This is a genomic window from Micromonospora sp. NPDC047670, from assembly GCF_043204915.1.
In the GTDB taxonomy this organism is placed as follows: domain Bacteria; phylum Actinomycetota; class Actinomycetes; order Mycobacteriales; family Micromonosporaceae; genus Micromonospora.
Window position 1 is genome coordinate 1 of the sequence record NZ_JBIDDA010000008.1, and the last position, 55,991, is coordinate 55,991.

Consider the following 55,991-nt stretch of genomic DNA (forward strand, 5'->3'; position numbering starts at 1 on the left):
ACGGGTTCAGTTGACCGGTACTAATAGGCCGAGGACTTGACTACTAAGCTGCTACGCGTCCACTGTGCAACTCTTGACAAACGAACAACAACCCCGAGTGTGGTGTGGTGTTGTTTGATATGTTGATAGAGTTACGGCGGTCATGGCGGAGGGGAAACGCCCGGTTACATTCCGAACCCGGAAGCTAAGCCCTCCAGCGCCGATGGTACTGCACTCGGGAGGGTGTGGGAGAGTAGGACACCGCCGGACATTCTTTCGTTAAGGGCCACCCCCAAAAGGGGGGTGGCCCTTAACGCATTCCCGTACCCCGCCCGATCAGAACGCGTACCGGATGCGGCAGTACGGCAGCTTCGCAGCGATGAGGTCCGTCAGCGCGGTCACGTACCCACCCTTGCGGCCGGTGCGGTATCGCACGTTCCAACCGCCGGTCTGCGACCGCTTGGGCTGCTGGAGGTCCGGCCGCCAGAGCACCTCCTCGGCCCTCGGGTGCCAGCCCAGGTTGACCTCGTGCAGCCGGTCGTTGTGGGTCAGGAAGATGACCTCGGCGGCGAGTTGCGCCTTTGCGCGCGGGCCGAGCGCGTCGTCGAGCTGGTCGAGCAGCTCCGCCCAGTCGTCGAGCCAGCCGTCGCGGACCACCACCGGACTGAAGTTGACGTGTACCTCGTAGCCGGCCGCGACGAAGTCGTCGATGGCGGCCATCCGGTCCGCGATCGGGGAGGTCCGGATGTCGAGCAGCTTCGCGTCCCGCGCCGGCATCAGCGAGAACCGGACGCGGGTGCGGCCCCGTGGGTCCCAGTCGAGCAGCTCCCGGTTGACGTGCTTGGTGGCGAAGGTGGCCTTCGCCGTCGGCAGGTCCCGGAAGAGCGTGACCAGGTCCCGGACGTTGTCGGAGATCCTGGCGTCCAGCGAACAGTCGGAGTTCTCGCCGATGTCGTACACCCAGGCGGTGGGATCGCACTGGTTCGGCTCGGGCTTGACGCCCTGGCGGCCCACGTGGCGGCCGAGGTAGCCGGTGATCCGGTCGATGTTGGCGAAGACCGTCACCGGGTTGCTGTAGCCCTTGCGGCGCGGCACGTAGCAGTAGGCGCAGGCCATCGCGCAGCCGTTCGCCGTGGACGGGGCGATGAAGTCGGCCGAGCGGCCGTTCGGGCGGGCGGTGAGGGACTTCTTGACCCCCAGCACGAGCGCCTCGGTCTTGATCCGCACCCACCGGGCCACGTTCGTCTCGTCCCCGTACAGCTCCGGGATGCGGGAGTGGCTGGCGACCTCCACGCGCTCCGCGTCGGGGAAGCGGGCCAGCACGACCTGCCCCCGGGGCAGCGCGGCGGCCTCCGGCTCCACGTAGATCCGCCGGATGTCGAACAGCCGCCGGTGCGGCGCAGCGTCGGTCACGAAATAGGACAACTGCGGACCGATCGGCATTGTTCCCGCCCGCGGGCGCCGTTTCCCGGCAGGGCCCTCGGGTACCCGGCCGTATGCCCGAGGGCCACCTCATCCACCGGTACGCGCACGAGCAGCACGCCGCGCTCGCCGGCCAGGTCATCGCCGCGTCCAGCCCGCAGGGCCGCCTCGACACCCGACCGTACGACGGCCGGCGGCTGCACGCCGTGGAGGCGTACGGCAAGCACCTGCTCTACCACGTCGACGGCGCCCCGGGCCTGCACGTCCACCTCGGGATGAGGGGACTGTTCCTGCGCCACGACGACCCGGGCGTCCCGCCGCGCAAGGGCGTGCGGCTGCGCCTGGCCGGCGCCTCCGTCGCGTACGACCTGATCGCCCCGACCCGCTGCGAGCCGCTGCCGGCCGACGGCGAACGCGCGCTGCGGGCCTCGCTCGGCCCGGACCCGCTGCGGGCCGACGCCGACGGCGACGAGGCCGTGCGGCGGCTGACCGTCGCCCGCACGGCGGTCGGCGCGGCGCTGCTCGACCAGGCGGTGTGGGCGGGGATCGGCAACGCCTGGCGGGCGGAACTGCTCTTCCTCGCCGGCCTCGACCCGGCCGCCCGGAGCGTCGCGCCGGCGGCCGCCCACCGGCTGTGGGACCTGGCCGTCCGGCACCTGGCGCTCGGCCGGGACGCCGGCCAGGTGGTCAGCGACCCGGCGGCCCCCGACGAGCGGTGGGTCTACAAGCGGACCACCTGCCGCCGCTGCGGCGCCCCGGTGCGGACGTGGGAGCTGGGCGGCCGCACCGCCTACGCGTGCCCCGTCGACCAGCCGGCGGCCTGATCCGCCCGGCGGACGGCCGGCGCTGTTCCGCCCCCGGATGAGCGAGACGCGCGCGTATGCGCCCGCGCCCGACGAGGATGGCCCCCGCCGTCGGGTCGCCGTTGGATGGAGGCATGACAAACACCAACGACACCGTCCTCGTTCTCGGCGGCACCGGCCGGACCGGCCGCCGCGTCGCCGACCGCCTCGCCGCCCGCGGCGTGCCCGTCCGGCTCGGTTCCCGGTCCGCCGCGCCCGCGTTCGACTGGGCGGACCGGGCCACCTGGCCCGAAGCCCTCGCCGGGGTCGGCGCGGTCTACGTGTCGTACCAGCCGGACCTGGCCGTGCCGGGCGCCGTCGAGACCGTGGAGTCGTTCACGCGGCTGGCCGTGGCCAGCGGCGTGCGCCGGGTGGTCCTGCTCTCCGGGCGGGGCGAGCCGGAGGCGCACCAGGCCGAGAAGGCGGTCGCCAACGTCGTGGACGGCGTCGGCGGCCGCTGGACCGTGGTGCGGGCGAGCTGGTTCCACCAGAACTTCAGCGAGGGCCCCTTCGCCGACGGGATCCGGGAGGGGACGTTGTACCTGCCGGTCGGCGACGTGCGGGAGCCCTTCGTCGACGCCGACGACATCGCCGACGTCGCCGTGGCGGCGCTGTTGGCGGACGGGCACGCCGGTGAGGTGTACGAGGTGACCGGCCCCCGGCTGCTGACGTTCGCCGAGGCGGTGGCCGAGATCGCCGCGGCGACCGGCCGCCCGGTCTCGTTGGTCCCCGTCGCCCTGGCGGAGTACGTCGACGCGCTGCGCGGGGCCGGCGTCCCCGCCGACGTGGTGTCGCTGCTGACGTACCTGTTCACGGAGGTGCTGGACGGGCGCAACCAGAGCCTGACGGACGGCGTCGCGCGGGCGCTCGGGCGCGCGCCCGCGGACTTCGCCGACTACGCCCGTGCCGCGGCCGCGACGGGCGTCTGGACCGCCTGACGTCCCTTCCGGCGGCTCAGCGGGACAGCGTGTCGGTCCCGGTCGTCGCCGGGCGGCCGGCTCGGGGTGGCGGTCACCGCACGGGTCGCCACCGGGGTGTACCTGTCGCCGGCGAACGCCGGCTACCTGGTGGCGAAGGCCGGCCGCGGCGACCACGCCCTCGACCTTTCGCTCGTCCGTGACTGAGCGCCCGTACGTCCTGCTCAGCTGCGCGACGTCGCTGGACGGCTACCTCGACGACACCAGCGGACAGCGGCTGCTGCTGTCCAACGAGGCCGACCTGGACCGGGTCGACGAGGTCCGCGCCGGATGCGACGCGATCCTGGTGGGTGCGGGCACGGTCCGCCGCGACGACCCGCGCCTGCTGGTCCGCTCCCCGCGGCGACGCGCCGCCCGTCTCGCGCGTGGCCTGCCCGCCTCGCCGACCAGGGTCACCGTGACCGGCTGCGGGGACTTGGACCCGGCTGCCCGCTTCTTCACCGCCGGCGACACCGACCGGATCGTCTACTGCGCGACCCCGGCCGTGGAGAAGACCGGGGAGCGCCTCGCGGGCCGCGCCACGGTGGTGGACGCGGGCGATCCGGTGGAGCCGGCGCGGGCGTTGGCCGACCTCGCCGCCCGGGGGGGTGGACCGGCTGATGGTGGAGGGCGGGGCGAGCGTGCTTGGGCAGTTCCTCACCGCCGGCCTCGCCGACGAGCTGCACCTGGTGGTGGCCCCGTTCTTCGTCGGCGACCGGCGGGCGCCCCGGTTCGGCGGCGAGGGGCGCTTCCCGTGGCACCCTGGCCGCCGGGCGCGGATGGCGGAGACCCGCCAGCTCGGCGACGTCGTGCTGCTCCGCTACGCGCTGTCGGAACGCTGCGATGCGGGCTGAGCGGGCACGACCCCGAGCGCCCCCGCCCACCCGCCCGCCGCGGCGCCGTCGCGGCGCGGTGCGGGCGGAGCCACGGCGGCGGGCGCTGCCCGAGCATCGGCCGGCCGGACTGTGCATACTTGCGCGGTTGATGTCGTGCCGGCGGGCGGTCCCCCCGGCTGCTGCGCGGGGTGGTTTGTGGTGGTCGACAGGACGACGGCGGGGCGTGCCCAGGCAACCGGCGGCGGCGCCGCGGCGATGGCCGACCCCGGGCTGCGGCAGTTGCTGGCCGGGCTGACCGCGGTGCGCGACGGCGACTTCGGCACCCGCCTGCCGGAGGACGCCGACGGCCTGCTGGGGGAGATCGCCACCGTCTTCAACGGGATGGTGGACCAGCTGTCGCTGTTCACCTCCGAGGTGACCCGGGTGGCCCGCGAGGTGGGCACCGAGGGGCAGCTCGGCGGGCAGGCCGAGGTGCCCGGGGTGTCGGGCACCTGGAAGGACCTCACCGACTCGGTCAACGCCATGGCCGGCAACCTCACCGACCAGGTCCGCGACATCGCCGAGGTGGCCACGGCGGTGGCGCGGGGCGACCTGTCGCAGAAGATCACCGTCGACGTGCGCGGCGAGATCCTGGAGTTGAAGATCACCATCAACACGATGGTGGACCAGTTGTCGTCGTTCGCCGACGAGGTGACGCGGGTGGCCCGGGAGGTGGGCAGCGAGGGGCGCCTCGGCGGGCAGGCCGAGGTGCCCGGGGTGGCGGGCACCTGGCGCGACCTCACCGACTCGGTGAACTTCATGGCCGGCAACCTGACCAGCCAGGTGCGCAACATCGCCCAGGTCACCACGGCGGTGGCGCGGGGCGACCTGTCGCAGAAGATCACCGTCGACGCCCGGGGCGAGATCCTGGAGCTCAAGAGCACCATCAACACGATGGTGGACCAGTTGTCGTCGTTCGCCGACGAGGTGACGCGAGTGGCCCGGGAGGTCGGCACCGACGGGCGCCTCGGCGGTCAGGCCCAGGTCAGCGGCGTCGCCGGCACCTGGCGCGACCTCACCGACTCGGTGAACTCGATGGCGGTCAACCTCACCGACCAGGTGCGCAGCATCGCGCAGGTGGCCACGGCGGTGGCGCGGGGCGACCTGTCGCAGAAGATCACGGTCACCGCGCACGGCGAGATCCTGGAGCTGAAGAACACCATCAACACGATGGTGGACCAGTTGTCGTCGTTCGCCGACGAGGTGACCCGGGTGGCCCGGGAGGTGGGCACCGAGGGCCGCCTCGGTGGCCAGGCCGACGTCAAGGGCGTCTCGGGCACCTGGAAGGACCTCACCGAGTCGGTCAACGTCATGGCGGACAACCTCACCGCGCAGGTGCGCAGCATCGCCGAGGTGACCACGGCGGTGGCCAAGGGCGACCTGACCCAGAAGATCCGGGTCGACGCGCGCGGCGAGATCCTGGCGCTGAAGGAGACCATCAACACGATGGTCGACCAGCTCTCCGCGTTCGCCGACGAGGTGACCCGGGTGGCCCGTGAGGTGGGCACCGAGGGCCGGCTCGGCGGCCAGGCGCGGGTGTCCAACGTCGGCGGCACCTGGAAGGACCTGACCGACAACGTCAACGAGATGGCCAACAACCTCACCAACCAGGTGCGCTCGATCGCGCTGGTCGCCACCGCGGTGGCCCAGGGCGACCTGAGCCGGCAGATCACCGTGGAGGCCAAGGGCGAGGTGGCGGTGCTGGCCCAGACCATCAACACGATGGTCGGCACGCTGGGCGCGTTCGCCGACGAGGTGACCCGGGTGGCCCGTGAGGTGGGCACCGAGGGCCGGCTCGGCGGCCAGGCGCGGGTGCCGAACGTGGCCGGCACCTGGAAGGACCTCACCGACAACGTCAACTCGATGGCGAACAACCTCACCGGCCAGGTGCGCAACATCGCCCAGGTCACCACGGCGGTGGCGCAGGGCGACCTGACCAAGAAGATCGACGTCGACGCGCGCGGCGAGATCCTGGAGCTGAAGACCACGATCAACACGATGGTGGACCAGCTCTCCTCGTTCGCGGCGGAGGTGACCCGGGTGGCCCGGGAGGTCGGCAGCGAGGGTCGCCTCGGCGGGCAGGCCGAGGTCGAGGGGGTCTCCGGCACCTGGAAGCGGCTCACCGAGAACGTCAACGAGCTGGCCGGGAACCTCACCCGCCAGGTCCGCGCCATCGCCGAGGTGACCAGCGCGGTCGCCACCGGCGACCTGACCCGCTCCATCACCGTGGACGCCCCGGGCGAGGTCGGCGAGCTGAAGGACAACATCAACTCGATGGTGGAGTCGCTGCGCGAGACCACCCGGACCAACCAGGAACAGGACTGGCTCAAGACCAACCTGGCCCGCATCGCCGGCCTCATGCAGGGCCACCGCGACCTGGAGGTGGTCGCCGGCCTGGTGATGAACGAGCTGGCCCCGCTCGTCTCCGCCCAGCTCGGCACGTTCCTGCTGGTGGACGAGAGCGCCGGCGGGACCGGCCTGCGGGTGATCGGCGGATACGGGCACGACGCCAGCGGCCGCCGGTACGCCCTCGGCGACTCCCTCGTCGGGCAGGCCGCGGTGAGCAAGCGGGCGATCGTGGTGGAAGCCGTGCCGGCCGACTACGTCACCGTCTCCTCCAGCCTCGGCGCCGCCGCCCCGCTGCACCTGGTGGTGCTGCCGATCCTCTTCGAGGACCAGGTGCTCGGCGTGATCGAGCTGGCCAGCATGAGCCGCTTCACCGAGGTGCAGCGCGACTTCCTCGACCAGCTGACCGAGACCCTGGGCGTCAACGTCAACACCATCGTCGCCAACGCCCGTACCGACGTGCTGCTCACCGAGTCGCAGCGCCTCGCCGCCGAGCTCCAGGCCCGCTCGGAGGAGTTGCAGGCCCGCTCGGAGGAGCTCCAGCGCTCCAACGCCGAGCTGGAGGACAAGGCGGCCCTGCTGGCGCGGCAGAACCACGACATCGAGACGAAGAACTCCGAGATCGAGCAGGCCCGCCAGGAGCTGGAGACCCGGGCCCAGCAGCTCGCGCTCGCCTCGAAGTACAAGTCGGAGTTCCTCGCCAACATGAGCCACGAGCTGCGTACGCCGCTGAACTCGCTGCTCATCCTCGCCCAGCTGCTGGCGCAGAACCCGAACCGCAACCTGACCGCCAAGCAGGTCGAGTACGCCACCGTCATCCACTCGGCCGGCACGGACCTGCTCCAGCTCATCAACGACATCCTCGACCTGTCCAAGGTGGAGGCCGGGAAGATGGACATCAACCCGGAGACCTTCGAGCTGGCCGCGCTGCGCGACTACGTCGACGCGACGTTCCGGCCGCTGACCACCCCCCGCGGCCTGGAGCTGGAGATCACCACCGGGCCGGGCGTGCCGACCGAGCTGCACACCGACGAGCAGCGGCTGCGGCAGGTGCTGCGCAACCTGGTCTCCAACGCGGTGAAGTTCACCGAGCGGGGGCGGGTGCAGCTGCGCATCGAGCGGGCCGCGCCGAGCGAGCTGCCCGACGGCTTCGCCCAGACGGACGCCGTCCTCGCGTTCCGGGTGATCGACACCGGCATCGGCATCGCCGAGCAGCACCTGACCGCGATCTTCGACGCCTTCCAGCAGGCCGACGGCACCACCAGCCGGCGGTACGGGGGCACCGGCCTCGGGCTCTCCATCAGCCGGGAGATCGCCCACCTGCTCGGCGGCCGGATAAAGGCGCACAGCGTGCTCGGCCAGGGCAGCACGTTCACCCTCTACCTGCCGGTCGGCGCGGTGCCGACGCCGGCGGGCGCGGAGGCCGTCACGGACGGCGGCGCGTCGCCGTGGTCGCCCCCGGCCGCGCTGCCGCCGGCCGTCGCCCTCCAGCCGGGCGAGCCCCGCCGGATGCTGGTGCTGGAGCGCCACGACAAGGGGCTGCTGACGCTGCTCGCCCAGGGGGTGGCGGCGGACCTCGGCGACGCGCACCCGCCGGTGGAGGTCTCCACGGCGGTGGACGTGGCCTCGGCGCTGGAGACGCTCGCCGGCGGGCGGCACCACGTCCTGGTGCTCCAGCTCGACCTGCCCGACGACGGCGGGACGACGCTGCTCAAGGCGCTGCACGACGACCCGGCGCTGCGCGGGGTGCCCGTGCTGGCGTACCACGGGCACCCGCTGGCGGCCGGCCAGCAGGCCCTGCTCCAGGCGCTGGCCCACGAGCGGCCGCTGGAGGTCCTGCGCAGCCTGGACGACCTGCGCGAGCGGATCGCCCTGCACCTGACGGCGGTGACCCCCGAGCGGGTGCTGCCGTTCGCGCCGGTGCTGCCCGACGTCCGGCCGGCCGCCGACGCGCTGCCGAGCGACCTGACCGGCCGCAAGGTGCTGGTGGTGGACGACGACGCGCGCAACGTCTTCGCGCTCACCAACATCCTGGAGCTGCACGGGCTCGACGTCGTGTACGCCGAGAACGGGCGGCAGGGCATCGAGACGCTGATGCGGCACGACGACATCGACCTCGTGCTGATGGACGTGATGATGCCGGAGATGGACGGCTACGCGGCCACCGCCGCGATCCGCGCCATGCCCCGCTACGCGGACCTGCCGATCATCGCGGTGACGGCGAAGGCGATGCACGGCGACCGGGAGAAGAGCATCTCCTCCGGCGCCAGCGACTACGTCACCAAGCCGGTGGACGCCGCCGACCTGCTCCAGTGCATCCACCGGTGGCTCAACGGCTGACCCGTTCCGCCGCCCGGCGGCCGGCCGGTGGGTGCCGCGACCCGGCGGCCGGCCGGTGGGTGCCGCGACCCGGCGGCCGGCCGTGGTCCCGCCGCCCGGAACCCCGGGCCGGGTCGGGTCGCCGGAACCCCGGGCGGGCCGGGTCGGGGTCCGGCCCGCCGTCAGCGCCGGCGGGCCTCGAAGGTCTCCCGGTCGAGGAACATCAGCCGGGCCCGCTTGCCGTTCAGGTCGATCAGCGGACCGGCGACGAAGCCGGTGCGCAGCAGGCGGTCCACCGCCTTCTCGTTGCGCGCGTCCGGCTCCATCACGACGCGCCGGCGTCGCGGGTCGGCGAAGACGAAGCCGAGGAACACCTCCAGCAGGGCTCCGGTGAAGCCCCGCTCGGGCCGGGTCGGCGGGCCGATCAGCAGGTGGGCGCCGTGGTCGCCGGGCTGGACCTCGTAGCACTCGCCGACCGGGTCCGCCGCCGGCTCGTACGTCTGGAACAGCGCGACCGGCACGCCGTCGCGGTGCGTCAGCCAGGCGTGGTGGGTGGGCAGCGAGTCCAGGTAGCGGTAGATCTCCTCGACCCGCTCGCGGCCGGCGTCGCGCATCCCCCAGAACCGGGCCCGTTCCTCGCCGACCCAGCCGTGGATCAGGTCGATGTCGGTGTCCGGGTCGAGAGGGCGGATCGTCACCAGGCCGAAGCCGTCGACGTCCTGCCGGTAGGTGCTGACGACATCACGCATCGTGTGCCACCGTACGGTGATTCCGGTCGATGCGCACGCAGGGTGGCTCGCGGCGTGGCGCCGGCGGCCGACGGTCCCCGGCGGTGCCCACGACCGTCAGCCGCCGGCGGCCGCGACCGTCGGGGCGCTCGCGCCGGCACGGCGGCGGGCGGCGGGCACGACCAGGGGAGTGCCGGTCTCGGGGTCGTCGATGACCCGGCAGGGCAGCCGGAAGACCTCCTCGACCAGCTCCGCGGTGACCACCTCCCGGGGCGGGCCGGCGGCGACCACCCGACCCTCGCGCATCGCGATCAGGTGCGTGGCGTAGCGGGCGGCGTGGTTGAGGTCGTGCAGCACCGCCACCAGCGTCCGGCCCTGCTCCTCGTGCAGCCGGGCGCAGAGGTCGAGGATCTCGATCTGGTGGGCGATGTCCAGGTAGGTGGTCGGCTCGTCCAGCAGCAGCAGGGGCGTCTGCTGGGCCAGCGCCATCGCGATCCACACCCGCTGCCGCTGCCCGCCGGAGAGCTCGTCGACGGGCCGGTCGGCCAGGTCCGCGACCCCGGTGGCCGCCATCGACTCGGTGACCACCCGCTCGTCCTCGCGCGACCACTGCCGCAGCAGCCCCTGGTGCGGGTACCGGCCGCGGGCGACGAGCTCGGCGACGCCGATGCCGTCCGGGGCGATGGACGTCTGCGGCAGCAGGCCGAGGGTGCGCGCGACGCCGCGGGCCGGCAGCCGGTGGATGTCCTCGCCGTCCAGCAGCACCGCCCCGGCGGCGGGCTTCAGCAGCCGCGACAGGGCGCGCAGCAGGGTGGACTTGCCGCAGGCGTTCGGGCCGATGATCACCGTGAAGGACCGGTCGGGCACCGCGACGCTCAGGTCCTCGGCGATGGTCCGCCGCTCGTAGGCGAGGGTCATCGCGCTGCCGCTCAGCCGGGACTGCATGCTCGGTGCTCCGTTCTCGTCGTGGTGCGCCCGCCCACGCGGGCCGTTGCCGGTCACAGCCGGCCGGCCCGGCGTTCGGTGGCGAGCAGCCAGATCAGGTAGGCGCCGCCCAGCACCCCGGTCACCACGCCCACCGGCAGTTGGTGCCCGGGGAAGGCCCGCAGCGCGAGCTGGTCCGCGCCGACCAGCAGCACCGCCCCGACGGCCGCCGAGGGCAGCAGGTTCGGCCCCGGCGCCCGGGTCAGCCGCCGCGCCAGGTGCGGCGCGGTGAGCGCCACGAAGTTCACCGGCCCGGCGGCGGCCGCCGCGAGCGAGACCAGCAGCACCGCCGCCGCCAGCACGACCAGGCGCACCCGCTCCACGCGTACGCCGAGGGCGGAGGCGGTGTCGTCGCCCATCTCGACCAGGCGCAGGGCCGGCCCGAAGCCGATCAGCACCACCGGCACCAGCACCGCCAGCGCGCTCAGCAGGGGGACCACGTTCACCCAGCCCCGCCCGTCCAGGCTGCCGGTGAGCCAGAGCACGGCGCGGGCGGCGTCCATCAGCTGGGCCCGGGTCAGCAGCCAGCCGTTGACCCCGGTGAGGATCGCCATGGTGCCGATGCCGACCAGGATCAGCCGGAACCCGTGCACGCCGCGCCGCCAGGCCAGCGCGTACACCAGCACGCCGGTGACGAGGCCGCCGATCACCGCCGCCGAGGCCAGCAGCATGCTGCTGCCGCCGAGCACCACCACGATCAGCGCGCCGGTCGACGCGCCCTGGGTGAAGCCGAGCATGTCGGGGCTGCCCAGCGGGTTGCGGACCAGCGACTGGAAGACCGCGCCGGCCAGGGCGAGCGCGGCGCCGACGCAGAGCGCGGTCACCAGCCGGGGCAGGCGCAGCTCGGTGACGATGAACTCCTCGGCCGGGCTGCCCCGGCCGACGAGGGCGCGCAGCACGTCGGCGGGACTCATCGGATAGTCGCCGCTGCCGATGGCGAGCACGCTCAACGCCAGGGCGAGCGCCACGCAGGTGAGGCCGACGGCGATGGCGCGGGGGCGCAGCCGCAGGGACAGGCCGCCGGGGGTGCGGATCGTGATCACGGGTGGGCCACCCGCCCGCGCAGCACCAGCCAGAGGAAGAGCGGCCCGCCCGCCACGGCGGTCACCATCCCGACCTGGAGTTCGCCCGGTCGGCTCAGCACCCGGCCCAGCACGTCGGCGCCGAGCAGCAGCACCGGGGCGAGCACCGCGCAGTACGGCAGCAGCCAGCGCAGGTCCGGCCCGGTGAGCGCGCGGACCAGGTGCGGCACGAGCAGGCCGACGAAGACGATCGGCCCGCAGGCGGCCGTGGCGGCGCCGCAGAGCAGCGTGATCGCCACGATCACCGTGGCCCGGACGACGGCGGGCCGGGCGCCGAGCGCGCGCGCCGCGTCGTCGCCGAGCGCCAGCGCGTTGAGCGCCCGGGTGGCGGCCAGCGCGACCAGCAGGCCCGCCGCGATGAACGGCGCGACCGTGCGCACGGTGGCGGGCTCGGCGCTGGCCAGCGACCCGACCGTCCAGAACCGCAGCCGCTCCAGCGACGCCGTGTCGAGCAGCATCACCGCGCTGACGTACGAGTAGAGGGTGGCGTTGAGCGCCGCGCCGGCCAGCGCCAGCCGGGCGGGGGTGGCCCCGCGCCCGCCGCCGACGACGTAGACCGCGGCGGTCACGACGGCCGCGCCGAGCAGCGCGAACCAGACCTGGCCGCCGACGCCGCCGATGCCGAACAGGACCGCCCCGGTCGCCACCGCCGCCGAGGCGCCGGCGTTGATGCCGAGCAGCCCGGGGTCGGCCAGCGGGTTGCGGGTCAGCGCCTGCATCACCGCGCCGGCCACGCCGAGCGCCGCGCCGGCGAGCAGGCCCAGCAGCGTACGGGGCAGCCGCATCCGGTGCACGACGGCGTACTCGGCGGCGTCGCGGTGCAGCAGGCCCTGCCACACGTCGGCGAGCGGGAGCTGCTTGGCGCCCACGGCGATGCTGAGCAGCGCCACGGCGACGAGGAGCAGCACCGACGCCGCGAGGCCGGCGGCCCGCAGCACGGCGCGGCCGGGCCGGCGCGCGACGGGCGGCGCCGGCGGCGCGCCGACGCGTGAGGAGAGGGTGGCGGACAGTGTGGGCTCCGATGTGGTGCGGAATTCCGGGCTGGGCTTGACAGCGATTTAGGTTAGGTTAACCTAACCCCGCTGTCCATGGTCATTCGCCCGACCCTGATCGAAAGACACCGTCATGCCGCATCCCGTGTCCGCCCGCCGACTCTCCCGCCGGGGCCTGCTCGCCGCCGGTGGCGCCGCCACCCTGGCCGCCCTGCTCGCCGGCTGCGGCCGGGACGACGACTCCGCCACCCCAGCCGCCCAGAACTCCGGCGGGCCCTGGTCGTTCACCGACGACCGCAACGAGAAGGTGAGCGCCGCGAACCGCCCGACCCGGGTGGTCGCCTTCACCGGGGTCGCCGCCGCGCTGGTCGACTTCGGGCTCGACAAGCAGATCGTCGGGGTGTTCGGCGAGACGAAGCGGGCCGACGGCAGCAAGGATCCGCAGGCCGGTGACCTGAACGTGGAGTCCGTGCAGATCCTCGGCAACGTCTGGGGCGAGTTCAGCCTGGAGAAGTACGCGGCCCTGCGGCCGGAGCTGCTGGTCACCCACATGTACGACCCGGGCGCCCTGTGGTACGTGCCGGACGAGAGCAAGGACAAGATCCTCCCGCTCGCCCCCAGCGTCGCGATCACCACCGCCCGGGTGCCGATGACCAAGCCCATCGAGCGGTACGCGCAGCTCGCCGAGTCCCTCGGCGCCGACCTGTCCGCCAAGAGGGTCACCGACGCCAAGGCCCGCTTCGAGGCCGCCGCCGAATCGGTCCGCCAGGCGGTCAAGGCGAACCCGGGCATCAAGGTCCTCGCCTGCTCCGGCAGCCCCGACCTGTTCTACGCCTCCAACCCCAAGGTCAGCACCGACCTGATGTACTTCGCCGAGCTGGGCGTCGACATCGTCGTCCCCACCAAGCTGGAGGCCGGCGACTACTTCGAGGCGCTGAGCTGGGAGAACGCGGGCAAGTTCCCGGCCGACCTGCTCCTGCTGGACAACCGCAACACCGCCCTGCAGCCCAAGGACATGGCCGCCAAGCCGACCTGGCAGCAGCTCCCGGCGGTCAAGGCCAACCAGATCACCCCGTGGGACGCGGTGCCCCGCTTCTCGTACGCGGGCGCCGCGCCGCTGCTGGAGAACCTGGCCACCGCCATCCGCAACGCGAAGAAGGTCACCGCATGACCACCGCGGTCGCGCTCCAGTACCGCTTCTACGCCGCGCAGGTCGTCGGCGCCCGGCGGATCGGCGCCTCCCTGATCCGGGTCACCCTCGGCGGGCCGGAGCTGGCGGACTTCGCCGGCGGCGGCCGGGACCAGAGCGTCTCCCTGTTCCTGCCGCACCCCGGCCAGCCCGAGCCGGTGCTCCCGGGCCGGGCGGGGGAGGACTGGTTCGGCGCGTACCGGGCCATGCCGGCGGAGGTGCGCGCGGTGATGCGCTCCTACACCATCCGGGAGCAGCGCCCCGAGGTGGCCGAGGTGGACATCGACTTCGTCAGCCACGGCGACACCGGTCCCGCCTCCCGCTGGGCCCGGCACGCCCTGCCCGGGGACCGGGTGGTGCTGCTCGGCCCGGCCGTGCACGACAACCGCAGCGTCTGCTTCCGGCAGCCGGCCGGCACCGACTCGGTGCTGCTGGTCGCCGACGAGACCGCGCTGCCCGCCGCCGCCGGGATCCTGGCCTGGTTGCCCGCCGACGCCCGGGTCCTGGCCTTCGTCGAGGTGCCCGACGCGGCGGACATCCAGGAGCTGCCCACCGACGCGCGGGCCGAGGTGCGCTGGATCGTGCGGGGCGGCACCGCCCCCGGCAGCACCCTGCTGGCGGACGCGGTCCGCGCCGCCCGGCTGCCGGCCGGCACCCCGTACGCCTGGGTCGCGGGCGAGTCGGCGATGGTGCGGGCGGTCCGGCGGCACCTCGTCGCCGAGCGCGGCCTGGACCGGCGGCACGTCACCTTCTCCGGCTACTGGCGGCGCGGCGCCTCCGAGGAGGACCTGCGCGCCGAGGCCGCCGCCGCGGCCGTCGCCTGACGACGGGCCGGCCGCCGCCCCGGACCGGGCGGCGGCCGGTCAGAACTCCTGGTACATCACGTGCAGGCCCACCCGCCCCAGGGTGGGGTGCGCGAACGCGCCGGGCACCGTGCCGACCACCGCGAAGCCCTCCCGCCGGTACAGCTCGACCGCCGAGGCGTTCGACTCGACCACCGCGTTGAACTGCATGCCCGCGTACCCGCGCCGGCGGGCCCAGTCGAGCGCGTAGCGGCACAGCGCGGTGCCCACGCCCCGGCCGCGCGCCTCGCGGGCCACCATGAAGCTCGCGGTCGCCACGTGCGAACCCGGCCCCGGACGGTTGGTGCCCATCTTGGCGGTGCCCAGCACCCGGTCGCCGTCGACCGCCACCACGGTCAGGCCGGGCGCGGCCTCCACCCACATGCCGTACGCCTGCTCGGCGGTCAGCTCCGGGTCGTAGACGAAGGTCTCCCGGGCCCGGACCACCTCCCGGACGATCGGCCACACCTGGGCCCAGTCGGGTTCGTCGAACTCGCGGATCCGCATCCGGCGGATCCTAGGAGCGGCGCCGTGCGGCAGCAAGTCATGTGCCGACCCGGCGACCGCCCGGACCTTACGCCGCCCGCGGCGGGCGGGCTCAGCCGAGGCGTACCTGCGCCGGTCGCTCGGGCCGGGCGGCACCGTCCAGCGTCGTGCCGGCCGGGGCGGTGGGCCGGGCCGGCACGATGGGGGCGTCCCGGCCGGTGCCCCGGTGGCCGTCCCCGTCGTGGCTCGACTCCTCGTGGTAGTCCTGCTCCACGTTGACCGACCAGACGTCGTGGTGGGTGCCGCAGGCGATGTTCTCGGCGGTCAGCATGGCCGTCAGCATCGAGTGGTCCTGGTTGTTGTAGCGGTGCATCCCGTTGCGGCCGACCGGGTGCACGTTCGGCACCTCGCGCGCCAGCCAGTCCCGGATCACGTCGACGTTGCGCTGGTAGCGCTCGTCGTAGACCGGGTATGCCTTCGGCATCCGCACCACGTACCCGGCCTCGACGACGCCCGGCCGCACCAGGCCGAGCCGCTCCAGCTCGGCCGTCGCGGCGGCGATCAGCTCGGCGTCGGGCGTACGCCAGGTCTCGTCGTCCTCGAAGACGAAGTACTCCAGCCCGAGGCAGGTGCGGCCGTCCTTGACCAGGTGCGGCGACCACGAGCCGAAGTTCTGGATCCGGCCGACCTTCACGGCCGGGTCGTGTACGTAGATCCAGTTGTCCGGGAACGAGAACTCCTCCGGCACCACCAACGCGACGGTCAGGAAGTCCCGGTACCGCAGGTCGGCCGCGGCGGCCAGCACCTCGGGCGGGGCGGCCGGGCGCAGCGCGGCCACCAGCTCGGAGATCGGCATCGAGGAGACGACGTGCTCGGCGGGCTCGGTGCGCTGCCCGCCCGCGCCGTTGACGGTGACCGCGACCGCCCGGCGGTGCTCCGGGTCGCGGTGCACGGCGGTCACCCAGTTGCCCGTCTCCACCCGGCCGCCGCGCCGGCGGACCTCCTCGGCGCAGCGTTCCCACATCATGCCCGGGCCGAGCTTCGGGTACTGGAACTCCTCGATCAGGCTGGTCACGTCCTTGCGGTTGCGCCGGGGCAGCACGGCGTTGCGGACCGCCTTGGCCAGCGACAGGTTCTTGATCCGCTGCGCGGCCCAGTCGGCCTGCAACCGGTCGGCCGGCATGCCCCAGACCTTCTCCGTGTACGTCTTGAAGAACATCGAGTACAGCCGCCAGCCGAACCGGGCGGAGACCCAGCCCTCGAAGTGCGACTGGTCCTTCGGCGGACGCAGCCGGGCGCGGGCGTACGAGCCCATGCAGAGCGCCGCCTCCCGGAGCCCGAGGTTGCGCAGGGCGTTCGCCGCGCTCAACGGGTAGTCGAACAGCGCGCCCCGGTAGTAGATCCGGCTCATCCGGGGCCGCAGCAGGAAGTCCTCGTCGGGCAGGATCTCGTGCCAGAACTCCTCCACCCGGGCCACCTTGGTGAAGAACCGGTGCCCGCCGATGTCGAAGCGCCACCCGTCCCGCTCGACGGTGCGGCTGATCCCGCCCACCACGTCGTCGGATTCGAAGACCCGGACCGGAGCCCCCCGCCGGAGCAGCTCGTACGCCGCGGTCAGACCTGCCGGCCCCGCACCGATGACCACCGTGCCGCGCTCTTCGCCCATGCCGTGCCGCTCCCTGCTTCCGCCTGCCGGAGGCGGCCCGCTTACCCGGCCTCGGCCGGATCTCACCCGGATCCGCGTCCGCGTCCGGACGCCCGGTGACCAGCCGGGCGGTGGACGCGGGCCGGCAGGGCGGGCCTGCGCCCCGCCCGTGGCGCGGACGTGTCAACCGCCCCGGAACGGGGATGTGGCACCGTTCGGGCGGCCGGGGCGGGAGACGTGGCGATGGACAGGTGGCGGCGGGCCGTGGCGGACCCGCGGGGGCGCGCCGCGGGCCTGTCCGCCCGGCTCACCGGACGCGGCCACGACCTGCGGCGCGCCGCCGCACGGGCCGCCGACCGGGTGCCGGCGCCCTGGCTGTTCGTGGCGGGCGTCTTCGTCGGCACGAAGGTCGTGCTCAGCGGGGTCGGGGTGCTCGCGTTGAGCGCGTTCGACGACGTGCCGTGGGCGCCGCCGCCGGACGAGACGACGATGCGCGAGCAGCAGCGCGCGATCTCCGGGCACCGCGCTGTCCAGCTCTGGTTCGCGTGGGACTCGTTCCTCTACGACCACCTGACCCGGGTGCCCCTCGACGAACCGTGGCGGGACTTCGGCTTCCCGCTGCTGTACCCGTTCCTGGCCCGGCCGCTGGCCCCGCTGCTGGGCGGGGACACCGCGCTGGCACTGCTGCTCGTCGCCAACGTCGCGTTCCTGCTGATGCTCTTCTACGCGCACCGGCTGGGCGAACGGCTGCTCGGCGACGACGCGTCGGCCCGCCGGTTCGTCCGCTACCTCGTACTGCTGCCGACCGCGTTCCTGTTCCAGGCGGCGCTGACCGAGTCGCTCTTCCTCTGCCTCGCGCTCGCCGCCTTCCACTACGCCGAGCGGCGGCGCTGGCTCCTGGTCGGCATCGTGGGCTTCCTCCTCGCGCTCAGCCGCTCGGTCGGGTTCTTCGTCGTCCTCCCGCTGGCCCTGGTGCTGCTGAGGCAGCACGGCTACCGGCTGGGCCCGCGCGCGCTGTGGGGGTACGTCCGCGTCGGGTGGCCGCTGGTGCTGGTGCCGGCCGGCTGGCTCACCTTCATGGCGTTCTGCCGGTGGCAGAGCGGCGACTGGTTCGCCTACAAGCACGCCCAGGAGAAGGGCTGGGGCATCTCGGTGCAGAACCCGCTGGGGGTGCTGTGGCACGGCCTGACCGGCACCCCGCCGCGCGACGCCCTGCGGGTCTGGTTCGCCGTGGTGGTGCTGGTGGTCCTGGTCGCGGGCGTCCGCCACCTCGGGCTGCCCTACCTCGTGTACGGGCTGATCATGGTTCTGGTGCCGCTGTCCATGGGCCCGCCGGTCTACAAGAGCCTGCTGCGCTACCTGCTCGCGGTGTTCCCGGTGGGCCTGGTGCTGGCCCGCTGGGCCCGGCACGCCACCGCCGACGCCTGGCTGACCGCCGCCCTCGCCCTCCTCCAGGGCGCCCTGTTCGTCATCTGGCTCGCCTACTGGACCCACTACATCATCTGACCGAGCCTGCGGTGCCGGCAGGCTCGGCGGCGGTGCCGGCGCGGGCTCTCGGCGGGCGGGTCGCCGCGGGGGCGTTGCCGACGGGTGGCCGGGCTCCCTACACTGCGCGGGCAAGCGCTTTCCCGACGGTGTGGTCGCGCGGGCGGCGCGCCAGCCGCGGACGAGCGCGCCGCGGCGGGGGAGGGGTGGTGCGGATGAGGGTGGTCGTGGCCCCCGACTCGTTCAAGGGCAGCGTCCCGGCGCGGGACGCCGCGGCGGCCGTCGCCGACGGCTGGCGCCGGGAGCGACCCGACGACGAGGTCCGGCTCGTGCCGCTGGCGGACGGGGGCGAGGGGACCTGCGACGTGCTCGCCGAGGCGCATCCGGGGGCCCGCTGGCAGCCGGCGCGGGTCACCGGGCCGGACGGCCGCCCGGTCCGCGCGGGGTGGCTGCTGCTGCCCGACGGCACGGCCGTCGTCGAGCTCGCCGCCGCCAGCGGCCTGCCGCTGGCGGCCCGGTCGAACGCTCTCGGCGCGAGCACCCACGGCACGGGCGAACTGGTGGCCGCCGCGCTGGCCGACCCGGGCACCCGCCGCCTGCTGGTCGCCCTCGGCGGCTCCGCGAGCACCGACGGGGGCACCGGGGCGTTGCGGGCCCTGGGCGTACGCCTGCGCGACGCCCGGGGCCGCGACCTGCCGCCCGGCGGCGGCCCCCTGTCCCGGCTGGCCTCGGTGGATCTCGCCGGGCTGCCGCCGCCCCCGCCCGGCGGGGTGGCCTGCCTGGTCGACGTGACCGCGCCGCTGCTCGGGCCGGACGGGGCCGCCCGCCAGTTCGCGCCGCAGAAGGGCGCCTCGGCGGGGGACGTCGACCGGCTGGAGGAGGGGCTGCACCGGCTGGCCGGGCTGCTCGGCGGCCGGCCCGACCAGCCCGGCGCCGGGGCGGCCGGGGGCACCGGCTACGGGCTCGCCGCCGCCTGGGGCGCCGCCCTGGTCGCCGGCGCCGCCACGATCGCCGAGGTGGCCGGCCTGCCGGCCGCGCTCGCCGACGCCGACCTGGTGCTGACGGGCGAGGGCAGGTTCGACGGGCAGTCCACCCGGGGCAAGATCGTCGGGCACGTGCTGGCCGCCGCCCGGGATGCCGGCGTCCCAGTCCACCTCGTGGCCGGGCAGGTCGCCGCGCCTCCGCCGCCCCCCGTGGTGGCGACGGAGGAGCTCACGACGCTGGCGGGTGGGCGGCCGGCCGCGATGGCCGAGCCCCGTCGCTGGCTCGCGGCGGCCGGGAGCCGGCTGGCGCGGCGGTTCCGGCCGACCGGGGGCGGACCGGGGTGACCTCGGGCGCCGGGCCGGCGCTGTCGCGGCGCACCACCTCGGCGGGGAGCACCTCGACGCGGGGCGTGCCCGCCGCGGGGTCGAGGGCCAGCGACATGGCGCGGGCGCCCATCTCGACCAGGGGCAGCCGAACCGTGGTCAGCGCGGGGGTCACGTCCCGGGCGATCGGCATGTCGTCGAAGCCGACGACCGACACCTGCCGCGGCACCGCTATCGAGCGGGCGCGCAGCGTCGCGAGCGCGCCGATCGCCATCGAGTCGTTGAGCGCGACCACGGCGGTCAGCTCCGGGTCGGCGTCGAGCAGGGCGGCGGTGGCGGCGGCGCCGCCGTCGCGGTCGAACTCGGCGTGGCGGACGCGGTGCTCGGGCAGGCCGCGCCCGTGCGCGGCGAGGGCCTCCCGCAGCCCGGCGAGCCGGTCGGTGGTGGTGGTCAGCACCGCCGGCCCGGCCACCACCCCGATCGCCCGGTGGCCCAGCTCGCACAGTTCCGCGCCGATCAGCCGGCCGCCGGTGCGGTTGTCGGGCATCACCGCGTCGCCGGAGTGCTCGTGCCGGCCGATGACGGCCACCCGCCCGCCGGTCGCCTCGTACGCTGCGAGCTTGTCGTTGAGCAGGCGGGTGAACGTGGCGTCGTGGTAGCCCGAGCCGGCCAGGATGATCGCGGCGACCTGCTGGCCGCGGAGCAGCTCGACGTACTCCAGCTCGCGCTCCGGGTCGCGGTAGCTGTTGCAGATCATCAGCAGCCGCCCCTGGTCGGTGGCGACCCGTTGCAGCCCCCGGGTGATCTCGGCGAAGTACGGGTCGGAGACGTCGTGCACGATCACGCCCACCGCCGTGCGGTGCGAGCGGGCCAGCAGTTGGGCGTGCGCGTTCGGCACGTACTGCAGGTCGGCGACGGCCCGGAGCACCCGCTCGCGCAGCTCGTCGGTGACGGGCTTGCTGCTGCCGTTGATCACCCGTGAGGCGGTCGCGGGCGAGACCCCCGCCCGCCGGGCCACGTCGGACAGGGTCGCCACTGCCGCCCCCTCGGTCGCTCTCGACGGCCGCGCCCCAGCATGCCGGCCACCCGCCACCGTACCGCAGAGAAAGGCCTTTCCCGTCGCGCCGTCCGGCCCTGCCCGGACCGGCCGGGACGGGCGGCCGGAAACGCGGCGGGAAAGCCCTTGCCCGATCCGTGGGCGGTTCCCTACGCTGCCCAGGAAAGCGTTTGCCTGACACGTCGACCGGCCCGGCCCGGGCGACGGCGGCGGGCGTGGAGCAGGGCCCGCCCGCCGCCGTCCAGGTCGCAAGCACCCGCGCAGGGGGAAGGAACACCATGACCCGCAGGCCGATCGGCATCATCGTCAACGGCGTCACCGGCCGGATGGGATACCGCCAACACCTGGTTCGCTCGCTGCTCGCGATCCGCGAGCAGGGCGGCGTGCCCCTGGCCGACGGCACGACCGTCTGGCCCGAGCCCGTCCTGGTCGGGCGGAGCGAGACCAAGCTCCGCGACATCGCCGAGCGGCACGGCCTGACGGACTGGACCACCGACCTCACCGCCGCGCTGGCCCGCGACGACGTCGAGGTCTACTTCGACGCCCAGGTCACCCAGCAGCGGGAGAAGGCGATCCGCCGGGCGCTCGAGGCCGGCAAGCACGTCTACACGGAGAAGCCGCTGGCCGAGGACACCGCCGGCGCGCTCGACCTGGCCCGCGCGGCCCGCGCGGCGGGAGTGAGGACCGGGGTGGTGCAGGACAAGCTCTTCCTGCCCGGGCTGCGCAAGCTCAAGCGGCTGATCGACGGCGGCTTCTTCGGCCGGATCCTGTCGGTACGCGGCGAGTTCGGCTACTGGGTCTTCGAGGGCGACTGGCAGCCCGCCCAGCGTCCGTCCTGGAACTACCGGGCCGAGGACGGCGGCGGCATCGTCGTGGACATGTTCCCGCACTGGCACTACGTGCTGGAGGAACTCTTCGGCCGGGTGCGGACGGTCTCCTGCGTCACCGCCACCCACGTGCCGCAGCGGGTGGACGAGGCGGGCCGGGCGTACCCGGCGACCGCCGACGACGCCGCGTACGGCGTCTTCGAACTCGACGGCGGCGTGGTGGCCCAGCTCAACTCCTCCTGGTGCGTGCGGGTGCACCGGGACGAGCTGGTCGAGTTCCAGGTCGACGGCACCGAGGGCAGCGCCGTCGCCGGGCTGCGCCGCTGCCGGGTGCAGCACCGCGCGGTCACCCCGAAGCCGGTGTGGAACCCGGACCTGCCGGTCACCGAGGACTTCCGGGCACAGTGGACCGAGGTGCCCGACAACGAGGAGTTCGACAACGGCTTCAAGGTGCAGTGGGAGGCGTTCCTGCGGCACGTCGTCGCCGACGAGCCGTTCCCGTGGGACTTCCTGGCCGGCGCGCGCGGCGTGCAGCTCGCCGAGCTGGGCCTGCGCTCGGCCCGCGAGGGCGCCCGCCTCGACATCCCGGAGCTGGAGCTGTGAGCGCCGGCGACGGGCCGGGCCCGCGAGCGGACGGCGGCGCGGTGGCCGGGGCGGAGGTGGTGCTGCCCGGCGGTCGGCGGCACCGGCTGACCGGGGGCGCCGGCTTCCCGCGCCCCGCCGGGCCGCCGACCAGCCGGATCGCGTACGCCGCCGCGCACGTGGTGGCCGACCCGACGGCCGAGAACACCCCCGGCGCCCCGGCGGCGCTCGACTGGGACCGCACCCTGGCCTTCCGGCACCACCTGTGGTCCCACGGGTTCGGGGTGGCCGAAGCCATGGACACCGCGCAGCGCGGCATGGGCCTGGACTACCGGGCGACCAGGGAACTGGTCCGGCGCAGCGCCGCCGAGGCCCGCGCGGCCGGCGGCCGGATCGTCGCCGGGGTCAACACCGACCAGCTCCCGCCCGGCCCGGCCACCCTGGCCGAGGTCGTCCGGGCCTACCGCGAGCAGCTCGACGACGTGCAGGCCGCCGGCGCCCGGCCGGTGCTGATGTGCAGCCGTCACCTGGCCGCCGCGGCCCGCGGCCCGGAGGACTACCTGCGGGTGTACGCGGAGCTGCTGGCCGCCGCCGACCAGCCGGTGGTGCTGCACTGGCTCGGCCCGATGTTCGACCCGGCGCTGGCCGGCTACTGGGGCTCGGCCGACCTGGACCTCGCCGCCGACACCGTCGTCGAACTGGTCAAGGCCCACGACGGCCGGGTGGACGGGATCAAGGTGTCGCTGCTCGACGCCGACCGCGAGGTGGCGCTGCGCCGCCGCCTGCCCCCGGGCGTGCGCCTCTACACCGGCGACGACTTCCACTACCCGGAGCTGATCCGGGGCGACGAGGCCGGCCACTCCGACGCGCTGCTCGGGGTGTTCGCCGCGATCGCGCCGGCCGCCGGCGCCGCGCTGGCCGCGCTCGACCGGGGCGAGCTGGCGGCGTACGACGCGATCCTCGCGCCGACCGTGCCGCTGGCCCGGCACCTCTTCGCCGCGCCCACCTGGCACTACAAGACGGGCATCGTCTTCCTGGCCTGGCTGGCCGGGCACCAGGACCACTTCACGATGGTCGGCGGGGCGCAGTCCGGTCGCTCGGCGGCGCACCTGGCGACCCTGCTCACCCTCGCCGACGCCGCCGGGCTGCTGCCCGACGCCGAGCTGGCCGCCGCCCGCGCGCGGGCCTACTTCACCGTCGCCGGGGTGACCCGGTGAGCGCGGGCACCGGGCCGGCCACGGTCCCGCCGGGCGGGGACGCCGACGCCCTGCGGCGGTTCTCGTTCAACCAGGCCACCGCGCAGCACTGGCCGCTGCCCGAGGTGGTCGCCGGCTGCGTCGCCGCCGGCGTGCCCGGCATCGGGCTGTGGCGGGAACCGGTGGCCGGGTACGGGCTGGCCCGCGCCGCCAAGCTCGTCCGCGACGCCGGCCTCGCCGTCACCTCGCTGTGCCGGGGCGGGTTCTTCACCGCCGACGACTGGCGGGACGACAACCTCCGTGCCGTCGAGGAGGCCGCCACCCTCGGCGCCCCGGTGCTGGTGCTGGTCTCCGGCGGGCTGCCGCCCGGCAGCCGGGACGTCGAGGGCGCCCGCCGCCGGGTCGCCGACGCCGTCGCCGAGCTGGCCCCGCACGCCGCGGCGGCCGGGGTGACCCTGGCGATCGAGCCGCTGCACCCGATGTTCTGCGCCGACCGCTGCGTGGTGGCCACCCTCGGCCAGGCGCTCGACATCGCCGAACGGTTCGACCCGGGCGTGGTCGGCGTCGTCGTCGACGCGTACCACGTGTGGTGGGACGACGCCGTGTACGCGCAGATCGCGCGGGCCGGGGCGCGGATCGCCGCCTTCCAGGTCTGTGACTGGGTGACCCCGCTGCCCGAGGGGGTGCTGCTCGGCCGGGCGCTGCCCGGCGACGGCTGCATCGAGCTGCGCCGGCTGCGGGAGGCCGTCGACGCGGCCGGCTACACCGGGCCGGTCGAGGTGGAGGTCTTCTCCGCCGAGGTGTGGGCTCGCCCGGGCCGCGAGGTGCTGGACGCGTCACTCGCGGGCTACCTGCGCCACGTCGCCTGACGACGGTCCGGTCCCGCCGGCCGGTTCTGGTCCCGCCGGCCGGTTGCGGTCCCCGCCGGTCGCCGGCCCGCCCGGCGGCCGGCGGGGATCCGCGCGAGGATGGCGGGATGACCGACCGGCTGGTGCGCCTCGACGACCTCGGCGCGTGGCTGGTCAAGGGCAACGCCGACCGGACCGACCTGGCCGCCCGCTTCGCCCGCGATCCCCGGGTGACGAGCTGGTGCGTACGCCCGGGTTACCGGGCCCGCCTGATGCGGGCCGGCCAGCCGGTGGTCCTCTGGGCCAGCGGCAGTCGCGGCCGGCTCGCCTACGGCGTCTGGGGCGTGGGACGGGTGGCCGCGCCCGCCGTGCCGGGCGAGCCGGGCGGGGCCTGGACGGTGCCGCTGGACCTGACGGTGCTGGACGAGGAGCACCGGATCCGGCGGGAGCGGTTCCGCGCCGACGCCCGGCTCGCCGGCGCGGAGGTCCTGCGGCAGCCGCAGGCGGCCAACCCGTCCTTCCTCACCGTGGCCGAGTTCGCCGCGCTGCGCGAGCACCTGCCGCCGCGCTGACAGCCGGGCGGCCGGCGGCGTCCCGGTCGAGCCGCAAGGCGGCGGCCGTGCCCGCACGGGCCGACGTCAGTTGGTGGGCGAGGGCCACCACGGCGAGCAACGCCAGGAAGGCGCACACGCCCGACCACCCGAGGTGGGTATGGGTCCGGGCCCCGAGCCAGGAACCCACACCGCCCCCGAGGTACGCACACGTCATGTAGGCGGTGTTGAGTCTGCTGCGGACCTCGGGGCGCAGGGCGTAGATCCGCACCTGGTTGGCGACCATGCCGGACTGCATCCCGACATCGAGCAGCAACGTGCCCAGCACCAGGGCCGCCATGCCCAGCGTCCCGCCGAGGCCGCCGATCGCGAGGACGACGGCCGAGACGATGACCACGAGCACGCAGATCAGGTTGACCGCGTCGGGCCCGCGACGGTCCACCTGGCGCCCCGCGACCGGCGTGCAGAGCATCGTCGCCGCGTTCACCAGCGCGAGCACCCCGACCGCGGGTGCGCCCAGGCCGTACGCCGGACCGGTCAGCAGGAGCGCCACGGCGGTCCAGACGGCCGAGAAGCCGGCGAAGACCGTCGCCTGGTAGAGGCAGGAGCGGCGTAGGTCGGACTCGGTCCGCAGCAGGCGCAGCGACTCGGCCAGCAGCACCGGGTACCCGTGCCGGGACGGCGGGCGCGTCGTCGGCAGCACGCGGGCCATGACCACCGCGATGAGCAGCACGACCGCTGCGGCCACCAGGTAGGGGCCCCGCCAGCCCAGCCACTCGCCGATGGTGCCGGCGGCCGTGCGGGACAGCAGCATGCCCCCGATCGAGCCGCTCAACAGCGTGCCGCTGACCACGCCACGCCGGTCGTCGGCCACGAGGCCGGCCGCCATCGGGCCGACGATCGGCGCCACCACGGTGGTGGCCCCGACGAGGGCGCTCGCGCCGACGAGCGGCGGCAGCGAGGGCGCGAGGCTCGCGGCGAGCAGTCCCGACCCGGTGAGACCGAGCAGGGCCACGAGCAACGGCCGGTGCGGGAGCCGGTCGCCGAGCGGCACGAGCAGGAAGATCCCGGCGGCGTAGCCGAACTGCGTCGCCGTCACCACCAGCGCGGCCGAGTCGGGGTCGACGTGCAGGCCGGCGGCGAGCAACGGGGTGATCGTCTGCGGAAAGTAGACGTTGCCGACGGCGACCCCGCACGCGAGGGCCAGCAGCAGGATCAGCCGGCGGCTCATGCCGCGCCCGTGCCGATCGCCGTGCGCCGCCGGTCGGCCTGGTCCGTCATGTCGATCCTGGGTGTCATGCCCGGAAGTCCACGGCACACCTCGATGGTCGCCAAACGATGTAGCGTGGGGCTTAATGATCAGCTTTGAGCTCGACGTCGAGGACCTCGCGGACACCCGGTTCGCGATCTCGCCGATCCACGAGACCGTGCTCAGCCTCCGGGTGCTGCGCGAGCCCGGCTTGTCCGCGCTGCACCTGCCGTGGCGCAGGTCGGTACTCGGCAGGCTCGACGCGCTCGACGCCGACCTGCTGATGTCCCTGGTCGGGCCGGACCGTGCCCTCCCGGACTTCCTGACGCCGAGGCCGACCAGGTTCGCCGCGACCTTCGAGGAGGAGTTGACGACCGTACGCCGGACGCCCGCGGACGTGGTCCGCCGCGACGTGTTGGCCGCGTACGCCCGTGGCCGGCTTCCGGACGTCCTGCGGGCGGTCGCCGCGGACGACGATGCTCCTGTCCTCGCCCTCCGCGACGCCATCTGTGACCATCTCCAGCGCTACTGGGACGCGGCGATCGGGCCGTCCTGGCCGCAGTTGCGACTCGTGCTGGAAGCGGACATGACCTACCGTGCCCGGCAACTGGCCGTGGGAGGCGCGCGCCTGCTCTTCGCCGACATGCACCCCAACCTGCGATGGCACGAGGGCGTGCTGCACATCGACAAGATGATCGGCAGGCACCGCGTCGCGGCCGCCGGTCGAGGGCTGCTGCTGGTGCCGTCGGTGTTCTCCCACAAGCCCGCCCCGCCGGTCAGCGCCGAGGAGCCACCGTGGCTGGCGTACCCCTGCCGTGGGGTGGCGACGCTCTGGGCGCCGCCGCCGAGCGTCGATTCGACCGCTCTCACGTCGCTTCTCGGCGCGCCCAGGACGCGCCTGCTCGGCCTCCTCGACGAGCCGCTGCCGACGGTGGAGATCGCTCGCCGACTCACCGTCACGCCCAGCGCCGTGTCGCAGCACCTGCGGGTGCTGCACGCCACGGGCCTGATCACCCGCGCCCGCGACGGGCGGCACGTGCTGTACCGCCGCAGCCCTCTGGGCGACCAACTGGTCGGCCCGTCGAGCACCGGCTGACCGGCGCCGAGCCGGATCCGCGGCGTCGGCGCCCCGAGCCGCACCGGACGTGCGGGGGACCGGGACACCACGGCGGCGTCTTCACCTGGCCGGCCCGGCTCTCTATGATCCGGTTGAAAACTGTCGCCGAACATCGGGCCGACAGCCGGAAGAAATCTACGGGCGCGGCCGGGGCGCCGGAAAGGGTCGGCATGGCGCTGTCCGCGACCGTCCTCGCCGAGCTGCGCGGCATCGTCGGCCCGTCACACGTGCACGACGCGGCCGGCGACCTGGTGGCGTACGCGCGGGACGCCACCCCGCTCTTCTCGCACCGGCCCGACGCGGTGGTCTTCCCGGCCGACACCGCCGAGGTGGCCGCCGTGCTGGCTCTGGCCACCCGGCACCGGGTGCCGGTGGTGCCGCGCGGCGCGGGCTCGAACCTCTGCGCGGCGACGGTGCCGCTGCGCGGCGGGATCGTGCTGGTGCTGACCCGGCTCAACGCCGTCCTGGAGGTCAGCGCCGACGAGTTGCTGGCCCGGGTGCAGCCCGGCGTGACCAGCGCCGCGCTGGCCGACGCCGCCGCCGCGCGGGGGCTGCTCTGGGCGCCCGACCCGGGCAGCCGGACCGTCGCCACCGTCGGCGGCACCATCGCCACCTGCGCCGGCGGGCTGCGCGGGCTGAAGTACGGGGTGACCCGCAACTACGTGCTGGGCCTGGAGGCGGTGCTGCCCACCGGCGAGGTGATCCGCACCGGCGGCCGGCTGTGGAAGGACGTCGCCGGCTACGACCTGACCCGCCTGCTCACCGGCTCCGAGGGCACGCTCGCCGTGCTCACCGAGGCGACGGTGGCGCTGCTGCCCGCGCCGGCGTCGAGCAACACCGGGGTGGCGTACTTCCCGACGCTCGCCGGGGCGGGGGAGGCCGTCGCCCGGGTGATCCGGGCCGGCGTGGTCCCGGCGACCCTGGAGTTCCTCGACCGGGCCTGCATCCGGGCGGTGGAGGACTTCGCGCACCTGGGGTTGCGCGCCGACGCCGGGGCGCTGCTGCTCTTCGGCGACGACGGCCCGCCGGACCTGGTCGCCACCCACCTGGACCGCATCGGCGCGGCCTGCGTCGACGCCGGCGCGGTCGAGGTCACCACCGCCCGCGAGGTCGCCCAGGCCGAGGCGCTGCTGGCCGCGCGCCGCTGCGCGCTGCCGGCGCTGTCCCGCCGGGGCGGGGTGACGATCCTGGAGGACGCGACCGTGCCCCGGCCGAGAATCGCCGAGATGGTCGACCGGATCGACGCGATCGCCGACCGGCACGGCGTCGCCATCGCCACCTTCGGCCACGCCGGGGACGGCAACCTGCACCCCACCTGCGTCCTCGACTCCGCCGAGGACCACGACGCGGTACGCCGGGCCGAGGCGGCCTTCGCCGACGTCTTCGCCGCCGCTCTCGACCTCGGCGGCACCATCACCGGCGAGCACGGGGTGGGGGCGGCCAAGCTGCCGTTCCTCGCCGCCCGCCTCGGCGACGACCAGCTTGCCCTGCTGCGCCGGATCAAGACCGCCTTCGACCCGGCGGGCATCCTCAACCCCGGAAAGCTGGGCTCGTGACCGGCGACGTGTTCGACCCCGAGCAGTTGTCCCGCTGCATCTCCTGCGGCTTCTGCCTGCCGGCCTGCCCCACGTACGCGATGACCGGCGACGAGGCGTCCTCGCCGCGGGGCCGGATCACGCTGATGCGGGCGTTGCAGGACGGCACCCTCCCCCCGGACGACGGCACGCTCGCCGAGCAGTCCTCGTTCTGCCTGGGTTGCCGCGCCTGCGAGCCGGTCTGCCCCGCCGGGGTGGAGTACGGCAGCCTGCTGGAGCAGTGGCGGGTCCACCAGTGGCGCGGCCGGCGGCGGCCCCTGGTGGCCCGGGCGCTGATGGTGCTGGTCGAGCAGCGGTGGCTGCTGCGGCTGCTCGGCCTGGTGCGCCGTGCCGCCCACGGCCCGGCCGCCGCCCCGCCCCCACCCGCGCGGGCGACGCCGGCCGGGTCGCCCGCCCCGCCGGCCGGCCGGTCCGCGCCGTCGGGCGGGCCGGCCACTCCGCCGGCCGGGCGGGCCGCGCCGGCCGCGTCGCCCACTGGCGCGCCCGCTCCCGCCGCGACCTCGCCGGCCGCCGGCGATCCCGACGCCGCCGGCGGGTCCGGCGCACAGCTCATGCTGGGCTGTGTCGAGCGGGGCCTGTTCCCGGCGGTCAGCCGGGCCGCGCGGGCCCTCGACCCGGCGCTGGCGGTCCCCACCGCGCAGGGTTGCTGCGGGGCGCTGCACGCGCACAACGGGGACCTGGCCGGCGGCGAGCGGCTGGCCGAACGCCTTGGCGAGGAGCTGCCCGGCACGATCGTCACCACCTCCGGCGGCTGCGCGGCGCACCTCGCCTCCGTGCTCGGCCGGGACCGGGTGCGCGAGCTGTCCACCTGGCTCGCCGCCCGGCCCGCCGGCACCGAGCTGCGGGTGGCCGGCCGGCGCGCCCGGGTCGCCCTGCAGGACTCCTGCCACCTGCGCAACGGCCTCGGCGTCTTCGCCGAGCCGCGGGCGCTGCTGCGCCAGGTCGCGGACTACGTCGAACTGCCCTCGGCGGCCACCTGCTGCGGCGCCGCCGGCACGTACTCCCTGCTGCGGCCCAAGGAGTCGCGGCGGATCCTGGACGCGAAGCTCGACGAGATCGAGGCCGCCGGGGTCGACCTGGTGGTGGCCGTCAACCCCGGCTGCCTGCGGCAACTGCGCACCGGGCTGCGCCGACGCCGCTCGACCGTCCGGGCCGTGCACCTCGCCGAACTGCTCACCCGCGTCGAGCCGCCGCCCCCAGCCGGCTGACCGGGTCGGTCGGCACGGGGCACGCCGGGGCCGGTTGCCGCGGGGCCGGCCCGGCCGGGTGCCCCCCTCACTCGGTGCGGATGCCGTCCGGCCGGGTCAGCCGCCACAGCGCCGGCAGGCTGAGCCCGGTGACCAGCAGCACCACCGCCGCGCCGAGCCCGGTGGAGACGCCCACCGCCGGCCAGGCGACCGCGACCGGCGCGTGCACCATGCGCAGCAGCACCGCGCCCAGCCCCAGGCCGAAGGCCACCGCCAGGACGAGCCCGATCACCACCGGCACGGCGCTCTGCCACAGCACCGACCAGCTCAGCGTGCTGCGCCGGGTGCCCACCGCGACCAGCATCGCCAGCAGCCGGCGGCGTTCCCGGAGCTGCTCCAGCACGCCGACCAGCATGCTGGCCCCGATCAGCAGCAGGGTGACCGCGGCGCCGATGTAGAGGCCGCGCGTGACGTTGACGAACCTGTCGGCCTGCCTGGTCTCGGTCAGGGTGAGGACCGAGGCGAACGGGTCGGCCCCGGCGGCGACGTTGCGGACGTGCTCCACCGCGTCCGGCCGGTCGGGCGCGAGCCGCAGGTACGCGTCCGCGCGCAGCGGGCCCAGCCGGGCGGCGCCGACCGCACCCGGGGTGGCCAGCACGCTGGTGTGCCGGTGGCCGGCGGGGTCGGCGCGCATCGGCACCTCCCGGGCGTCCCGGGGGAGGTGCCAGGCCGACCCGTCGACGTCCGGGACCGTGACGGTCACGCCCGGCCGGATGTCCGCCTGGGGGGCCGTGGCGTCCCGGACCAGGAAGACGTCGCCGTCGGCGCACCGGTCGAGCCGGGCGAACTCGGCCAGCTCGGCGCAGTCGCCGATCCGCAGGTCGGCGAGGCTGTCGGCGACCGCGACCACGGTCAGCAGGGTGGTGTTGCTGCCGGTCACGCCGGGCGCGCTGGCCAGCCGGTCCACCGCCGCGGTGGCCTCCGCGCCGGCCGCGAACTGCACCTGCACCTGCCCCCGGGAGGTGTCCTGCCCGGTGTCGAAGGTGAACTGGCCGGCAACGCCGGCGAAGAGCATCTGCAGCCCGATGGTGCCCGCCACCGCGACCGCGATGCCGTTGACCAGGCGCGCCGAGGCGGCGCTGTCGAGCTGGATGCGGCGCACCGCGAGCTGCCACGGCACCGGGCCGCCGCGCAGCCGGCGGACCAGCAGGTCGGTCAGCCAGGGCAGCAGGGTGACCACGCCGACCAGCAGCAGCACCGCGCCGGCCGCCGTCTGCCGCTCGGCGCCCAGCGGAGCGACGCCGGCGGTGCCGGCCAGCAGCAGCCCGAGCCCGGCGGCCGGCAGCAGCAGCCGCCACGCCAGCCGGCGGCGCACCGGCGTCGCCCGCCGGCTCACCCCGAGCGGCTCGACCAGCACGGCGCGCATCGACACGAGGGTCACCACCACGGCGAGCGCCGGCACCGCCACCGCCACGGCGGCGACCAACGGCAGCGGCGGGCGCACGTCGGCGGCGTACACGCTGAGGTCCATCAGGGTGACCAGCGGCACCACCTGCCGGCCGAGCGCGAAGAGCGCGCCGCCGACCGCGACGCCGAGCAGCGCGGCGGCGGCCGCTTCCCCGGCGGCGATCCGCCGGACCATCGCCGCGTCCGCGCCGACCAGCCGCAGGGCGGCCAGCCGCCGGTCGCGGCGTTCGCCGCCGAACCGCACGGCCGCGCCGAGGAAGACGGCGATCGGCAGCAGCAGGACCACGAAGATGACGACCACCAGCACCATCAGCACCGGACCGAAGGGCTCGCCGGGCAGCCCGCCGCCGAACGCGTCCAGCCGGGTCGCGCCGTCCGCCACCCTCAGCCGGTCGCTGCCCAGGTAGAAGGCCAGCTCCCGCGGGCCGGCGAGGCCCTCGTCGCCGATGACCCCGGTGACCCGGGCCCCGCCCAGCCGGGGTGCGAACAGCGCGCCGTCGGCGGAGTCGAGCAGGTCGCGCAGCGCGGGGGAGACCACCACCTCACCCGCGCGGGGCAGCGCCGGCACCCCCGGCGGCGCCGGTGCGGCCGGTCCCTCGGGTCGCAGCACCCGGCCCCGCACGGGCTGCCCGCGAAACTCGGTGTCGGCCTGCCGGAGCAGCAGGGTGTTCGCGGCGGCCGGAATCGGTTCGCCCATCCGCAGGTCGTCGCGGGCGTCGCCGCGCGCCTCGCGGGCGTCCAGCGCGCCGGGCACCGCGGCGGCGAGCAGCAGCATCGCCACTCCGACGCCGACGCCGACCGCGGTGAGCACCGCGCGCAGCCAGCCGTCCCGCCCACCGGTGAACGCCATCCGGGCGCCCAGGGCCAGATCGGCCGCGCCGTGGCGGAGGCGCGTCACGCCGCCACCTCCAGGTCGCGGGTGCGGCCGTCGCGCACCACCACCTCCCGATCGGAGTACGCGGCGACCCGCGCCTCGTGGGTCACCAGCACCACCGCCGCGCCGGTCTCCCGCGCCGCCCCGGTGAGTAGCCGCATCACCCGCTCGCCGTTGAGCGAGTCGAGCGCGCCGGTCGGCTCGTCGGCGAAGACCACCCGGGGGCGGGTGACCAGCGCCCGGGCGACGGCCACCCGCTGCCCCTGCCCGCCGGAGACCTCGCCGGGCCGCTTCCCGGCCACCTCGGTGACCTCCAGTCGGTCCAGCCACTCGGCGGCTCGGCGCTCCGCCTCGCGGCGGGCGACCCGGTCCAGCCGCAGCGGCAGCGCGACGTTCTCCAGGCAGGTCAGTTCCGGCACGAGCTGGCCGAACTGGAAGACGAAGCCGAACGCCTCCCGGCGCAGCGCGCTGCGCTCGGCGTCGGTGAGGGTGGCCAGGTCGCGGCCGGCGTGCAGCACGCGGCCGGAGTCGGGCCGGACGATGCCGGCGAGGCAGTGCAGGAGGGTGGACTTGCCGGAGCCCGAGGAGCCCATCACGGCGAGCACCTCGCCGGGGTGGACGCGCAGGCTGGCGCCGGCGAGCGCCCGGGTGGGGCCGTACGAGCGGTGCAGATCCTCGGCGACCAGCAGCGGCGCGCTCACGACCGGACCGCCGCGGCGAGGTCGTCGAGGCGGGCGGCGGTCAGCTCCAGCCAGCGCAGGTCGGCCTCCAGGTGGAACAGGGCGTGGTCGCAGATGAGCTGCTCGGCGAGGTCGCCGTCGCGCTTGCGGCGGGTCAGCTCGCGCATCATCCGCAGGTGCTCGCCGCGCTGCACGTCGAGCAGGTCGGCGGCGGAGCGGCCGGTCAGCAGGGCGAGCACCACCTTGGTGTAGAGGGTGCTCTGCAGGTACGGCTCGGGCTTCTCCGCCCGGGCCAGCCACTGTCCCACGTCGGTGACGCCGGCTTCGGTGATCGCGTACCGCTTGCGCTCCGGGCCCTCGCCGGGCTCGACCGCCTCCACCTCGACCAGGCCGCTGCGCAGCAGGCGGGAGAGGGTGGCGTAGACCTGCCCGTACGCGAGCGGCCGGGCGTGGCCGAAGCGCTCGTCGTAGAGGCGTTTGATGTCGTAGCCGTGGCGGGGGGTGGCCTCCAGGAGGCCGAGGAAGGTCTGTCCGATCGACATGGCGGCGACTATACACACCGAGTATACGCGGTGTGTATAGTGCCCCGTGACCGGTTCCGGCCGAGTTGTGCCGGCGTCAGGGCAGCGACCGCAGGAACGGGCCGTGGCGCAGGCGGAACTCCCAGGCGTAGAACCGGTCCCAGTTGATCGACCAGGTCATCAGCCCCCGGAAGGCAGGGTTGGTGCCGCTGCGCGGGGCGTACGACCCGCAGCTCTGCCCCTTCACCAGGCAGGTCACCGCCGCCTGTACCCCCGCCGGGGCCAGGTAGCCGTTGCCGGCGCTGGGGGACGAGGGTGCCCCGAAGGCCACCTGGTCCTCGCGCAGCGGCGAAAAGAAGCGGTCGGGGTTGCCGGCGACCGGGAAGCCGGCCAGCAGCATGTCCGTCATCGCGACGTGGAAGTCCGCGCTGCCCATCGTGTGGTACTGGTTGTCGAGCCCCATGATGGGCCCGGAGTTGTAGTCCTGCACGTGCAGCACGGTGAGGTCGTCACGCAGCGCGTGGATCACCGGCAGGTACGACCCGGCGCGGGGGTCCTGCCCGCCCCACGGGCCCGACCCGTAGAACTGGTAGCCGAGCTGGACGAAGAACGTCTCCGGCGCCATGGTGAGCACGAAGCCCGCCCCGTACCGCTGCTTGAGGGTGCGGATCGCGGAGATGAGGTTGACGACCACCGGCGTGGTCGGGTTGCGGAAGTCGGTGTCCCCGGCGTCCAGGTAGAGCGAGTGCCCCTCGAAGTCGATGTCGAGCCCGTCGAGCCCGTACCGGTCGATGATGGCCGACACCGACCGGACGAAGGTGTCGCGGGCGGCGGTCGTGGTGAGCTGGACCTGGCCGTTCTGCCCGCCGATGCTGAGCAGCACCTTCTTGCCCTGCGCCTGCTTGGCGCGGATCGCCGCGACGAACTCGGCCTCGGTCTCGACGCCCGGGCACTCGGCGGGCGGGCAGAGCTGGAAGCGGATGTCGCCCGAGGTCGCCGTGGTGGGCTCGCCGAAGGCGAGGTTCACGATGTCCCAGTCGGCCGGCACGTCGGCCATCCGCAGGTAGCCCGAGCCGTTGGCGAAGCTGGCGTGCAGGTAGCCGATCAGCGCGTGCCGGGGCAGCCCGCCGGCCGGGGGAGTGGTGGGCGGCGGGGTGGTCGGCGGCGCCGTGGTGGGTGGCGCCGTGGTGGGCGGCGCACTCGTCGGCGGCGCGGTGGTCGGCGGGCTGGTGGGCGTGCCGCCCGCGCAGGGCGCGCCGTTGAGCGCGCAGTCGGTGGGGGAGCCGGAGCCGGTGGCCAGGAAGCCGAACGACACCGAGGCGCCGGGGGCGACGGTGCCGTTCCACGAGCGGTTGGTGAAGGTGTGCCGCTGGCCGGCGCTGGTCACCGTGGCGTCCCAGTAGGAGCCGAGCGTGGTGCCCACCGGCAGGGTGAAGGCGACCTGCCAACCGGTGACGGTGGTCGGGCCGCCGTTGGCGATGGTGTAGCGCCCCTCCCATCCCGTGCCCCAGTCGGAGGTCTTGACGAAGGTGGCGGTCGGGCCGGCGGCCTGTGCCGGCGCGGCCAGGACCAGGGTGGTGGCGGTGACGGTGGCGAGGGCCGCGACGGCGGCCAGCAGCAGTCTTCGGGCAGGACGACGCATCCGGACCTCCCGGTACGAGGGCCGTCGGATCGACGGATGCACAATTATTAGGATTGTTAACTGTAGTTGTCCAGGTGTGCGGGCCGGATCGTCCAGCGCGCCCCGACGGTGGGCCTCGCCGGGTCCCGCGCCAGCACCCACCCGTCGCCGAGGGTGGCGACGAGCAGTTCGGCGTCGCCGAAGCGCAGCAGCAGCCCCGAGCAGTGCCCGGTGGCCGTCTCGGCCAGCACCGCCGCGCGGGTCAGTCGCTCACCCACCACGGCGGCGAGCAGGTCGGGCGGGCACGCCGGGCCGACCCGGACGTCGCCGCACTCCGCCATGTCGTACGACCGGTACGGGTCGGTCATGGCGAGCAGCAGCTCCTCGCTCCGCCGTGCGGCCGCGTCGGCGGGCGGTGGGCGAAGTGCAGCCAGGCGTGCAGCAGGCTCGCCGCGTCGCCGCCGCGCCGCCCGTCGTCGCCGCTGTGGGCTCCGTCCGCCGTCGCGGATCCCGGCCGGCCGGGCGGTTGCCCTCCGTGGCCGGGCCCGCCACCGGCCGGGCCGCCCACGGCCGTACCGGCCGTCGCCGGGCCGGCCGCGGCGGGGACCCGGCGGCCCGTCGTCGGGACGCGCCGCCGGAACCGGGGTCAGCGCCGGCCCTCGCGGCGCCTCAGCGTGCGCTCGTAGTCCTGGAACCGCGCCTTGGCGATGACCGAGCGGTCCGTCGCACGGAGCACGAGCCCCTCGGACCGGCCGCCCGGCCCGTCCAGGGCCACCATGGTTCGCGGCAGGTGGTCGACGAGGAGGGTGTGGGTCTTGTCGATCTCCCGGGGCAGCTCCCCGGCGGCGACGGTGGCGAGGCGGGGCACGGTCGCCAGGCCCAGCGCGTCGGCCCGCGCCACGAGTTCCGACTCGCCCAGGAAGCGCTGGCCGCCGCCGTCGCGCCAGGCCGAGATCCGCTGGGCCGGCCAAGCGAGCATCGGCGCGGGGTCGGCCAGCACCGCCACGTCGAACAGCCGGTGCCCGACCTGGCGGCTGGCCGTGTAGTGCCGGGAGGCGGCGGTCACCCGGCCGCCGTACACCTCGAGGTAGAAGACCGTGATCCGGTCGTCCGCCGCCGTGACGGTCAGCCGCTCGGCCACGTCGCGCAGCGCGTCGACGATGCCGAGCGCCGGGTTGCCGATCAGGTCGCCCCGCGCGTACAGCAGCTCCTCCCGGCTGCCGATCAGGTACGCGCCGCCGGGCAGCACGACGATCCGGGCGTTCGTCCCGTCGATCTTCTCGGTGAGCGTGACCGGTCCGGTGAACTCGACGCACTCCGCCAGCAGCCCGCCGTCGCGGGGGTCCAGGGCGTGGTAGGTCGGGATCGACGGGTACTTGGTCAGCGAGTTGATCGCCCGCAGGTCGACCGTCCGGACGTCGAGGCTGGACACGGCATCCTCCTGGGTGGCAGGTCCGCCGCACCGGATGCGGTGCGGCGCTGGGCGGGCAGCGTAACCGGCCGCGACAGTCGGGAGAGCGCCATTTTCGCCCGTCGCCGTCCACGGTGGACGGACCGCGGGCGGAAATGTCGTACCCGGCGGCGACCATCCATCCATGGCCGTTCCCGCTCTCACCCCGCACACCGACCAGCCGCGCTCGGTGCCGCTGCGCGAGGCGCGCACCCGGTTCACGCAGCTCGTCGCGCTGGCCGAGCTGACCGACACCGTCACCGTCGTCACCCGCGACGGCGATCCCCGACCGGTCGCCGCGATCGTTCCGGCCGCCGCCGCCCGCACCGGCGCGCAGGCCCGCGCCGACGCGGACCGCCTCGCCGCCGTGACCGCCGGCTGGGCCCGGCGGCTCGACGAGGCGCACCGGCAGAGCAGCCGGCGGCACTCCGCCGAGCTGCGCGCGGTCACCGCCGCCCTCGCCGAGGCGTGGGCCGAGCTCGATCGCCGCGTCCGGCCGGGCAGCGATCCCGGCCTCGCCCGGCTGCGCGCCGCCCACGCCGACCTGCTGGCCGCCGCCGACCCCGCACCCTGACGGGCGCCCCACCGGGCCGGCATCGTCAGACAGCGGGGTACGCGTGGGTCTCCGCCGCCTTGACCGCGGCCCAGACCGGCTGCCCGGGAGCCAGCCGAAGCTGGGCGGCGGCGGCCGGCGTGACGTCCGCCGCCACCCCGATCGGCCCGTCCAGTCGCACCCGCAGGTTGTCGCCGTGCCGCTGCACCCCGACCACGGTCGCCGCCCACGTGTTGCGCGGGCTGCCCTCGGGCCGCGACGGGTGCAGGGCCACCGCAGACGGCCGGAAGGCGACGAACGCGTCACCGTCGAGCCGGTCGGCGACGGTGAGGGTCAACCCGTCGGCCACCCGGACGCGGTGCCCCCGCGCGCGCCCCCGGTGCAGGTTCAGCCCGACCAGCCGGGCCACGTAGTCGGTGCGCGGGCGCGTGGTGACGGTCGCGGCGTCCCCCTCCTGCACCACCCGCCCCTCCTCGACGATCACCAGCCGGTCGGCCAGCACCAGGGCGTCCAACGGGTCGTGGGTCACCAGCAGGGTGGCCCCCGCGTGCGCGGCGAGGTGCCGGTGCAGCTCGGCCCGGGTGTCCAGCCGCGTGCGCGCGTCGAGCGCGGCGAGCGGCTCGTCCAGCAGCAGCAGCGCGGGCGCGACCGCGAGCGCGCGGGCCAGCGCGACCCGCTGCGCCTGCCCGCCGGAGAGCTGCCGGGGCCGGCGGTGGGCGTGCGCGGCCAGGCCGACGCGGTCCAGCCAGGCGCGCGCGGTCTCCCGGGCGGCGCGCCGGTCGGCCCCGTGCCGCCGCGGCCCGAACGCCACGTTGTCCAGCGCGCTGAGGTGGGGGAAGAGCAGGTAGTCCTGGAACACCACGCCGACCGGTCGGCGCTCGGTCGGCGTCCAGGCGCGCCCCGGCCGGTCCAGGTCGACGCCGTCGAGGGTGAGGTGGCCGGCGGTCAGCGGGAGCAGCCCGGCCAGCGCGCGCAGCGCCGTCGTCTTGCCCGCCCCGTTGGGGCCGAGCAGCGCGACGACCTCGCCGGCGGCGACCCGCAACGGCACGTCGAGGCGGAACCCGCCCCGGTCGACGACGAGGTGGGCGTCGAGCAGGGGCGCGCTCACGGGCTGGTGATCCAGCGGTCGCGCAGCCCCGCCAGGATGGCGACCGAGACGGTGAGCAGGACGAGGCTGAGCACCACGGCGGCCTGCACGTCCGTCTCCAGCGCCAGGTAGACCGCCAGCGGCATGGTCTGCGTCCGGCCGGGATAGTTGCCGGCGAAGGTGATGGTGGCGCCGAACTCGCCGAGCGCCCGGGCCCAGCACAGCACCGCGCCGGCGGCCAGGCCGGGCGCCACCAGGGGCAGGGTGACGTGGGTGAACGTCGTCCACCGACCGGCGCCGAGCGTCGCCGCCGCCTCCTCGTACCGGTGGTCCGCGCCGCGCAGCGCGCCCTCCACGGCGATCACGAGGAACGGCATCGCCACGAACGCCTCCGCCAGCACCACGCCGGTGGTGCTGAACGGCAGGGTGATTCCGAACGTCGTGTCGAGCCACCCACCGAGCAGGCCCCGCCGGCCGAAGACCAGCAGCAGCGCCACCCCGCCGACCACGGGTGGCAGCACCAGCGGCACGGTGACCAGGGCGCGCACCAGGCGGCGGCCGGGGAACTCGACGCGGGCCAGCAGCCATGCCAGCGGCACCCCGAGCAGCAGGCAGAGCAGCGTGGCGAGGGTGGCGGTCAGCAGGGACAGCCGCAGCGCGGTGAGCACGCCCGGCTCGGTCAGCCGCTGCGGCAGGGTGGCCCAGGGCGTACGGGCCAGCAGGCCGACCAGCGGCAGGACGAGGAACACCAGGCCGAGCACGGCCGGCAGCAGCAGCGCGACGGGCACCCCGGCGCCCCGCCGCCTCCCACGCGCGCCGTCCGTACGCCTCACGGGGCCTGGAACCCGGCCTCGGTGAGCACCGCCCGGCCCCGCTCCCCTCGGACGTACGCGACGAACGCCCGACCGCCGGCCGGATTCGGCGCGTCCCGCAGCGCCACGATCGGGTAGTCGTTGACGGCGTGGGCCGACTCGGGGAACTCGACGGCCGTCACGTCGGCCGCGGCGGCCAGCGCGTCCGTGCGGTAGACGAGGGCCGCGTCGACCTCGCCCAGCCGCACCTTGGCCAGCGCGCCCCGGACGTCCTGCTCCAGGGTGACGGGGGTGAGGCTGACCGAGGCGGCGTCGAGCGCCGTGCGCGCCGCCGCGCCGCAGGGCACCTGCTCGGCGCAGAGCGCGACGGTCAGCCCCGGGCGGGTCAGGTCGGCCAGCCCGGCGACGCCCCGCGGGTTGCCCCTCGGCACGGCGACGACGAGCTGGTTGCGCACGAAGACGACCGGATCGCCGTCGGCGTTGCCGGCCCCGGTGACCGTGGCCATGTTCCGCGTCGCCGCCGAGGCGAACACGTCGGCCGGCGCGCCCTGGTTGACCTGGGCGGCCAGCGCCGAGCTGCCCGCGAAGTTGAAGACCACGCTCGTGCCCGGGTGGGTCGCCTCGAAGTCCCGGCCGAGCCGGGTGAACGACTCGGTCAGCGAGGCCGCGGCGAACACGGTCACCGTGCCGCCGACGCCTGTGCCGCCGGCGGCGGAGCCCCCGCCGCCGCAGCCGGCCAGGACGGCGAGGGCGAGGACCGCGGCCACCGTGCGCAGCCGGCCCCGGCGCCCGCGCCCCGGTCGGGGACCCGCCCTCACGATCCCTGCCTCCCCCGGACGGCGGCCGGCGGGGTGGCCCGTTCCACCACCACCGTGGTCGACTTGATCACCGCGACGGCCAGCGAGCCGACCCGCAGGTCCAGCTCGTCGACGGCCTCCCGGCTCATCAGCGAGACGATCCGGAACGGCCCGGCCTGGATGTCGACCTGCGCCATGACCGTGTCCTTGACGACGTTGACCACGATGCCGCGCAGCCGGTTGCGGGCCGAGGAGGCGTCCGACCGCTCGTCGGGGTCGGCTGCCTGCCCGCGCGCGAACGCGGCGAGGTCGACTCCGTCGATCACCCGGTGCCCGTGCTCGTCGCGGCCGGCGATGAGCCGGCCGGCGTCGACCCAGCGGCGCACGGTGTCGGCGCTGACCCCGAGCAGCTCGGCGGCCTCGCCGATGCGGAACGGCGTCACCGGCCCACCCTAGCCCCCGGCAGGTGCGAGGCCGAAAACGCGCCTGCCCTCGCGGATGCTGCTGCCCTGGACGTCGGCCCTGGCAGCCGAGAGGGGATCGGCCGGCGAGTGGCCGCCGGCGGGCGGACGACAGCCCCACGGCCGGGGCGGCCAGCGACACGGGCCGTACGGCCGGCGCGCGGTGTGGGTACGGAGCACGACGGAGGGCTCGGCGCGGGCGGCGACCGGGAGGCCGCGGTGGGTCAGGACGACGGGACCGGCGGCGGCGGGCCAGGGCCGCCGCTGAGCGGTTGAGCGGCAGGCGGGTGGTCGTCAGTCCCGCCGCGCGGTGCGGCCCTTGAGGCGGCGGCCCAACTCCCGGGCGATCTCCCGCTCGGCGTCCCGCTCGGCCAGCGCCTGCCGCTTGTCGTACGACTTCCTGCCCTTGGCCAGGGCGAGTTCGACCTTCGCCCAGCCGCCCGCGAAGTACATCGACAGCGGCACCAGGGTCAGGCCGCCCTCGCGGGTCTTCTCCAGGATCCGGGCGATCTCCACCCGGCGCAGCAGCAGCTTGCGGGTCCGTCGCGGCGCGTGGTTGGTCCAGCTGCCGAAGCCGTACTCGGCGATGTGCAGCCCGTGCAGCATGAGTTCGCCGTCGTGTTCCTGGGCGAACGCGTCGACCAGCGACGCCCGCCCCTCGCGCAGCGACTTGACCTCGGTGCCGGCCAGCACGATGCCCGCCTCGTAGGTCTTGAGGATCGTGTAGTCGTGCCGCGCCTTCTTGTTCGAGGCGATCAGCTTGCGCTCGGTCTGCCGGGCCGGGTTCACCCCGTGGAGGATATCCGCCCGGCGGTCGTGACCCCGGCCCCCGGTCCCCGGCTCAGAGCCCGCGGGCCGCCTCGGCCAGGCCGGCGAGCAGCCGGGCGACCGCGGGCGGGCGGTGCCGGCCGGCGGCGGTGGCCGCGTACACCCGGCGGGCCGGCGCGTCGTCGGCGTGCAGGCGCAGCAGGGCCAGGTCGGCCGGGGCGGCCCGGATCGCCAGCGCCGGGACCAGCGCCACCCCGAGGCCGGCCGCCACGCAGCCCAGCTTGCCGGTCCAGTCGGCGGCGACGATGTCCACCCGGGGCCGGAAGCCGGGCGGCATGGTGGCGCGCATCAACGGGTCCTCGCCGCCGGGCGACCCGGCGATGAACGGGTCGTCGGCCAGTTCCGCCAGGCGTACCGTGCGGCGCCGGGCCAGCGGGTGCTCCCGGGCCACCGCGACCAGCAGGTGCTCGTCGAGCAGGTGGTGCAGGTCGAAGCGCCCGGCGTCCAGCGGCCGGTCGGGCGGCGTGCTCACCACGGCGATGTCGGCGTCGCCGGCGAGCAGTCGCTCCAGCAGGTCCGGCGTCCGCCCCTCCACCACCGACAGGGCCACCCGCGGGTGCGCGCCCCGGAAACCGGCCAGCGCGCGTGGCACGAGGGCCGCCATCGCGGTCGGGAACGCGCCCACCCGCAGTCGGCCGCCGCCCAGCCCGCGCAGGGCGTCGAGGTCCCGGTGCGCGGTGGCCAGCCGCTCCAGCACCGCGTCGGCGTGCGGCAACAGGCACCGCCCCGGCTCGGTCAGCGCGACGCCGCGCGGGAGACGGTCGAACAGCACCACACCCAGGTCGGCCTCCAGCGCCGCGATCTGCCGCGAGACCGCCGACTGGGTGTAGCGCAGCTCGCGGGCGGCGGCCGTGATCGACCCGTGGCGGGCCACCGTGCGGAACACCTCGAGGGCCAGCGGTTGCACCCGCCGAGCGTACGCCAAGCCATGCGCTCAGAGCATGGCTGACATAGCAAAGATTCGTTTGTCGCATGACGCCGCCCTGCCTACGGTTTCCGGCATGACGAAGATCGCCGTACTCGGCGCCGGGCGGATGGGGGCGTCGATCGCCCTGCGCCTGCTCGACGCCGGTCACCACGTGACGGTGTGGAACCGCACCGCCGCCCGCGCCGCCCCGCTCGGGCGGGCCGGGGCGGCGGTGGCCCGCACGCCGGCCGAGGCCGTCCGCACCGCCGAGATCGCCATCACGATGCTGACCGATGCCGCCGCGGTCGACGCGGTGCTGTTCGGCCCCGACGGCGCCGCCCCGGCCCTGCCGGCCGGCGCCTGCCTGGTCGACATGTCCACCATCGGCCCGGCCGCCGTCGGCGACCTGGCGGCACGGCTGCCCGGCACGGTCGACCTCGTCGACGCGCCGGTGGGCGGAAGCGTGGCCGCCGCCCGGGCCGGCCGGCTCCGCGTGTTCGCCGGCGGCACCCACGTCGCCGTCGCCCGCGTCGCCCAGGTCCTGGCGGCGCTCGGCACCGTGCGGCACTGCGGGGGCACGGGCAGCGGGGCCGCCCTGAAGCTCGTGCTCAACACGGCGCTGCTCGTGGCGATGGGCGGGCTGGCCGACACCCTCGCGGTCGCCCGCGCCGTCGGCGTCGACCCGGCAGCCGCCCTCGACGCGCTGACCGGCGGCCCGCTGGGCGGTGTGCTCGAGCGGGCCGCCGCCCGGGACGCCGACTTCCCGGTCGCGCTCGCCGGCAAGGACCTCGACCTGGCCCGCGAGGCGCTCGGCCCCGCCGCGGCCCCGCTGGTCCGGGCGACCCGGACCGTGCTGGCCGCCGCCCCCGACCCGACCACCGACATCGCCACCCTCGTGACCCTGGAGCGCTCGTGAACCTGACCCTCGACAACCCGCCCACCGTCGCCGCGCCGTTCGGCGACCGGTTCGCCCACGTGGCCCGCCTCGACCTGCCCGGCGGCGCCCTGCTCGTGCTCGCCGGTCAGGTGGCCGTCGACGACGACGGTCACCTGGTCGGGCCCGGCGACGTCGTCGCGCAGTCCGAACGGATCTTCGAGATCGTTGACGGGGTGCTCGCCGCCCACGGCGCCGGGCTGGCGGACGTGCTGCACATCCGGACGTTCATGACCGACCTCGGCGACCTGCCGGGGTACGCCTCGGTCCGGCGCCGGCTGTTCACCGCCACGCCCCCGCCCGCCAGCACGACCGTGGAGGTCAACCGGCTCTTCCTGCCCGGCGCGCTGATCGAGGTGGAGGTGACCGCCGCGGCGACACGCCGTTAGCACGCTCGTTCGACACGCCGGTCACCGGGAGACAGTGTCCGATTGCGGGCAGTAGTCTCGGGCGGTCCTCGCCGGTCGGACGCGTCACGGCCACCCCGCCCGGCGGGGACGTCCGCCGATCGCCGTGCCCGAGGAGCGTTCCGTGGAGTCGATGACCCGCCAGCGCCAGCCGTCCGGGGAGGACGACCACCCGGACGACGACGGCGCCACCGCGCTCCTGCCGGAGCTGGAGGACGCGGAGTGGATGCACCACGCGCGCGAGTTCGCCCACACCAGCTTCTGGGCCGTCGCCCGCCGGCTGCCCCGGCTGGTCCGGGAGGCGGTCGCGCTGGCCTGGGCCACCAGCCGCCGGGACACCGTCGCCTCCATCGGCCTGAACGTCGCCGCCGGGGTGATGACCACCTTCGGGCTGCTCGCCACGACCGGCGTGCTGCGGGCGCTGTTCGCCGCCGGGCCCACCCCGGACCGCGTCCGCGCCGCCCTGCCGGCGCTGACCGTGGCGGCGGCGGCCGTGGCGGCCAAGGGCGGGCTGACGATCGCGGCCGGCTGGGCGCAGGCCCGGCTGACCCCGCAGATCAACTACGCGGTCGAGCTGCGGCTCTTCGAGGCCACCACGGCGGTGGAACTGGCCGCGTTCGACGACGCCGGGTTCGCCGAGGAGATGGACCGGGCCCGGGACCGGGGCATGGGCGAGGCGGCCTACATCGTCGACCACACCGTCAACCTCGTCACCGGCGTGGTGGGGATGCTCGCCACCGCCGTGGCGGTGACGGTGATCCAGCCGGTGCTGCTGCCCTGCCTGCTCCTCGCGGCCGTGCCGCAGGCGGCCACCGCGGTGCGGATCGCCCGCCGGCAGTACCTGGCCATGCTGGCCCGGATCACCCGGCGGCGGCGGATGTGGATGCTGGCCCGGCTGATGGCCAACCGGCACACCGCCGCCGAGGTCCGGGCCTATCAGATGCGCGACTTCCTGCTCGCCGAGTACCGCGCCATGATGGCCGTCGAGACCCGCGCCCACCTGCGCCTGGTCCGCGCGCAGACCAGCACCCGGGTGGTCGGCGCGTCCGTCGCCGGTCTCGCCACCTTCGGCGTCTACGCGGTGCTCGGCGCGCTGCTGCTGGGCGGGATGGTGGCGCTCGCCGCCGCCGCGACCGCGTTGTTCGCCCTGCAGTCCGCCCGCTCCAGCCTCGGCGTCGCGGTCCTCGCCACCAACTCGCTCTACGAGGACGCCCTCTACTACCAGGACTACCGCGACTTCCTCGACCGGGCCCGGTCGCGCGTCCCGACGGGCGGCGGGCGGGCGGTCGACGGGTTCGACGTGATCGAGCTCGACCGGGTGAGCCTGCGCTATCCGGACACCGAGCGGCCCGCCGTCGACGAGGTCAGCCTCACCGTGCGGCGCGGCCAGGTCATCGCCCTGGTCGGCGAGAACGGCTCCGGCAAGACGACCCTGGCCAAGCTCGTCGCCGGGCTCTACCGGCCGACCGGCGGCGCCGTCCGCTGGGACGGCGTGGACGTCCGCGAGCTGGATCCCCGGGCCACCGGTGGGCACGTGGCGGTGATGACGCAGGACTGGTGGAAGTTCCCGTTCACCGCCCGGCAGAACATCCGCGTCGGGCGGCACGACCGGTCGCCCGAGCGGGCGGGGCCCAGCGTGCACGACGCCGCGCGGGCGGCGGCCGCGCACGACATGATCGCCGAGCTGCCCTTCGGCTACGACACCCTGCTCGACCGCGAGTTCAAGGACGGCCAGGACCTCTCCGGCGGGCAGTGGCAGCGGCTCGTGGCGGCCCGCGGCCTCTACCGGGACGCCGCCCTGCTGATCTGCGACGAGCCGTCGGCGGCCCTGGACGCGCGCGCCGAGCACGCGCTCTTCCGGCACCTGCGCCGCCGTCCCGACCGGGCCGTCGTGCTGATCACCCACCGGCTGGCCAATGTCCGGCACGCCGACCAGATCTTCGTGATGGAGCACGGGCGGCTGGTCCAGCAGGGCACCCACGACGAGCTGATGTCGGCCGACGGCCTCTACCGGGAGCTGTTCGACCTGCAGGCCAGCGGCTACCTCGCCCGGTCCCCGGCGGCCGACGACGCCGTGCCCCGCTGACCCGCAACCGTGTCGCTGGTCCGCCGTGCCGCGCTGGTCCGCGGTCGTGCGCCGCCGACCGGCCACCCGTGCGTGGCCGGGCGGTCCGGTGTTGACTTCCAGCGCACTCGAACTCCTAGCGTGGCCCGCACGCCCGGCGGATCGACGCGGGGCGTGGCGAACACGAGGAGCACGAACATGCACTACCGCGTCCTGGGCGGCACCGGCATCGAGGTGAGCGTCCACGCGCTCGGCACGATGATGTTCGGCGCCGTCGGCAACCCCGACCACGACGACTGCGTACGGATCATCCACGCCGCCCTGGACCGCGGCATCAACCTGGTCGACACCGCCGACATGTACTCGGCCGGCGAGAGCGAACGCATCGTCGGCCGGGCGCTGCGGGGCCGCCGGGACGACGTCGTGCTCGCCACCAAGGTGCACTTCCCGATGGGGGAGGGGCGCAACCGCAGCGGCAACTCCCGACGCTGGATCATGCGCGCCGTCGAGGACAGCCTCCGCCGGCTCGACACCGACTGGATCGACCTCTACCAGGTGCACCGCCCCGACCACACCACCGACATCGAGGAGACCCTCGGCGTCCTGAGTGACCTCGTCCGGGCCGGCAAGATCCGGGCCTTCGGCTGCTCCACGTTCCCTGCGGAGGAGATCGTCGAGGCGCAGCACGTCGCCGAGCGGCGGGGCCTCGGGCGGTTCCGCACCGAGCAGCCGCCGTACTCGATCCTCGCCCGGGGCATCGAGGCCGACGTGCTCCCGGTCTGCCAGCGCTACGGCATGGGGGTGCTGGTCTGGAGCCCGCTCGCGTCGGGTTTCCTGTCCGGCCGCTACCGCGACGGCCGCCCGGTCGACCTGACCGCCGGCCGGCCGGCGCTGACCCCGGCGCGGTTCGACCCGTCGGCCCCCGGCAACGCCGCCAAGTACCAGGCGGTCGAGCGGCTGGTCGAGCTGGCCGGGGACGTCGGCTGCTCGTTGCCGGAGCTGGCCGTGGCGTTCACGGTGGCCCACCCGGGGGTCACCTCCGCGATCCTCGGGCCGCGGACGATGGCGCAGCTCGACGGCCTGCTCGCGGGCGCGGCGCTGACCCTGGACGACGCCACGCTCGACCGGATCGACGAGATCGTCCCGCCCGGCACCGACCTGTACGCCCCGGACGGCGCGTGGCGCCCGCCGGTGCTGACCGACCCGACCCTCCGTCGCCGCCTGCCGGCCGATCGGCCCGCCGCGTGAGCGCGGGCGTCGGCGGCACGGCCGCCTGACCGGGAAGTCCGGCCGCACCCCGATCGCGTGATCGGCGGGGTGCGGCCGCCCGGCTCGGCGTGGTCCCGGCCGCCGGGCCACGGGAGTCGCGGGGTGTGGCCGTCCGACGGCGGGGATCGGTCCGGCTGCGACGGTCGGGCCGGACGGATCGGCGGCGCGCGGCCGACCACCGTCGGCGGGCCGGTCGAATCGGATGGCGCGGACCGTGCTCCGGGAGGCAGACTCCGGGTGTGGATCACCGGGCGATGGTGGGGCTGAGCAAGCGGATGTCCCTGGCGTTGCGGCACGAGCCCGCCCGGTTCGGCCTCGTGCCCGACCGGGCCGGCTGGGTGCCGGTCGACGACCTGCTCGCCGCGCTGCGGATCGACCGCGCCGACCTCGACGCCGTGGTGGCGGGCAACGACAAGCAGCGCTTCGCCGTCGAACGCGGCCCCGACGGCGTCGAGCGGATCCGGGCGAACCAGGGCCACTCCATCCCGGTCGACCTGGGGCTCACGCCCTGCCCGCCGCCGGCCCGGCTCTACCACGGCACCAGCGGCGCCGCCCTCGACTCCATCCGGGCCACCGGCCTGCACCGGGGCGGCCGGCACCACGTCCACCTGTCGCCGGACGTGGCGACCGCCCGGCAGGTGGGCGCCCGCCGGCGGGGAGAGGTGGTGATCCTGACCGTGGACGCGGCGGCGATGGCGCGCGACGGGCATGCCTTCTACCGCAGCGCCAACGGCGTCTGGCTCACCGACGCGGTGCCCGCGCGCTACCTCGCGGTCTGAGCGACCGGACCGGCCCGCCGGCCACCTCGCGGTCCGGGCGACCGGGCTCAGCTTGCCGCCATCTCGCGGTTGGGTCCGGCCCGCCGCCACCTCGCGGTCCGGGCGACGGACTCAGGCGGCCCGCTGGGCGAGGAAGTCGGCGAGCACCCGGGTGTGGGTGGAGAAGGCCAGCTCCGTCGGCTCGGTGAGCACCAGCCACTCGGTCGCCTCCTCGGTGGGTGCCGAGGGCGGCAGCGCGTCGGCCCGCTGCTCGGGCAGCTCGCCGAAGACCATCATCGTGCCGCCGGCCGGGGCGCTGTGTACCGCGAAGAGCCGGGCGTCGGCCGCGTCGGCGCGCAGGCCGGTCTCCTCCCACAGCTCCCGCACCAGGGCGTCCTGCCACTCCTCGCCGTACTCGATGAAGCCGCCCGGCAGCGCGAGCAGGCCGCGCGCCGGCTCGATGTCCCGGCGGACGACGACCACGCCGAGGCCGGCGTCCGTGCGGACCGGCAGCACCGCCACCGCGACGGGCAGCGGGTTGCGCCACACGGTCTCCCCGCAGGACGCGCAGACCCGCGGCCACCCGGCCGCCGCCGGGTACGCCGTGCCGCAGAACGAGCAGTGGGAGTACGCGACGGCCGTCATGCCGCAGCACGTTACCCGCCCGGCCCGGGGGCCGCCCGGCCGTGCGGCGGCGGCCAGCCGTCACGGACCGCCTGCGCGGAGCCTGTCGCGCGCGTCCATCAGGGCGAAGCCGAGCAGGTTCGCGCCGGGCCATGCCCGCGGATCCTCCGCACGGGGGTCGTCGGCAGCCAGACCGATGCCCCAGACGCGATCCACCGGGCTGGCCTCCACGAGCACCCGCCGGCCGGTGGCCAGCAGGAACGCCCGCAGCTCGTCGTGCTGGCCGAACTTGGCGACGCTGCCCGCCACCACGATGTCGTAGCGCCGGGCCGCCCAGGTCGCCTCGTCGAAACCACGCACGTGGCGGCCGAGCGCCTTGGCGCGGTGCGGGTGCCCGGCCGCGAGGATCTGCCCGGCGATGTCCGGGTCGCCGAACAGCATCGCCTTGTGCCACATCATCCAGTGCTCGGCGGTGGCGTACGTCCGGCCGCCGTCGCGGAACGGCGCCGGCCACCACTGGCTCAGGCAGCCGGGCCCGACGCTGCCGTCGCGGCGCGGCCGGTGGCCCCAGAAATGCAGGTAGCGGACCTTCTCGCCGGCGCCGACGGCGGCGACGAGATCGGCGACGGATCGCGGCGACATACCGCAGAGTCTGCCCGAGGGCTCCGACAGGACGCCGCACGTTTTCCGGGCGGCGGCGCGGTCGGGGCGATCACCGCTCCGCGTCGCGGTCGGCCGCGTCGCCGTCGGTGGTGTCGCGGTCGGCCGTGTCGCGGTCCGTCGCGTCGCCGGGCCGCCCGCGCCGCCGCCGTTCCCGCATTCCCCGGGCGAGCTCGGTCGCGAGGGCCTGCAGGGGCGGCGTCCAGAACTGGCGGAAGTGGTCGAGCCACTGGTCGATCTCCCGCAGGGGCCCGGGGTCGACGGCGTAGAGCCGCCGGGTCCCCTCCGCACGCACCGTGGCGAAGCCGTTGTCCCGCAACACCTTGAGATGCTGCGAGACGGCCGGCTGGGAGATCCCGAACTCGCGCCGGATCACGTCGCACAGCCCGCCGGCGGTCATCTCACCGTCGGTGAGCAGTTCGAGGATGCGGCGCCGCACGGGGTCGCCGAGCACATCGAAGGCGTGCACCGACTATTTATATCAACTTCAACTTAATTAGGCGAGGTCTGATGGACGCCGGGTCGGTGTCGGGCAGGCGACGCCTTCGGTCGTACGCCCGTCCCACCCTCAGCGCGACCGTCCGTGACCGCGCCCGGCGGTCGGCGGGCCCGCCCGTCGGCGATGTCGCACCCGTGGTCCATGATCCTCGTCGTGACGGCGACGCCGGGCCGATCCGGTGGCGCCGGGGTCACGGTGGCGCCGCGTGGCGGCGGACGGGAGGTTCGGACTGTGGCGGACGCGGAACAGGCCGCGTGGAGTCGGCGCAGCATCGCACGGGTGGTGCCGCCCGCGCGCCCGCGCAAGCTGGCCAAGGCGCCCTTCGTGGAGCTGGCCGACGGGCGGTTGCAGGGCGTGGTGTCCAGCGGGTCGGACGTCGAGCGGGTCTACGTGTCCTCGATCGCCTCCGGCACCCACGCCTACCACTGCAGCACCAACAACAACCGCCCCTGCGGCGGGCTGCGCGGTGCCCCGTGCAAGCACCTGCACACCCTGGTGGAGGAGGCCGTCCTCCAGTACGGCGTCGACCGGGTCGCCCGTTACCTGCGGGTCGAGGTCGGCGCCGGGGCGAGCACCGGCGCGGAGCTGCTCGCCGCCCTGGACGCGCGGCACGAGCCGACCCCCGCCGCCGTCGTGTTCAGCCGCTTCCTGCGCCACCTGTCCTACCTGGAACTCCCGGGCAGCTCGGCCCCCCTGCCCGAGCTGCACTGGTTCCCGGCCACCGGGGCGGGCCGCTGATGCTCGGCACGCAGCTCGCCGTCCTGTGCGACGGCGCCCCGAGCGGCCTGACGGACGCCCTCGACCTCGTCGCCGGCCTCGACGACGCCCTCGTCCGCGGGTTCGCCCGCGTCGGCGAGGACGACGCGGCGGCACTGGCCGCGCTGGCCGGCGCGCTCGCCCCCACCCCGCTCGGCGACCGGGTGGCCGAGGCGGTCGGCAAGGTGACCGCCGGCTCGGTGGCGGAGGATCATCTCGTCGCCCTCGCCCTCGCCGGTGCCCGGTGCGCGCTGCTCGGCGCGGCTCACGACGCGCTGCTCGGCCAGCTCGACGCCGCCCTGGGCCGGGCCCGCGCCCCGTGGGCGCCGGGCACGCCCGAGCCGCCGGCCGACGCGCCGCCCCCGCTCGCCGGGGCCCGCGCGTGGCTGCACGAGCTGGCGGTCACGGGGTGGGGCGGCGTCGACCACGAGCTCGTCGCCACGGCGGCGGCGCCGGTCGAGGCCGCTCTCGCCGAGCCCGGCCTGCGCCGGTTGGCGGTGCTGCTCGACGGTCTCGCCGCCGAGCTGCGGGCCTGCGCGCCGGTCGCCACCATGGCGCACCCGCCGGTGCGGCGCTGGGCCGACCTGTGGGCCCGCGGCCTGCTGCTCGCCCAGGACGCGGCGGCCGCGACCGCGCCGCCCGCCGTCGAGGAGGTCTCCGGGCGGCTCCTCGTGCTCGGCGTCGACGTGCACGAGCACGACACCGCCGTGCAGGCGCAGGTGCACGCGATCCTCGAACCGGCCGACGGCGCCGCGCCCCGGCTGGTCCGCGCCACCGTCGGCGCGGTCAAGGTGGAGACGATCGTCGGGCCCGCGTTGTGGCGCCTGCTGGACGCCCACCCCGTGCTCCTGTCGGCGCTGGCCGAACGGCGGAGCCTGGCGGTCACCGGTATGCCGCTGCGCGGCGGCGACCTGCTCTGGCGCGACGACCGGGCGCGGCCCGGCGAGGCCGCCGACCCGTTCGCCACCGCGCGGGTCCTGCTCTCGACGGCCGTCGCGGCGGCGTCGGCACCGCTGGACCGCCACCCGGTGGGGATCGCCGAGCCCGTCCTGCTGGAGGGCTACGACGTGCGCGACGACGACGGCGCCCTCGCCGTCGAGCTCGACGGCCACCGGCTCGCCGTCGCGGTCGACCGGCTGCCGTCCTGCGGCCCGCTCACCGCGGGCCTGGTCGCGGCCTCCTCGGCGTGCCTCGGCCTGCTCCGGTGGGACGACGGCCGGTGGCTGCTCCAGCCGTTGGCGGTGCAGGCAACCGTGAAGCGCAAGCCGGTCGGCGCGCACACCGGCGACTGGGCGTGCGGGGTCACCGACCCGAAGGTCGCCAAGGCCGACGCCAAGGCGGGCGACGCCGTGGCGGTGCTGCGCGAGCGCGCGGGACGGTTGCTGCGCCGATGACCGACTCCCTCGCGCCCGCGGACCGCGCCGACGCCAACCGGCGCCAGGTGCTCTACTGGCGGCTGCTCGCCCGGCTCTTCGACCCCGACGAGCAGCCCGCCCTGGAGTCGGCCAGCATGGCGGTCGTCGACGACCTCGGCCTGCCGGCCGCACTGCTGGACCCGACGGTGTCGGTGGACACCGTCGTCCAGCGCTTCCCGGCCCTCGCCGCCGAGCTTCGCGGCCTGCTCGAACCGGGGCAGGAGGCAGGCGCCGGCCAGCCCGTGGGCGGTGGGCACGGCGCGTCCGCCCGGCCGCCCGGCCCCGCCGCCGCGACCGGCGCCGGGTCCGACGCCGCTCCTGCCGTCACGGCGGACACCGGCCCCGGTGCCCCGGTGGACGCCGACGCCTCCGCCCCGGCGGGGGGCGCCTCCGGCGCCGCCCGGCCGGACGGTGCCGGGGCGGGCCCCGCGCCGGGCGCGGCGGAGGTACGCCGTGCCGCGCTGGTGTCGAAGCTGCTGCTCAACGTGTTCGCCACCGGCCACGGGCCGGTCGACGCCGGCCAGTTGGCCCGGTGGCAGTCCGACGCGGGCTGGTTCGAGCAGGCGCTCGGCCTGGAGCCCGGCGGCCTGCGCCGGCAGGGTGGCGCCGACGGCCTCGGCGGGGTGCTCGCCGGCCTGGAGGGCGACCTCGTCCGCCGCATGCACCTGCGGGAGGTGCTGGCCGACCCGGCGCTGGCCAGCCGGCTGACGCCGAGCATGTCGTTGATCGAGCAGCTGCTGCGGGACAAGGCCAACCTCTCCGGCGTGGCGCTGGCCAACGCCAAGGCGCTGATCCGCCGGTTCGTCGACGAGGTCGCGGAGGTGCTGCGCACGCAGGTCGCGCAGGCCAGCGTCGGCGTCGTCGACCGGTCCGTGCCGCCGAAGCGGGTCTACCGCAACCTCGACCTCGACCGCACCATCTGGCAGAACCTGACCAACTGGAGCCCGGAGGACCAGCGCCTCTACGTCGACCGGCTCTACTACCGGCAGACCGCCCGCCGGGTCACGCCGGCCCGGCTGATCGTGGTGGTGGACCAGTCGGGTTCCATGGTCGACTCGATGGTCAACTGCACCATCCTCGCGTCGATCTTCGCCGGGCTGCCCAAGGTGGACGTGCACCTCATCGCGTACGACACGCGGGCGCTGGACCTCACGCCGTGGGTGCACGACCCGTTCGAGGTGCTGCTGCGCACCAACCTCGGCGGCGGCAACGACGGCCCGGTGGCGATGGCGCTGGCCCGTCCCAAGATCGTCGAGCCGAGGAACACGGTCATGGTGTGGATCTCGGACTTCTACGAGTTCGACCGCTCCCAGCCGCTGTTCGACGGCATCGAGGCGGTGCACCGCTCCGGGGTGCGGTTCATCCCGGTCGGCTCGGTCAACAGCTCCGGCCACCAGAGCGTCAACCCCTGGTTCCGGCAACGCTTCAAGGACCTGGGCACGCCGGTGATCTCCGGCCACATCCGCAAACTCGTCTTCGAGCTCAAGAGCTTCCTCACCTAGGAGAACGAACCCCTCATGTCCGAGATGCTGCGTGCCCCCGCCGAGGTCAAGTACGCCGAGGAACTCGACTTCCTGGAGTCGGTCGACACCGACCCGAAGCCCTTCTCGTGGCGGCTCAGCCCGCGGATGGTCCGATTGTTCATCCTCGGCTCGGAACGGGCCGACGGGCTCGACCGGGAGATCCCGCAGAAGTGGTTCGGCGACCGCACGTTCGTCGAACGCAGCATCGTGACCCTGGCGTCGGACCGGGGCCTGCTGCTGATCGGCGACCCGGGCACCGGTAAGAGCTGGCTCGCCGAGCTGCTGGCCGCCGCGATCTGCCGCAACTCGACGCTGGTGGTGCAGGGCACCGCCGGCACCACCGAGGACCACATCAAGTACTCGTGGAACGTGTCCATGGTGATCGCCAAGGGCCAGTCCCGGGAGTCCATGATCCCGTCGCCGATCATGACGGCGATGGAGCAGGGCGTGATCGGCCGGTTCGAGGAGCTGACCCGCTCCACCAGCGACGTGCAGGACGCGCTGATCTCGATCCTGTCGGAGAAGTACGTCTCCATCCCCGAGCTTGACCACGACAACATCGTCTTCGCCAGGCCCGGCTTCTCGATCATCGCGACCGCGAACAGCCGGGACCGGGGCGTGAACGACCTCTCCTCCGCGCTCAAGCGGCGGTTCAACTTCGTCCGGATCCCCGTGGTGACCAACAAGCGCAGCGAGGCGGAGATCGTCCGCTTCCGCACCGAGGAACTGCTGCGCCGGCACCAGATCGCGCTCGACGTGCCGCCCACCCTGCTGGACATCCTGTTGCAGAGCTTCGCCGACCTGCGCGCCGCCGCCGCCTCGGCGACCAGCGACGACGAGAAGCTGGAGTCGGCGCTGTCCACCGCCGAGCAGATCGGCGTCCTGGAGGACGCCATCCTGCACAGCCAGTTCTTCGGTGACCGCACCCTGCGCCCCGCGACGCTGGCCGGATCGCTGGTGGGCTCGCTGGCCCGGCGCAGCCCGGAGGACCTGGCGATCCTCAACAAGTACCTGCACGGGGTCGTGGAGCCGCGCGCCAAGCAGGACGGCGGCCCCTGGGAGGGCTTCCTCGACGGCGGTCGCCAGGCGATCGCCGCCCTGTCGTGACCGCCCCCGCCGCGGCCGGGCCGTTCGGCGCGTTGCGCGAGCAGCTCACGGCCGCCGCCAGCGCCTTCGCCGACGGCCCGGGTGCCCTCGCCGGCATCCTCGCCGGCATGGTCGACGACGTCGACCGCGCCCTCGGCGAGGAACTGGAGATCTTCCCGGTCTGCCACCACTCGTCGGCCTCGGCGCTGGCCATGGTCCGCCGGCTGCGCGCGAAGCAGCCGAAGGTGATCTACCTGGAGCTCTGCGAGGACCTCCAACCGCTGCTGGCCGAGCTGCGCAACTGCCGTCTTCCGGTGGCGGTGCAGGCGTTCGCCTCCGAGCTGGAGGGCTTCCCGGCCGACTGGGGCCCGCTCAGCGTGGTCGCGCCGATCACCGAGGCCAGCGCCGAATACCAGGCCATCGCGTACGCGCTGGAGACGCCGGGGGTCGAGCTGGTGCTGGTGGACCGCTCCACCGACCACGTCTTCCAGTGGCTGCCCCGCGCCCCCGGTGACGCCGACGAGGCCGCGCCGGGCGGGGACGTCGAGCCCGCCGCGCCGGCGGGGGAGGAGGCGGCCCTGCACGGGGACGCCGTCGGGGTCGAGATCGGCGACCTGCGACCCCGCTTCGCGGAACTCGAGGCGTACCTGCTGCACCACGGCAAGGTCCGGCACTGGTCCGAGTGGTGGGACCAGTACGTCGAGCAGCCGCTGGTCGACGCCGACCACGACACCTACCGGCAGGTGATGGTGCTGATCGGCAGCCTGTTCCGGCGGCTGCGTCCGGCCGGGGCGGAGCGGCAGGACCGCGACGAGGACCGGGAGCGCTACATGTGGACCCGGATCCGGGAGCACCTGGCCGCCTCGGGCGTCGACCCGTCGGAGTGCCTGCACGTCTGCGGGGCGTTCCACGCGGCCAGCCGGGTCGAGCAGTTCGGGGTGCGGGCCGACGCCCCGTACGAGATCACCCCGCGCACCCGCACGCGGTGGCACTACGGGCTGATCCCCTCCAGCCACTCCGCCATCGAGGCGCAGTTCGGGCTCGCGCCCGGGTCGGTGTCGATCGCCGCGGCCACCTGGACGAAGGCGGTCACCGGGTCCGGACTGTCCCCGTTCCGGCTGGAGGGGCAGCGCGGCAACCGCACCCGGGCCGGCCGTCGCCGCGCCGCCCCGGTTCCCGCGCCCGCCGCCCCCGTCGCCGACCGGCTCTCCGGTTACCTCGGGCGGCCCCCGACGGTGCGCGGCCTCGACGAGGCCGAGCTGCGGGGCTGGTGCGTCGACATCGTCCGGCTGGCCCGGCGCAACGGCTACCTGGCCAGCACCGCCGACGCGATCGCCGTCTTCGAGACCTCGATCCTCCTCGCCGGCCTGCGCGACCGGGCCCGCCCCACGCCGTACGACTTCGCCGACGCGGCGGTCACCTGCATCGAGAAGGACGTCGTCCCGGGGCGCCGCGACGTCCGGCGGCTCTGCGAGATCCTCTTCGGCGGCGACCGGATCGGCCAGGTGGGCTACGAGGCCCTGCCGCCGCTGGCCCGCGACGTCCACGACCGGCTCCGCCCGCTCGGGCTCGACCTGGAGAAGCGCACGATCCAGCGGGCGCTGCTGGACCTGCACGTCGACCCCGCGTTGGCGCCCTGCTCCGACCTGCTCTGGCGGCTGCGGCACCTGCTGCCGCGCGACGCGGTGCGACCGATCATGGGCGAGCGCCGGTTGGGGCACCGCTCGATCCAGGAGAGCTGGGACCTGGCCCTCGGCCGCTACCAGCGGGCGCTGATCGAGCTGGGCTACGAGGGCGTCACCGTCGAGCAGGTGCTGGAGCAGCGACTGCGGCGCGCGGTCCGGGGTCCGGGCGCCACGGCCTCGGTCGCCCTGGCGGCGGTCGAGGACGCCGTCCGGCTGCTCGACAGCCCTCGTCTGGTCGACGAGCTGGGCAACCGGGCCGTGGAGCTGCTTGCCGCCGAACGCAGCGTCGACGACGCCCCCGAGGTGCTGCGCCGGATCCGGCGGCTGCTGGCCCACCACCGCGCGACCGGGCCGCTGCCGGCCTGGTGCGAGGCGTTCGTGACCACCGGGTACGCCCACTACTGCACCCTGCTGCCCACGGCGTTCCTCGACGAGGAGAGCGGGGTCCGCCAGGTCGGCGCCATGCTGGGCTTCCTGTTCGGCATGGAGAGCCTGGCGCTCTCCCTGGGCTGCGACCGGTCCCAGCTCGAACTCGCCGTCGCACAGTCCCACCCGGAGGCGCCG

48 protein-coding genes, 1 rRNA gene and 4 pseudogenes (1 of these 53 running past the window's edge) are annotated in these 55,991 nt (G+C 75.3%); 29 read left to right on the top strand and 24 right to left on the bottom strand.

The window, feature by feature from the left end; all coding sequences use genetic code 11:
- The first annotated feature begins 132 nt into the window (after positions 1 to 132).
- Positions 133 to 249, top strand: a 5S ribosomal RNA gene (rrf, locus tag ACGF7U_RS20065).
- Between the two features lie 66 nt (positions 250 to 315).
- Here the strand turns inward: rrf and ACGF7U_RS20070 are convergent.
- Positions 316 to 1,422 (bottom strand): spore photoproduct lyase family protein, encoded by a 1,107-nt coding sequence (locus tag ACGF7U_RS20070; RefSeq protein WP_393108677.1) that lies wholly within the window; start codon positions 1,420 to 1,422, stop codon positions 316 to 318.
- Between the two features lie 53 nt (positions 1,423 to 1,475).
- Between ACGF7U_RS20070 and ACGF7U_RS20075 the strand changes: the two genes are divergently transcribed.
- The 5 genes and pseudogenes from ACGF7U_RS20075 (at position 1,476) to ACGF7U_RS20095 (ending at position 8,760) form a co-directional block, all read left to right on the top strand.
- A complete protein-coding gene (locus tag ACGF7U_RS20075; protein WP_393108679.1) occupies positions 1,476 to 2,225 on the top strand; it encodes a DNA-formamidopyrimidine glycosylase family protein in 750 nt (249 codons plus the stop codon).
- A 113-nt stretch (positions 2,226 to 2,338) separates the two neighbouring features.
- A complete protein-coding gene (locus ACGF7U_RS20080) occupies positions 2,339 to 3,181 on the top strand; it encodes an NmrA family transcriptional regulator (protein ID WP_393108681.1) in 843 nt (280 codons plus the stop codon).
- Between the two features lie 57 nt (positions 3,182 to 3,238).
- Positions 3,239 to 3,367, top strand: a pseudogene (locus ACGF7U_RS20085) (GTP cyclohydrolase); the annotation flags it as partial.
- Positions 3,360 to 4,053: pseudogene (locus ACGF7U_RS20090) on the top strand (RibD family protein). The pseudogenes ACGF7U_RS20085 and ACGF7U_RS20090, both read left to right, overlap by 8 nt.
- Positions 4,054 to 4,290: 237 nt before the next feature.
- Positions 4,291 to 8,760, top strand: a complete 4,470-nt coding sequence (locus ACGF7U_RS20095; protein WP_393109197.1) for a HAMP domain-containing protein — start codon at positions 4,291 to 4,293, stop codon at positions 8,758 to 8,760.
- 161 nt (positions 8,761 to 8,921) lie between these two features.
- On the opposite strand, the gene ACGF7U_RS20100 is transcribed toward ACGF7U_RS20095, so the two are convergent.
- The 4 genes from ACGF7U_RS20100 to ACGF7U_RS20115 form a co-directional block, all read right to left on the bottom strand.
- Positions 8,922 to 9,488 carry a GNAT family N-acetyltransferase gene (locus ACGF7U_RS20100; protein ID WP_393108683.1) on the bottom strand — a complete coding sequence of 189 codons (567 nt, stop codon included), beginning with the start codon at positions 9,486 to 9,488 and terminating at the stop codon, positions 8,922 to 8,924.
- Positions 9,489 to 9,584: 96 nt separating this feature from the next.
- Entirely contained in the window at positions 9,585 to 10,412 is an 828-nt protein-coding gene (locus tag ACGF7U_RS20105; protein WP_393108685.1) for an ABC transporter ATP-binding protein, read from the bottom strand.
- Positions 10,413 to 10,465: 53 nt separating this feature from the next.
- Positions 10,466 to 11,494: a FecCD family ABC transporter permease gene (locus ACGF7U_RS20110; RefSeq protein ID WP_393108687.1), complete on the bottom strand. Its 1,029-nt coding sequence runs from the start codon at positions 11,492 to 11,494 to the stop codon at positions 10,466 to 10,468.
- Positions 11,491 to 12,591, bottom strand: a complete 1,101-nt coding sequence (locus tag ACGF7U_RS20115) for a FecCD family ABC transporter permease (protein ID WP_393109199.1) — start codon at positions 12,589 to 12,591, stop codon at positions 11,491 to 11,493. Before ACGF7U_RS20115 ends, ACGF7U_RS20110 begins: the two co-directional genes overlap by 4 nt.
- Before the next feature lie 67 nt (positions 12,592 to 12,658).
- Here ACGF7U_RS20115 and ACGF7U_RS20120 point away from each other — a divergent pair, with 67 nt between their 5' ends.
- Together ACGF7U_RS20120 and ACGF7U_RS20125 are read left to right on the top strand one after the other, a co-directional pair.
- On the top strand, positions 12,659 to 13,696 hold the full coding sequence (locus ACGF7U_RS20120; protein WP_393108689.1) for an ABC transporter substrate-binding protein: 1,038 nt from the start codon (positions 12,659 to 12,661) through the stop codon (positions 13,694 to 13,696).
- Positions 13,693 to 14,538, top strand: coding sequence for a siderophore-interacting protein (locus tag ACGF7U_RS20125; protein ID WP_393108691.1), 846 nt, complete (start codon positions 13,693 to 13,695; stop codon positions 14,536 to 14,538). The genes ACGF7U_RS20120 and ACGF7U_RS20125 overlap by 4 nt, the downstream gene beginning before the upstream one ends.
- Positions 14,539 to 14,577: 39 nt before the next feature.
- Here ACGF7U_RS20125 and ACGF7U_RS20130 read toward each other — a convergent pair whose 3' ends face one another.
- Both ACGF7U_RS20130 and ACGF7U_RS20135 read right to left on the bottom strand, forming a co-directional pair.
- Complete coding sequence (locus tag ACGF7U_RS20130) at positions 14,578 to 15,063, bottom strand: GNAT family N-acetyltransferase (RefSeq protein ID WP_393108693.1); 486 nt, start codon at positions 15,061 to 15,063, stop codon at positions 14,578 to 14,580.
- A 91-nt stretch (positions 15,064 to 15,154) separates the two neighbouring features.
- Positions 15,155 to 16,708 (bottom strand): NAD(P)/FAD-dependent oxidoreductase, encoded by a 1,554-nt coding sequence (locus tag ACGF7U_RS20135; RefSeq protein WP_393108695.1) that lies wholly within the window; start codon positions 16,706 to 16,708, stop codon positions 15,155 to 15,157.
- Between the two features lie 222 nt (positions 16,709 to 16,930).
- Between ACGF7U_RS20135 and ACGF7U_RS20140 the strand changes: the two genes are divergently transcribed.
- Together ACGF7U_RS20140 and ACGF7U_RS20145 are read left to right on the top strand one after the other, a co-directional pair.
- Positions 16,931 to 18,193, top strand: a complete 1,263-nt coding sequence (locus ACGF7U_RS20140) for a hypothetical protein (RefSeq protein ID WP_393108697.1) — start codon at positions 16,931 to 16,933, stop codon at positions 18,191 to 18,193.
- A 194-nt stretch (positions 18,194 to 18,387) separates the two neighbouring features.
- A complete protein-coding gene (locus tag ACGF7U_RS20145; protein WP_393108699.1) occupies positions 18,388 to 19,500 on the top strand; it encodes a glycerate kinase in 1,113 nt (370 codons plus the stop codon).
- Here ACGF7U_RS20145 and ACGF7U_RS20150 read toward each other — a convergent pair.
- Positions 19,385 to 20,515 carry a LacI family DNA-binding transcriptional regulator gene (locus tag ACGF7U_RS20150; protein WP_393108701.1) on the bottom strand — a complete coding sequence of 377 codons (1,131 nt, stop codon included), beginning with the start codon at positions 20,513 to 20,515 and terminating at the stop codon, positions 19,385 to 19,387. The genes ACGF7U_RS20145 and ACGF7U_RS20150 overlap by 116 nt on opposite strands.
- 299 nt (positions 20,516 to 20,814) lie before the next feature.
- Between ACGF7U_RS20150 and ACGF7U_RS20155 the strand changes: the two genes are divergently transcribed.
- The 4 genes from ACGF7U_RS20155 (at position 20,815) to ACGF7U_RS20170 (ending at position 24,561) form a co-directional block, all read left to right on the top strand.
- Complete coding sequence (locus ACGF7U_RS20155; protein WP_393108703.1) at positions 20,815 to 21,966, top strand: Gfo/Idh/MocA family protein; 1,152 nt, start codon at positions 20,815 to 20,817, stop codon at positions 21,964 to 21,966.
- Between the two features lie 86 nt (positions 21,967 to 22,052).
- A complete protein-coding gene (locus tag ACGF7U_RS20160) occupies positions 22,053 to 23,162 on the top strand; it encodes a dihydrodipicolinate synthase family protein (RefSeq protein ID WP_393109201.1) in 1,110 nt (369 codons plus the stop codon).
- On the top strand, positions 23,159 to 24,010 hold the full coding sequence (locus tag ACGF7U_RS20165; protein ID WP_393108705.1) for a sugar phosphate isomerase/epimerase family protein: 852 nt from the start codon (positions 23,159 to 23,161) through the stop codon (positions 24,008 to 24,010). Before ACGF7U_RS20160 ends, ACGF7U_RS20165 begins: the two co-directional genes overlap by 4 nt.
- Before the next feature lie 107 nt (positions 24,011 to 24,117).
- The gene (locus ACGF7U_RS20170) at positions 24,118 to 24,561 is read left to right on the top strand and encodes a hypothetical protein (protein WP_393108707.1); all 444 of its coding nucleotides are present in this window, start codon (positions 24,118 to 24,120) and stop codon (positions 24,559 to 24,561) included.
- Here the strand turns inward: ACGF7U_RS20170 and ACGF7U_RS20175 are convergent.
- Positions 24,512 to 25,771, bottom strand: a complete 1,260-nt coding sequence (locus ACGF7U_RS20175; RefSeq protein WP_393108709.1) for an MFS transporter — start codon at positions 25,769 to 25,771, stop codon at positions 24,512 to 24,514. The two genes, ACGF7U_RS20170 and ACGF7U_RS20175, sit on opposite strands and share 50 nt — an antisense overlap.
- Before the next feature lie 124 nt (positions 25,772 to 25,895).
- Here ACGF7U_RS20175 and ACGF7U_RS20180 point away from each other — a divergent pair, with 124 nt between their 5' ends.
- From ACGF7U_RS20180 to ACGF7U_RS20190, 3 genes are all read left to right on the top strand, one after another.
- Complete coding sequence (locus ACGF7U_RS20180; protein ID WP_393108711.1) at positions 25,896 to 26,885, top strand: ArsR family transcriptional regulator; 990 nt, start codon at positions 25,896 to 25,898, stop codon at positions 26,883 to 26,885.
- Positions 26,886 to 27,076: 191 nt separating this feature from the next.
- On the top strand, positions 27,077 to 28,462 hold the full coding sequence (locus tag ACGF7U_RS20185) for an FAD-binding oxidoreductase (RefSeq protein ID WP_393108713.1): 1,386 nt from the start codon (positions 27,077 to 27,079) through the stop codon (positions 28,460 to 28,462).
- A complete protein-coding gene (locus ACGF7U_RS20190; protein WP_393108715.1) occupies positions 28,459 to 29,709 on the top strand; it encodes a (Fe-S)-binding protein in 1,251 nt (416 codons plus the stop codon). The genes ACGF7U_RS20185 and ACGF7U_RS20190 overlap by 4 nt, the downstream gene beginning before the upstream one ends.
- A gap of 67 nt (positions 29,710 to 29,776) precedes the next feature.
- Here ACGF7U_RS20190 and ACGF7U_RS20195 read toward each other — a convergent pair whose 3' ends face one another.
- From ACGF7U_RS20195 to ACGF7U_RS20220, 6 genes are all read right to left on the bottom strand, one after another.
- Entirely contained in the window at positions 29,777 to 32,053 is a 2,277-nt protein-coding gene (locus tag ACGF7U_RS20195) for an FtsX-like permease family protein (RefSeq protein WP_393108717.1), read from the bottom strand.
- Entirely contained in the window at positions 32,050 to 32,730 is a 681-nt protein-coding gene (locus tag ACGF7U_RS20200; protein WP_393108719.1) for an ABC transporter ATP-binding protein, read from the bottom strand. Before ACGF7U_RS20200 ends, ACGF7U_RS20195 begins: the two co-directional genes overlap by 4 nt.
- Positions 32,727 to 33,251, bottom strand: coding sequence for a PadR family transcriptional regulator (locus tag ACGF7U_RS20205; RefSeq protein ID WP_393108721.1), 525 nt, complete (start codon positions 33,249 to 33,251; stop codon positions 32,727 to 32,729). The genes ACGF7U_RS20200 and ACGF7U_RS20205 overlap by 4 nt, the downstream gene beginning before the upstream one ends.
- A 76-nt stretch (positions 33,252 to 33,327) precedes the next feature.
- A complete protein-coding gene (locus ACGF7U_RS20210; protein WP_393108723.1) occupies positions 33,328 to 34,872 on the bottom strand; it encodes a chitinase in 1,545 nt (514 codons plus the stop codon).
- 56 nt (positions 34,873 to 34,928) lie between these two features.
- The gene (locus ACGF7U_RS20215) at positions 34,929 to 35,219 is read right to left on the bottom strand and encodes a hypothetical protein (protein ID WP_393108725.1); all 291 of its coding nucleotides are present in this window, start codon (positions 35,217 to 35,219) and stop codon (positions 34,929 to 34,931) included.
- Positions 35,220 to 35,497: 278 nt separating this feature from the next.
- Complete coding sequence (locus tag ACGF7U_RS20220; protein WP_393108727.1) at positions 35,498 to 36,283, bottom strand: RNA ligase family protein; 786 nt, start codon at positions 36,281 to 36,283, stop codon at positions 35,498 to 35,500.
- Between the two features lie 163 nt (positions 36,284 to 36,446).
- Between ACGF7U_RS20220 and ACGF7U_RS20225 the strand changes: the two genes are divergently transcribed.
- Positions 36,447 to 36,875, top strand: coding sequence for a type II toxin-antitoxin system Phd/YefM family antitoxin (locus tag ACGF7U_RS20225; RefSeq protein WP_393108729.1), 429 nt, complete (start codon positions 36,447 to 36,449; stop codon positions 36,873 to 36,875).
- A gap of 25 nt (positions 36,876 to 36,900) precedes the next feature.
- Here ACGF7U_RS20225 and ACGF7U_RS20230 read toward each other — a convergent pair whose 3' ends face one another.
- From ACGF7U_RS20230 to ACGF7U_RS20255, 6 genes are all read right to left on the bottom strand, one after another.
- A complete protein-coding gene (locus ACGF7U_RS20230; protein WP_393108731.1) occupies positions 36,901 to 37,962 on the bottom strand; it encodes an ABC transporter ATP-binding protein in 1,062 nt (353 codons plus the stop codon).
- Positions 37,959 to 38,774: an ABC transporter permease gene (locus tag ACGF7U_RS20235; protein ID WP_393108732.1), complete on the bottom strand. Its 816-nt coding sequence runs from the start codon at positions 38,772 to 38,774 to the stop codon at positions 37,959 to 37,961. The genes ACGF7U_RS20230 and ACGF7U_RS20235 overlap by 4 nt, the downstream gene beginning before the upstream one ends.
- Positions 38,771 to 39,529 carry a molybdate ABC transporter substrate-binding protein gene (gene modA / locus ACGF7U_RS20240; protein WP_393109203.1) on the bottom strand — a complete coding sequence of 253 codons (759 nt, stop codon included), beginning with the start codon at positions 39,527 to 39,529 and terminating at the stop codon, positions 38,771 to 38,773. Before modA ends, ACGF7U_RS20235 begins: the two co-directional genes overlap by 4 nt.
- Before the next feature lie 38 nt (positions 39,530 to 39,567).
- A complete protein-coding gene (locus tag ACGF7U_RS20245) occupies positions 39,568 to 39,993 on the bottom strand; it encodes a molybdopterin-binding protein (RefSeq protein WP_393108734.1) in 426 nt (141 codons plus the stop codon).
- A 312-nt stretch (positions 39,994 to 40,305) separates the two neighbouring features.
- Positions 40,306 to 40,800 carry an SsrA-binding protein SmpB gene (smpB, locus tag ACGF7U_RS20250; RefSeq protein WP_393108736.1) on the bottom strand — a complete coding sequence of 165 codons (495 nt, stop codon included), beginning with the start codon at positions 40,798 to 40,800 and terminating at the stop codon, positions 40,306 to 40,308.
- 52 nt (positions 40,801 to 40,852) lie between these two features.
- On the bottom strand, positions 40,853 to 41,746 hold the full coding sequence (locus tag ACGF7U_RS20255; protein ID WP_393108738.1) for a LysR family transcriptional regulator: 894 nt from the start codon (positions 41,744 to 41,746) through the stop codon (positions 40,853 to 40,855).
- Positions 41,747 to 41,840: 94 nt separating this feature from the next.
- Here ACGF7U_RS20255 and ACGF7U_RS20260 point away from each other — a divergent pair, with 94 nt between their 5' ends.
- The 5 genes from ACGF7U_RS20260 (at position 41,841) to ACGF7U_RS20280 (ending at position 47,200) form a co-directional block, all read left to right on the top strand.
- Positions 41,841 to 42,662 carry an NAD(P)-dependent oxidoreductase gene (locus tag ACGF7U_RS20260; RefSeq protein ID WP_393108740.1) on the top strand — a complete coding sequence of 274 codons (822 nt, stop codon included), beginning with the start codon at positions 41,841 to 41,843 and terminating at the stop codon, positions 42,660 to 42,662.
- A complete protein-coding gene (locus ACGF7U_RS20265) occupies positions 42,659 to 43,069 on the top strand; it encodes a RidA family protein (RefSeq protein WP_393108742.1) in 411 nt (136 codons plus the stop codon). The genes ACGF7U_RS20260 and ACGF7U_RS20265 overlap by 4 nt, the downstream gene beginning before the upstream one ends.
- Before the next feature lie 151 nt (positions 43,070 to 43,220).
- Positions 43,221 to 45,173: an ABC transporter ATP-binding protein gene (locus tag ACGF7U_RS20270; RefSeq protein WP_393109205.1), complete on the top strand. Its 1,953-nt coding sequence runs from the start codon at positions 43,221 to 43,223 to the stop codon at positions 45,171 to 45,173.
- Positions 45,174 to 45,350: 177 nt separating this feature from the next.
- Entirely contained in the window at positions 45,351 to 46,400 is a 1,050-nt protein-coding gene (locus ACGF7U_RS20275) for an aldo/keto reductase (RefSeq protein WP_393108744.1), read from the top strand.
- A gap of 260 nt (positions 46,401 to 46,660) precedes the next feature.
- Positions 46,661 to 47,200, top strand: coding sequence for an RNA 2'-phosphotransferase (locus ACGF7U_RS20280; RefSeq protein ID WP_393108746.1), 540 nt, complete (start codon positions 46,661 to 46,663; stop codon positions 47,198 to 47,200).
- Between the two features lie 111 nt (positions 47,201 to 47,311).
- On the opposite strand, the gene ACGF7U_RS20285 is transcribed toward ACGF7U_RS20280, so the two are convergent.
- The 3 genes from ACGF7U_RS20285 to ACGF7U_RS20295 all read right to left on the bottom strand — a co-directional run bounded on the left by ACGF7U_RS20285 (position 47,312) and on the right by ACGF7U_RS20295 (position 48,932).
- A complete protein-coding gene (locus tag ACGF7U_RS20285; RefSeq protein WP_393108748.1) occupies positions 47,312 to 47,824 on the bottom strand; it encodes an NUDIX domain-containing protein in 513 nt (170 codons plus the stop codon).
- A 60-nt stretch (positions 47,825 to 47,884) separates the two neighbouring features.
- Positions 47,885 to 48,445, bottom strand: coding sequence for an NADAR family protein (locus ACGF7U_RS20290; RefSeq protein ID WP_393108750.1), 561 nt, complete (start codon positions 48,443 to 48,445; stop codon positions 47,885 to 47,887).
- A gap of 70 nt (positions 48,446 to 48,515) precedes the next feature.
- The gene (locus tag ACGF7U_RS20295; protein ID WP_393108752.1) at positions 48,516 to 48,932 is read right to left on the bottom strand and encodes an ArsR/SmtB family transcription factor; all 417 of its coding nucleotides are present in this window, start codon (positions 48,930 to 48,932) and stop codon (positions 48,516 to 48,518) included.
- Between the two features lie 300 nt (positions 48,933 to 49,232).
- Between ACGF7U_RS20295 and ACGF7U_RS20300 the strand changes: the two genes are divergently transcribed.
- The 6 genes and pseudogenes from ACGF7U_RS20300 to ACGF7U_RS20325 all read left to right on the top strand — a co-directional run.
- Positions 49,233 to 49,700 carry a hypothetical protein gene (locus tag ACGF7U_RS20300; protein ID WP_393109207.1) on the top strand — a complete coding sequence of 156 codons (468 nt, stop codon included), beginning with the start codon at positions 49,233 to 49,235 and terminating at the stop codon, positions 49,698 to 49,700.
- The gene (locus tag ACGF7U_RS20305) at positions 49,700 to 51,112 is read left to right on the top strand and encodes a hypothetical protein (RefSeq protein WP_393108754.1); all 1,413 of its coding nucleotides are present in this window, start codon (positions 49,700 to 49,702) and stop codon (positions 51,110 to 51,112) included. Before ACGF7U_RS20300 ends, ACGF7U_RS20305 begins: the two co-directional genes overlap by 1 nt.
- Positions 51,109 to 51,342: pseudogene (locus ACGF7U_RS20310) on the top strand (VWA containing CoxE family protein); the annotation flags it as partial. The gene ACGF7U_RS20305 and the pseudogene ACGF7U_RS20310, both read left to right, overlap by 4 nt.
- 123 nt (positions 51,343 to 51,465) lie before the next feature.
- Positions 51,466 to 52,635: pseudogene (locus ACGF7U_RS20315) on the top strand (VWA domain-containing protein); the annotation flags it as partial.
- 15 nt (positions 52,636 to 52,650) lie between these two features.
- Positions 52,651 to 53,763 (top strand): AAA family ATPase, encoded by a 1,113-nt coding sequence (locus tag ACGF7U_RS20320; RefSeq protein WP_393108756.1) that lies wholly within the window; start codon positions 52,651 to 52,653, stop codon positions 53,761 to 53,763.
- Positions 53,760 to 55,991, top strand: partial view of a hypothetical protein gene (locus tag ACGF7U_RS20325; RefSeq protein ID WP_393108758.1) — the 5' portion only. 597 nt of this gene lie beyond the right edge of the window; 2,232 of the gene's 2,829 nt are visible here — the first part of the coding sequence; the start codon lies at positions 53,760 to 53,762; the stop codon falls past the right edge of the window. The genes ACGF7U_RS20320 and ACGF7U_RS20325 overlap by 4 nt, the downstream gene beginning before the upstream one ends.

What these genes read in the sequence shown, in the direction of transcription:
- ACGF7U_RS20155 (WP_393108703.1), top strand. Translation starts at nt 20,815, where the DNA reads ATGACCCGCAGGCCGATCGGCATCATCGTCAACGGCGTCACCGGCCGG.
- ACGF7U_RS20180 (WP_393108711.1), top strand. Translation starts at nt 25,896, where the DNA reads ATGATCAGCTTTGAGCTCGACGTCGAGGACCTCGCGGACACCCGGTTC.
- ACGF7U_RS20305 (WP_393108754.1), top strand. Translation starts at nt 49,700, where the DNA reads ATGCTCGGCACGCAGCTCGCCGTCCTGTGCGACGGCGCCCCGAGCGGC.
- ACGF7U_RS20130 (WP_393108693.1), bottom strand. Translation starts at nt 15,063, where the DNA reads ATGCGGATCCGCGAGTTCGACGAACCCGACTGGGCCCAGGTGTGGCCG.
- ACGF7U_RS20080 (WP_393108681.1), top strand. Translation starts at nt 2,339, where the DNA reads ATGACAAACACCAACGACACCGTCCTCGTTCTCGGCGGCACCGGCCGG.
- ACGF7U_RS20140 (WP_393108697.1), top strand. Translation starts at nt 16,931, where the DNA reads ATGGACAGGTGGCGGCGGGCCGTGGCGGACCCGCGGGGGCGCGCCGCG.
- ACGF7U_RS20285 (WP_393108748.1), bottom strand. Translation starts at nt 47,824, where the DNA reads ATGACGGCCGTCGCGTACTCCCACTGCTCGTTCTGCGGCACGGCGTAC.
- ACGF7U_RS20210 (WP_393108723.1), bottom strand. Translation starts at nt 34,872, where the DNA reads ATGCGTCGTCCTGCCCGAAGACTGCTGCTGGCCGCCGTCGCGGCCCTC.
- ACGF7U_RS20215 (WP_393108725.1), bottom strand. Translation starts at nt 35,219, where the DNA reads ATGACCGACCCGTACCGGTCGTACGACATGGCGGAGTGCGGCGACGTC.
- ACGF7U_RS20100 (WP_393108683.1), bottom strand. Translation starts at nt 9,488, where the DNA reads ATGCGTGATGTCGTCAGCACCTACCGGCAGGACGTCGACGGCTTCGGC.
- ACGF7U_RS20170 (WP_393108707.1), top strand. Translation starts at nt 24,118, where the DNA reads ATGACCGACCGGCTGGTGCGCCTCGACGACCTCGGCGCGTGGCTGGTC.
- ACGF7U_RS20135 (WP_393108695.1), bottom strand. Translation starts at nt 16,708, where the DNA reads ATGGGCGAAGAGCGCGGCACGGTGGTCATCGGTGCGGGGCCGGCAGGT.
- ACGF7U_RS20270 (WP_393109205.1), top strand. Translation starts at nt 43,221, where the DNA reads ATGACCCGCCAGCGCCAGCCGTCCGGGGAGGACGACCACCCGGACGAC.
- ACGF7U_RS20320 (WP_393108756.1), top strand. Translation starts at nt 52,651, where the DNA reads ATGTCCGAGATGCTGCGTGCCCCCGCCGAGGTCAAGTACGCCGAGGAA.
- ACGF7U_RS20225 (WP_393108729.1), top strand. Translation starts at nt 36,447, where the DNA reads ATGGCCGTTCCCGCTCTCACCCCGCACACCGACCAGCCGCGCTCGGTG.
- ACGF7U_RS20075 (WP_393108679.1), top strand. Translation starts at nt 1,476, where the DNA reads ATGCCCGAGGGCCACCTCATCCACCGGTACGCGCACGAGCAGCACGCC.
- ACGF7U_RS20275 (WP_393108744.1), top strand. Translation starts at nt 45,351, where the DNA reads ATGCACTACCGCGTCCTGGGCGGCACCGGCATCGAGGTGAGCGTCCAC.
- ACGF7U_RS20105 (WP_393108685.1), bottom strand. Translation starts at nt 10,412, where the DNA reads ATGCAGTCCCGGCTGAGCGGCAGCGCGATGACCCTCGCCTACGAGCGG.
- ACGF7U_RS20290 (WP_393108750.1), bottom strand. Translation starts at nt 48,445, where the DNA reads ATGTCGCCGCGATCCGTCGCCGATCTCGTCGCCGCCGTCGGCGCCGGC.
- ACGF7U_RS20125 (WP_393108691.1), top strand. Translation starts at nt 13,693, where the DNA reads ATGACCACCGCGGTCGCGCTCCAGTACCGCTTCTACGCCGCGCAGGTC.
- ACGF7U_RS20120 (WP_393108689.1), top strand. Translation starts at nt 12,659, where the DNA reads ATGCCGCATCCCGTGTCCGCCCGCCGACTCTCCCGCCGGGGCCTGCTC.
- ACGF7U_RS20175 (WP_393108709.1), bottom strand. Translation starts at nt 25,771, where the DNA reads ATGAGCCGCCGGCTGATCCTGCTGCTGGCCCTCGCGTGCGGGGTCGCC.
- ACGF7U_RS20260 (WP_393108740.1), top strand. Translation starts at nt 41,841, where the DNA reads ATGACGAAGATCGCCGTACTCGGCGCCGGGCGGATGGGGGCGTCGATC.
- ACGF7U_RS20095 (WP_393109197.1), top strand. Translation starts at nt 4,291, where the DNA reads ATGGCCGACCCCGGGCTGCGGCAGTTGCTGGCCGGGCTGACCGCGGTG.
- ACGF7U_RS20145 (WP_393108699.1), top strand. Translation starts at nt 18,388, where the DNA reads ATGAGGGTGGTCGTGGCCCCCGACTCGTTCAAGGGCAGCGTCCCGGCG.
- ACGF7U_RS20185 (WP_393108713.1), top strand. Translation starts at nt 27,077, where the DNA reads ATGGCGCTGTCCGCGACCGTCCTCGCCGAGCTGCGCGGCATCGTCGGC.
- ACGF7U_RS20070 (WP_393108677.1), bottom strand. Translation starts at nt 1,422, where the DNA reads ATGCCGATCGGTCCGCAGTTGTCCTATTTCGTGACCGACGCTGCGCCG.
- ACGF7U_RS20205 (WP_393108721.1), bottom strand. Translation starts at nt 33,251, where the DNA reads ATGTCGATCGGACAGACCTTCCTCGGCCTCCTGGAGGCCACCCCCCGC.